This is a genomic window from Flagellimonas ochracea, from assembly GCF_009903685.1.
Taxonomy (GTDB): domain Bacteria; phylum Bacteroidota; class Bacteroidia; order Flavobacteriales; family Flavobacteriaceae; genus Flagellimonas; species Flagellimonas ochracea.
Map to the genome: position 1 here is coordinate 1 of NZ_JAAABI010000006.1, position 57,671 is coordinate 57,671.

Annotated in this window: 51 protein-coding genes and 2 tRNA genes (1 of these 53 running past the window's edge); 25 read left to right on the forward strand and 28 right to left on the reverse strand. The window is 41.5% G+C overall.

Annotated elements, in window-relative coordinates:
• Positions 1 to 447: 447 nt before the first annotated feature.
• Entirely contained in the window at positions 448 to 708 is a 261-nt protein-coding gene (locus GTQ34_RS13950) for a helix-turn-helix domain-containing protein (protein ID WP_166524430.1), read from the forward strand.
• Between the two features lie 194 nt (positions 709 to 902).
• Positions 903 to 2,018 carry a helix-turn-helix domain-containing protein gene (locus GTQ34_RS13955; RefSeq protein WP_166524431.1) on the forward strand — a complete coding sequence of 372 codons (1,116 nt, stop codon included), beginning with the start codon at positions 903 to 905 and terminating at the stop codon, positions 2,016 to 2,018.
• A 98-nt stretch (positions 2,019 to 2,116) separates the two neighbouring features.
• On the opposite strand, the gene GTQ34_RS13960 is transcribed toward GTQ34_RS13955, so the two are convergent.
• The 12 genes from GTQ34_RS13960 to GTQ34_RS14015 all read right to left on the reverse strand — a co-directional run bounded on the left by GTQ34_RS13960 (position 2,117) and on the right by GTQ34_RS14015 (position 16,178).
• Positions 2,117 to 2,665 (reverse strand): hypothetical protein, encoded by a 549-nt coding sequence (locus GTQ34_RS13960; protein WP_166524432.1) that lies wholly within the window; start codon positions 2,663 to 2,665, stop codon positions 2,117 to 2,119.
• Positions 2,666 to 2,809: 144 nt separating this feature from the next.
• Positions 2,810 to 3,685, reverse strand: a complete 876-nt coding sequence (locus GTQ34_RS13965) for a hypothetical protein (protein ID WP_166524433.1) — start codon at positions 3,683 to 3,685, stop codon at positions 2,810 to 2,812.
• 35 nt (positions 3,686 to 3,720) lie between these two features.
• Entirely contained in the window at positions 3,721 to 5,439 is a 1,719-nt protein-coding gene (locus tag GTQ34_RS13970; protein WP_166524434.1) for a SusD/RagB family nutrient-binding outer membrane lipoprotein, read from the reverse strand.
• An 18-nt stretch (positions 5,440 to 5,457) separates the two neighbouring features.
• Positions 5,458 to 8,730: a SusC/RagA family TonB-linked outer membrane protein gene (locus tag GTQ34_RS13975; RefSeq protein ID WP_166524435.1), complete on the reverse strand. Its 3,273-nt coding sequence runs from the start codon at positions 8,728 to 8,730 to the stop codon at positions 5,458 to 5,460.
• Positions 8,731 to 9,256: 526 nt separating this feature from the next.
• On the reverse strand, positions 9,257 to 9,967 hold the full coding sequence (locus GTQ34_RS13980) for a gluconate 2-dehydrogenase subunit 3 family protein (RefSeq protein ID WP_166524436.1): 711 nt from the start codon (positions 9,965 to 9,967) through the stop codon (positions 9,257 to 9,259).
• A 3-nt stretch (positions 9,968 to 9,970) separates the two neighbouring features.
• On the reverse strand, positions 9,971 to 11,692 hold the full coding sequence (locus GTQ34_RS13985; protein WP_166524437.1) for a GMC family oxidoreductase: 1,722 nt from the start codon (positions 11,690 to 11,692) through the stop codon (positions 9,971 to 9,973).
• A 180-nt stretch (positions 11,693 to 11,872) separates the two neighbouring features.
• Positions 11,873 to 12,490 (reverse strand): hypothetical protein, encoded by a 618-nt coding sequence (locus GTQ34_RS13990; RefSeq protein WP_166524438.1) that lies wholly within the window; start codon positions 12,488 to 12,490, stop codon positions 11,873 to 11,875.
• Positions 12,491 to 12,636: 146 nt separating this feature from the next.
• Positions 12,637 to 12,912 carry an ATP-dependent Clp protease adaptor ClpS gene (locus GTQ34_RS13995; RefSeq protein WP_166524439.1) on the reverse strand — a complete coding sequence of 92 codons (276 nt, stop codon included), beginning with the start codon at positions 12,910 to 12,912 and terminating at the stop codon, positions 12,637 to 12,639.
• Between the two features lie 19 nt (positions 12,913 to 12,931).
• Positions 12,932 to 13,759 (reverse strand): 50S ribosomal protein L11 methyltransferase, encoded by an 828-nt coding sequence (prmA, locus tag GTQ34_RS14000; protein ID WP_166524440.1) that lies wholly within the window; start codon positions 13,757 to 13,759, stop codon positions 12,932 to 12,934.
• Between the two features lie 11 nt (positions 13,760 to 13,770).
• Positions 13,771 to 14,520 (reverse strand): triose-phosphate isomerase, encoded by a 750-nt coding sequence (tpiA, locus tag GTQ34_RS14005; RefSeq protein WP_166524441.1) that lies wholly within the window; start codon positions 14,518 to 14,520, stop codon positions 13,771 to 13,773.
• 24 nt (positions 14,521 to 14,544) lie between these two features.
• The gene (locus GTQ34_RS14010) at positions 14,545 to 15,639 is read right to left on the reverse strand and encodes a BT_3928 family protein (RefSeq protein WP_166524442.1); all 1,095 of its coding nucleotides are present in this window, start codon (positions 15,637 to 15,639) and stop codon (positions 14,545 to 14,547) included.
• Positions 15,636 to 16,178 (reverse strand): DUF1599 domain-containing protein, encoded by a 543-nt coding sequence (locus GTQ34_RS14015; protein WP_166524443.1) that lies wholly within the window; start codon positions 16,176 to 16,178, stop codon positions 15,636 to 15,638. The genes GTQ34_RS14010 and GTQ34_RS14015 overlap by 4 nt, the downstream gene beginning before the upstream one ends.
• Positions 16,179 to 16,273: 95 nt before the next feature.
• Between GTQ34_RS14015 and folP the strand changes: the two genes are divergently transcribed.
• The 3 genes from folP to GTQ34_RS14030 are packed head-to-tail and all read left to right on the forward strand — an operon-like array spanning position 16,274 to position 18,704.
• Positions 16,274 to 17,107 carry a dihydropteroate synthase gene (gene folP / locus GTQ34_RS14020; protein WP_166524444.1) on the forward strand — a complete coding sequence of 278 codons (834 nt, stop codon included), beginning with the start codon at positions 16,274 to 16,276 and terminating at the stop codon, positions 17,105 to 17,107.
• A gap of 44 nt (positions 17,108 to 17,151) precedes the next feature.
• The gene (gene cdaA, locus GTQ34_RS14025) at positions 17,152 to 17,937 is read left to right on the forward strand and encodes a diadenylate cyclase CdaA (protein WP_166524445.1); all 786 of its coding nucleotides are present in this window, start codon (positions 17,152 to 17,154) and stop codon (positions 17,935 to 17,937) included.
• The gene (locus GTQ34_RS14030; protein ID WP_166524446.1) at positions 17,937 to 18,704 is read left to right on the forward strand and encodes a DUF3667 domain-containing protein; all 768 of its coding nucleotides are present in this window, start codon (positions 17,937 to 17,939) and stop codon (positions 18,702 to 18,704) included. The genes cdaA and GTQ34_RS14030 overlap by 1 nt, the downstream gene beginning before the upstream one ends.
• On the opposite strand, the gene GTQ34_RS14035 is transcribed toward GTQ34_RS14030, so the two are convergent.
• Positions 18,705 to 20,477: an ABC transporter ATP-binding protein gene (locus GTQ34_RS14035; protein ID WP_166524447.1), complete on the reverse strand. Its 1,773-nt coding sequence runs from the start codon at positions 20,475 to 20,477 to the stop codon at positions 18,705 to 18,707. It lies immediately after the preceding gene.
• Positions 20,461 to 21,216: a tRNA pseudouridine(38-40) synthase TruA gene (truA, locus tag GTQ34_RS14040; RefSeq protein ID WP_166524448.1), complete on the reverse strand. Its 756-nt coding sequence runs from the start codon at positions 21,214 to 21,216 to the stop codon at positions 20,461 to 20,463. Before truA ends, GTQ34_RS14035 begins: the two co-directional genes overlap by 17 nt.
• An 88-nt stretch (positions 21,217 to 21,304) precedes the next feature.
• Between truA and GTQ34_RS14045 the strand changes: the two genes are divergently transcribed.
• The 3 genes from GTQ34_RS14045 to GTQ34_RS14055 all read left to right on the forward strand — a co-directional run bounded on the left by GTQ34_RS14045 (position 21,305) and on the right by GTQ34_RS14055 (position 23,703).
• A complete protein-coding gene (locus tag GTQ34_RS14045; protein WP_166524449.1) occupies positions 21,305 to 21,799 on the forward strand; it encodes a metallophosphoesterase family protein in 495 nt (164 codons plus the stop codon).
• A 1-nt stretch (position 21,800) separates the two neighbouring features.
• Positions 21,801 to 22,766, forward strand: coding sequence for an MBL fold metallo-hydrolase (locus tag GTQ34_RS14050; protein ID WP_166524450.1), 966 nt, complete (start codon positions 21,801 to 21,803; stop codon positions 22,764 to 22,766).
• 79 nt (positions 22,767 to 22,845) lie between these two features.
• Positions 22,846 to 23,703, forward strand: coding sequence for a DUF6503 family protein (locus GTQ34_RS14055; protein WP_166524451.1), 858 nt, complete (start codon positions 22,846 to 22,848; stop codon positions 23,701 to 23,703).
• A gap of 82 nt (positions 23,704 to 23,785) precedes the next feature.
• Here GTQ34_RS14055 and GTQ34_RS14060 read toward each other — a convergent pair whose 3' ends face one another.
• Positions 23,786 to 24,196, reverse strand: a complete 411-nt coding sequence (locus tag GTQ34_RS14060) for a DUF4293 domain-containing protein (protein WP_166524452.1) — start codon at positions 24,194 to 24,196, stop codon at positions 23,786 to 23,788.
• A gap of 193 nt (positions 24,197 to 24,389) precedes the next feature.
• Here GTQ34_RS14060 and rho point away from each other — a divergent pair, with 193 nt between their 5' ends.
• The 3 genes from rho (at position 24,390) to GTQ34_RS14075 (ending at position 27,459) form a co-directional block, all read left to right on the forward strand.
• The gene (rho, locus tag GTQ34_RS14065) at positions 24,390 to 25,958 is read left to right on the forward strand and encodes a transcription termination factor Rho (protein WP_166524453.1); all 1,569 of its coding nucleotides are present in this window, start codon (positions 24,390 to 24,392) and stop codon (positions 25,956 to 25,958) included.
• Positions 25,959 to 26,088: 130 nt separating this feature from the next.
• The gene (locus tag GTQ34_RS14070; protein ID WP_166524454.1) at positions 26,089 to 26,763 is read left to right on the forward strand and encodes a hypothetical protein; all 675 of its coding nucleotides are present in this window, start codon (positions 26,089 to 26,091) and stop codon (positions 26,761 to 26,763) included.
• 6 nt (positions 26,764 to 26,769) lie between these two features.
• Positions 26,770 to 27,459 carry a hypothetical protein gene (locus tag GTQ34_RS14075; RefSeq protein ID WP_166524455.1) on the forward strand — a complete coding sequence of 230 codons (690 nt, stop codon included), beginning with the start codon at positions 26,770 to 26,772 and terminating at the stop codon, positions 27,457 to 27,459.
• A gap of 71 nt (positions 27,460 to 27,530) precedes the next feature.
• Here GTQ34_RS14075 and rpsT read toward each other — a convergent pair whose 3' ends face one another.
• The 4 genes from rpsT to proS form a co-directional block, all read right to left on the reverse strand.
• Complete coding sequence (gene rpsT / locus GTQ34_RS14080) at positions 27,531 to 27,782, reverse strand: 30S ribosomal protein S20 (RefSeq protein ID WP_166524456.1); 252 nt, start codon at positions 27,780 to 27,782, stop codon at positions 27,531 to 27,533.
• 30 nt (positions 27,783 to 27,812) lie between these two features.
• Positions 27,813 to 27,884: transfer RNA gene (locus tag GTQ34_RS14085), tRNA-Glu, on the reverse strand.
• 54 nt (positions 27,885 to 27,938) lie between these two features.
• Positions 27,939 to 28,010 (reverse strand) — tRNA-Glu (locus tag GTQ34_RS14090).
• A 79-nt stretch (positions 28,011 to 28,089) separates the two neighbouring features.
• On the reverse strand, positions 28,090 to 29,565 hold the full coding sequence (proS, locus tag GTQ34_RS14095) for a proline--tRNA ligase (protein ID WP_166524457.1): 1,476 nt from the start codon (positions 29,563 to 29,565) through the stop codon (positions 28,090 to 28,092).
• Positions 29,566 to 29,659: 94 nt separating this feature from the next.
• Here proS and GTQ34_RS14100 point away from each other — a divergent pair, with 94 nt between their 5' ends.
• Together GTQ34_RS14100 and GTQ34_RS14105 are read left to right on the forward strand one after the other, a co-directional pair.
• On the forward strand, positions 29,660 to 30,973 hold the full coding sequence (locus GTQ34_RS14100; protein ID WP_166524458.1) for a hypothetical protein: 1,314 nt from the start codon (positions 29,660 to 29,662) through the stop codon (positions 30,971 to 30,973).
• Between the two features lie 37 nt (positions 30,974 to 31,010).
• Positions 31,011 to 32,510 carry an OmpP1/FadL family transporter gene (locus tag GTQ34_RS14105; RefSeq protein WP_166524459.1) on the forward strand — a complete coding sequence of 500 codons (1,500 nt, stop codon included), beginning with the start codon at positions 31,011 to 31,013 and terminating at the stop codon, positions 32,508 to 32,510.
• A 48-nt stretch (positions 32,511 to 32,558) separates the two neighbouring features.
• Here GTQ34_RS14105 and GTQ34_RS14110 read toward each other — a convergent pair whose 3' ends face one another.
• Positions 32,559 to 34,004, reverse strand: a complete 1,446-nt coding sequence (locus tag GTQ34_RS14110; protein ID WP_166524460.1) for a T9SS type B sorting domain-containing protein — start codon at positions 34,002 to 34,004, stop codon at positions 32,559 to 32,561.
• 116 nt (positions 34,005 to 34,120) lie between these two features.
• Entirely contained in the window at positions 34,121 to 35,968 is a 1,848-nt protein-coding gene (locus GTQ34_RS14115) for a T9SS type B sorting domain-containing protein (protein WP_166524461.1), read from the reverse strand.
• Positions 35,969 to 36,058: 90 nt separating this feature from the next.
• On the opposite strand from GTQ34_RS14115, the gene folE reads away from it, so the two are divergent.
• From folE to GTQ34_RS14160, 9 genes are all read left to right on the forward strand, one after another.
• Complete coding sequence (gene folE / locus GTQ34_RS14120; protein WP_166524462.1) at positions 36,059 to 36,739, forward strand: GTP cyclohydrolase I FolE; 681 nt, start codon at positions 36,059 to 36,061, stop codon at positions 36,737 to 36,739.
• Between the two features lie 12 nt (positions 36,740 to 36,751).
• On the forward strand, positions 36,752 to 38,233 hold the full coding sequence (gene cysS, locus GTQ34_RS14125; protein ID WP_166524463.1) for a cysteine--tRNA ligase: 1,482 nt from the start codon (positions 36,752 to 36,754) through the stop codon (positions 38,231 to 38,233).
• A 4-nt stretch (positions 38,234 to 38,237) separates the two neighbouring features.
• On the forward strand, positions 38,238 to 38,492 hold the full coding sequence (gene yidD / locus GTQ34_RS14130; protein WP_166524464.1) for a membrane protein insertion efficiency factor YidD: 255 nt from the start codon (positions 38,238 to 38,240) through the stop codon (positions 38,490 to 38,492).
• A 188-nt stretch (positions 38,493 to 38,680) separates the two neighbouring features.
• Positions 38,681 to 39,643, forward strand: coding sequence for a prolipoprotein diacylglyceryl transferase (gene lgt, locus GTQ34_RS14135; RefSeq protein ID WP_166524465.1), 963 nt, complete (start codon positions 38,681 to 38,683; stop codon positions 39,641 to 39,643).
• A 4-nt stretch (positions 39,644 to 39,647) separates the two neighbouring features.
• Entirely contained in the window at positions 39,648 to 40,133 is a 486-nt protein-coding gene (locus GTQ34_RS14140; protein ID WP_166524466.1) for a DUF192 domain-containing protein, read from the forward strand.
• Positions 40,133 to 40,657 (forward strand): GNAT family N-acetyltransferase, encoded by a 525-nt coding sequence (locus GTQ34_RS14145; RefSeq protein ID WP_166524467.1) that lies wholly within the window; start codon positions 40,133 to 40,135, stop codon positions 40,655 to 40,657. The genes GTQ34_RS14140 and GTQ34_RS14145 overlap by 1 nt, the downstream gene beginning before the upstream one ends.
• Positions 40,658 to 40,693: 36 nt before the next feature.
• Positions 40,694 to 41,953 carry an ATP-binding cassette domain-containing protein gene (locus tag GTQ34_RS14150; RefSeq protein ID WP_166524468.1) on the forward strand — a complete coding sequence of 420 codons (1,260 nt, stop codon included), beginning with the start codon at positions 40,694 to 40,696 and terminating at the stop codon, positions 41,951 to 41,953.
• Between the two features lie 100 nt (positions 41,954 to 42,053).
• Positions 42,054 to 43,514 (forward strand): glycosyltransferase, encoded by a 1,461-nt coding sequence (locus tag GTQ34_RS14155; RefSeq protein ID WP_166524469.1) that lies wholly within the window; start codon positions 42,054 to 42,056, stop codon positions 43,512 to 43,514.
• Positions 43,515 to 43,519: 5 nt separating this feature from the next.
• A complete protein-coding gene (locus GTQ34_RS14160) occupies positions 43,520 to 43,846 on the forward strand; it encodes a hypothetical protein (protein WP_166524470.1) in 327 nt (108 codons plus the stop codon).
• A 47-nt stretch (positions 43,847 to 43,893) separates the two neighbouring features.
• Here the strand turns inward: GTQ34_RS14160 and secDF are convergent, their stop codons facing one another.
• Positions 43,894 to 46,860: a protein translocase subunit SecDF gene (gene secDF, locus GTQ34_RS14165; RefSeq protein WP_166524471.1), complete on the reverse strand. Its 2,967-nt coding sequence runs from the start codon at positions 46,858 to 46,860 to the stop codon at positions 43,894 to 43,896.
• A gap of 211 nt (positions 46,861 to 47,071) precedes the next feature.
• The gene (gene mdh, locus GTQ34_RS14170; RefSeq protein WP_166524472.1) at positions 47,072 to 47,998 is read right to left on the reverse strand and encodes a malate dehydrogenase; all 927 of its coding nucleotides are present in this window, start codon (positions 47,996 to 47,998) and stop codon (positions 47,072 to 47,074) included.
• Positions 47,999 to 48,232: 234 nt separating this feature from the next.
• On the opposite strand from mdh, the gene GTQ34_RS14175 reads away from it, so the two are divergent.
• The gene (locus GTQ34_RS14175; protein ID WP_166524473.1) at positions 48,233 to 48,604 is read left to right on the forward strand and encodes a hypothetical protein; all 372 of its coding nucleotides are present in this window, start codon (positions 48,233 to 48,235) and stop codon (positions 48,602 to 48,604) included.
• Positions 48,605 to 48,691: 87 nt separating this feature from the next.
• On the opposite strand, the gene GTQ34_RS14180 is transcribed toward GTQ34_RS14175, so the two are convergent.
• Together GTQ34_RS14180 and gyrB are read right to left on the reverse strand one after the other, a co-directional pair.
• A complete protein-coding gene (locus GTQ34_RS14180) occupies positions 48,692 to 49,699 on the reverse strand; it encodes a DUF6588 family protein (RefSeq protein ID WP_166524474.1) in 1,008 nt (335 codons plus the stop codon).
• Positions 49,700 to 49,771: 72 nt separating this feature from the next.
• Complete coding sequence (gene gyrB, locus GTQ34_RS14185) at positions 49,772 to 51,712, reverse strand: DNA topoisomerase (ATP-hydrolyzing) subunit B (protein WP_166524475.1); 1,941 nt, start codon at positions 51,710 to 51,712, stop codon at positions 49,772 to 49,774.
• A 324-nt stretch (positions 51,713 to 52,036) separates the two neighbouring features.
• On the opposite strand from gyrB, the gene GTQ34_RS14190 reads away from it, so the two are divergent.
• A complete protein-coding gene (locus GTQ34_RS14190) occupies positions 52,037 to 52,567 on the forward strand; it encodes a hypothetical protein (RefSeq protein ID WP_166524476.1) in 531 nt (176 codons plus the stop codon).
• Positions 52,568 to 52,651: 84 nt separating this feature from the next.
• On the opposite strand, the gene asnB is transcribed toward GTQ34_RS14190, so the two are convergent.
• Complete coding sequence (gene asnB / locus GTQ34_RS14195) at positions 52,652 to 54,340, reverse strand: asparagine synthase B (RefSeq protein ID WP_166524477.1); 1,689 nt, start codon at positions 54,338 to 54,340, stop codon at positions 52,652 to 52,654.
• 242 nt (positions 54,341 to 54,582) lie between these two features.
• Here asnB and GTQ34_RS14200 point away from each other — a divergent pair, with 242 nt between their 5' ends.
• Positions 54,583 to 55,113 (forward strand): DUF2911 domain-containing protein, encoded by a 531-nt coding sequence (locus tag GTQ34_RS14200; RefSeq protein ID WP_166524478.1) that lies wholly within the window; start codon positions 54,583 to 54,585, stop codon positions 55,111 to 55,113.
• A 48-nt stretch (positions 55,114 to 55,161) separates the two neighbouring features.
• On the opposite strand, the gene GTQ34_RS14205 is transcribed toward GTQ34_RS14200, so the two are convergent.
• Both GTQ34_RS14205 and GTQ34_RS14210 read right to left on the reverse strand, forming a co-directional pair.
• Positions 55,162 to 56,784, reverse strand: a complete 1,623-nt coding sequence (locus GTQ34_RS14205; RefSeq protein ID WP_166524479.1) for an amidohydrolase — start codon at positions 56,782 to 56,784, stop codon at positions 55,162 to 55,164.
• Between the two features lie 54 nt (positions 56,785 to 56,838).
• A protein-coding gene (locus GTQ34_RS14210; RefSeq protein WP_166524480.1) for an OmpA family protein crosses the window boundary here: on the reverse strand, positions 56,839 to 57,671 show its 3' portion. It continues 253 nt past the right edge of the window; the window shows 833 of its 1,086 coding nt (coding positions 254-1,086); the start codon falls outside the window, past its right edge; its stop codon occupies positions 56,839 to 56,841.

Genomic DNA, 57,671 nt, shown 5'->3' on the forward strand with positions numbered 1-57,671 from the left:
CTTGCATAACCGAACTTCATCTTAGGTGTAAAAAAGGGTATATAAGGTAAACTATTTAAGTGTACCGAAAAAGTAAACTCTTTAGAATCAGTGAACTCGTTTTACAATGAAAGTTCAATAAAACGGTCCTATTTATATATGACGAACTTTACCATTATCTAAACTTACATTCATCATAAACTTTCTTTCCACCGGTAGATTATATTTAATTACCATTGAACTGAAAATATTTGATTACATTTATATTCAAATAAGTTCATTTTAAACCCAAGCGCAATCCTGTTGGCAATTAGGTGCGCACGGAGAAAAAATAAAATTATAACTTTTTGAATATCAAATAGATAAATTACAAGTTGTGACCCTGCCGCGGTCACTTAAAGCGTAGACCCTGTATGAAAATGCAGGGTTTTGTTTTTCTTTAACCATCCAACAGTCTGAATGTTTAGAATGAACAAAACTGACAACTTACTCGAAGCCAAAGAATTTATCATTTGGAACCTTAACAAAAAGTTGTCACTCAAAATTATTGCTCGGGAAGCGGGGCTAAACGAATACACCCTTAAAACAAAGTTCAAGGAAATTTTTGGCCAAAGCGTTATTGATTTTTTTATTGACCTAAAACTGAAAAGGGCATTTGGGGAGATTCAGGAGACCGATAAAAAAAATCACATCAATAGCATACGAAGCAGGGTATTCCAGTGTGGGTAATTTCTCCAATGCTTTTTATAAGCGATACGGTTTTAGACCAAGTGACTTGCGAAAATAGACTTACTATTTAATACGTGTAACTGAAGACCTACTAACCAATAGCACTAGAAATTAACCAAAACGATATAACTCCCGATTGAGATTTACAAGACTTATATCTTCATTACCCTATCTTTACAATAAGACCTTTCGCTATGAATATTTGGGAAATACTATTGCTGTTTTTTGCCCTTCAAGGATTAATGACTTCCTTTTTTCTTTTAACAAAAAAAAGTGCTTCTAAATTCGCCAATACCATATGGGGAATATTTTTATTGCTCTTTTCACTAAATATAGTCTACAACATACTGTTCTGGGCCTACAATGATTGGAGACTTACCGTTTCATTAAATCTAGTGTACCTAATACCTTTTTCACTTTACGGTCCCTTGTTTTATTTATATATCAATGCCTTGGTCAAAAATGGGACAATTTCATGGAAAAAAATGTTGCCGCATTTTGTTCCTACACTCCTTATTATTGTGAACTTTTCATATTATTTCAGCTTGCCAGTGGAAACCAAAATTGTTTTGGAGGATGAGGGTGGTTTTGGCAATTCCTTTTTGGTTAACCCAAGGGCAGTATATGTTGTAGTATCCGTTATAATGTTAACCTATTCATTTTTGACATTTAAAACGGTAAAGGAAGCATTTAAACAGGATCCAGAGATGAAGTTATGGTTGACCATTACAACCGGAGTGTTTTTCTTGTTTGGTATTTCCTGGGTCGTATATTTTGTTTTACTCAGACTAGGCGTTCTGGAATTAAGCCATGATTACTTCATTGCGTTTTTTATGGTCTCCCAAATTGCAATTACCACGTATTTCGGTTTCAATTATTCCGAAGTATTCAATGGCAAAGCCTTGAATAAAGTTTTTCCGTTGATTAAATATCAAAAATCGGGGCTGTCAAAAAGAGTGCTCCATGAATATAAAGAAAAACTACTGAGTATCATGGAATCAAACACACTTTATTTGGATTCCGAATTGAAATTGACGGATTTAGCAGATGAGTTACATGTTTCAAGGCACCATGCCTCCCAAATTATAAACGAGTGTTTTGGAATGAGTTTTTACGAGTATATCAATAAGTACAGAATTGAAGAGGCGGAAAAACTCTTGACGGACGAAAAAGCTTCCGACCTCAATATTACGGATATCGCTTTCAAGGCCGGTTTCAACAATCGCATGTCTTTCTATAATGCATTCAAGAAACATGTTGGGGTAACCCCTTCAGAATTCCGTAGCCAAAAAATGATGAACGCTTCATAAAGAAAGTCACATTTATTTCATTCAATTATGATTTCTAATCCTTAACAATTAATAATTCGATTACTGACCTGTTATAAGTTAATAATATTGTTTAGAGATCAATCTGATATTTTAACTGCTTTTTCCCTTAAATGAAAATGCCAGACAGAATCTTTGGAAGTTTTAATATCAGTATCACGAACAAAAAGGGCCTTGTATAATTTCATCCGCAAAGTAGATTGCACATATTCCGTAACAGTATCGGTAATTTGAAATTGGGCCTTGGAGGTATGTATTAGCTCTTCTTCCATAAAGTCAATATTACCTTGCATCAATACTTTGATGGGCCAAGCAGAGCTTATCCATAAACTTTCGTGCCTTCTATAAATGCCGTTGAAATTAAGATAGACGATATCCATCGCATTTGACTTGTTCGGTCTTTTAAAATTATAGGTGCATTTGACAAATTGTTCGTTTGCCGCATATTCGCATTTTAAAGTTCCTTTTAAATTTCTTGGATTTTCAGTTTTTGGTCCATAAATCCGTTCAACGTTCCACTCACCAATTAAAAAGGAAAAATCTTTAGTTGAACCTATTACACTGTCCTTTTGAGCATAGACGAAAGAAAGTGATAATAGAAACAACCAATAAAGTGCATATTTAATCATATGATCAAAGAATAAAAAATAAAGTCCCTAATCTGTTATTCATCATACAGTCACAAAAAAGATTTATCGAATTTTTTTATCCACAGCATCGAAAAAAAGGCCCCAAATAAATAGGGCCTTTTTTCATAATACGATGTTTTCGTTTTACAGATTATCCAGGCAATAATCCAAAAGTTCAACACCAGCTGCCGGACTAGGCTCTAAATCAACAACTACATTTCCATTGGCGGAGGTAACCTGTGCAGAAATCTCTTCGTCAAAAGAACCTGAATTGAAGATAACGGATATGACTTCTGTATCTACAGGAACATCAAAACTAAAACTAGCGCTTCCCCCAGTATTAAAAGTATAATTTGTTGTCTCGCCATCGATGGTTATGTCCAGGCTAGCTCCGTTCCAGCCATCACCAAATGAATCTTGCATTTCAATAGACCATGTGCCGGGCGTTGGTACAGTAGGTGGACAAACAATAGTAGCCAAATAGTTGAATGGAGCTTGAAAAAAGGAGCCTCCAGATATATTTGCCGCTACATCGGTATTGGTAAAAGTTCTACCATCTGTAAGGTTGGCAACCAGCCTAACATTTATTTGGTCACCTCCAAAAATTGCGTTAGAATCATTGGGCACCCCAAGAGCATTCAAAACTTCTTGGTAGACTAAAGAAAAAGTTGCTCTCGGCAGACCAAAAGGGCCTGTGGAAAACTCGGATGCAGGTACAGTGGTAAACAACGTTTCCGTGCTGGTGGTATTTCCATTGAAATCGTTATTGTCCACAAAATTGATATATACGTCCACACTGGAAAGTAATCCGCCATTTTCATCATCCTGATATTCCATAGTGAGTGTCCATGGGGAATTTGGATCAAATATGTTAAATGAATTGGGATTTATATTAACGGTTCTTATGATGGCCCCTCTTTCGACATTGGGCAACAAAATATCGATTGTTTTATCGTCATCGCTGCAAGCCAACACTAGGAAGGCGAAAGCATACATAAAATATTTCTTTAATTGTTTCATGAAAGTCTTCATTTTAATGTTATTGGAAATCTTGATTAGTTAGCAGGTGGTCCACCTGTTGTATCCCAAAAAACTGGTTCCGCATTAGACGATTTCTGTGTAGAGTTGGAATTTGCATTTACAGATACCGCAGGGTAATACATGGATCGCATGAAATTTCCTGGGTTGGGGTCCTGATTAGGCTGAACTGTGGTTGGAGCACCTGTTCTGCGGTAGAAATTATATGGATCTACTCCGTTCCCATAAAACCCAATAAGCACCTGCTCACCAAGGATATCCCATTGGGTTGCATTGTCCACAACATCGAAATCATTTATCACTCCGGTTATATAACTGGATACATCCACGTCAGATGGCTCAAAAGATCGGTCTGCAGATTGGTCCAAGCCACCAAAAGAGCGTACTTTTTCAATTTGGGCAGTAATAGCCTGATTCAATAAAATACTTGCTTCAGCAGAATTTCCTGCTACCAATGCCATTTCAGCCCTCCAAAAGTCTACCATAAAAGATGTCATTATTGGGGTGATTCCCGCTCCATTAGCTCCAAAGGATGAAGGGTCTGACGGCTGAGCTATTGCAGTAAACGTGCTGTCATCAAAACGACCACCAACTGGGTAAACGCCCCATGTAGCGCGTAACAAACCGTCTGGTGGAATACCTTGTGAATCTCCATGGTCTCTCCCCCAATAACCATTGTCCAGCCAACAGAAGGTAAATCCACCAGCCACATAGTGGGCAGGTGGTTGCTGTAAAGAACACCTCAAAGTTTCTTCATTGGGTTCAATTTCTGCTCCGGGTACAGCTGGAGTTTGTCGATAGATATAATATCTTAATCTAGGATCATCGGTGGTATCCAATTGGTTCATAAGCCAGTTGGACATGTAGTCTGTTCCTCCACCCGCTGTATAATTGATACCATACCGTGGGTGTCTAGCATCCGGATTGGTAGCGCTGGTTGCAGTCCAATTCCACTGAAAATCATCGACAGCATCCTGGATATAATCCCCAGATGCTATAATGGCATTGAAATTGGCTGCCGCATTGCTGTCCACCAAACGTGTGTTCAAATAGAGCCTTAATTTTAAGGTGTTTGCCGCCTTAACCCATTTTCCGTAGTCATTTCCATAAAAGAAATCGTTGGTTGGGTCTGAAATGGGACTGCTATTGAAATTTGCTATAGCTTCGTCCAGCAAAGCGAAGGCTGCCTGATAGACATTAGCACCAGGATCACGAACTGGGTTTTCGATTCCATCCGTTGCCAGTCTAGCAGCCTCGGTATAGGGGATATCCCCAAAGAAATCAACCAGTGAGGTTATCAAATAGGCTTCGATAAACTGTGCTATTCCAATATGTCGGGTAAAACCTGCTTCCTCTGCCAATGGTGTCATAACGCGAATGTCTTGGATGATTCCTCTATACGCATTAATCCATTCGTCATCAAAAACATTCCCTTGAAAACTACTTTGATAGTTGCTTGCGGTTGCATTGGTGAAAGAGGACATACGAGTCAGCTCCATACCAATGATGTTCAGCCCATCGTCACCAGCAGTAAAATTATCCTCGGTAACCGCTGTTCCATCAAGGTGTCGCACGAAATCTTCTTGAATTGCGGTCAAGAAAAAGTTAACATCTGCTTGCTCGGGAACCAAAAAATTAGGGTCCTCCGTGATGTCCAACTCAACTGTTTCACACGAGGTAATCAGCAATATGCAGCTAGACAAGATTGTATATAAATATCTGTTCAATTTTTTCATCGTTGTCAATTTTATTTTTTAAAAAGTTGCTTTAATACTTAGCCCATATCTTCTTGAACTAGGCCCGTTGATAAAATCAAAACCTTGTCCATTCCCAACACCCAATCCTGCGGTATTGGGGTCAAAATTGGCTCCTTTGGGTGTATTAAAAGCTCGAAACCATAGGTTCTGGCCAGAGATTGTAAACGTGAGTCCCCCAAAAGGTGTTTTGTCCAAAAACTTTTTGGGTAACGAATACGCCAAAGACGCCTCTTGCAAGCGAAGTGTTGTCGCGTCGTAAACCTGTAATTCACTAGGTCCAAAAAGTACATTTTGAAAAAAGAAATCCGAATTGTTTATCTGGAACCTATTTGGGTTTCCGTTCAAATCAACGCCTGGAATGACATAGGTGTTTTCTCTGTCATTGGTTTCAGGGATTAGGCCCCTTCCCAATAGTGTAGCAATTGTTGAAGAGTAAATATCACCTCCTTGGGTATAATTCCATTGAAAGCCCAAAGTGAAATTTTTATAGGAAAGCGAGTTGATTATATTGGCGACCCAATCCGGGTTGGGGTCTCCGATTATCCCATCTGTAGGATCTTGCACATACCACCCATTAGTTCCAATAACCGCATTTCCATCATCATCCCTAAGAATTCGAGTTCCGAAAAATGCACCCAACGGCTCACCTTCTATTGCAGCGTTCCCCAAATTGGAAAAACCAGAATATACTACCAAATCAGTATCCAAACCGAGGTCCGTGACAGTGGTTTCATAAGCGGTAAAATTCAAATTTGTCTGCCAATTGAAGCCTCCTTCATCCTTGGCCCTGAACCAGTTCACTCCCAAATCAATCTCAACACCTTCCGATTCGATTTCTCCAATGTTTGTGGCAATCACTGTATTTCCAGTAGCTGGCTCCAAAGGTCTATCCAATATCAGGTCGGTGGTGAAACGTTTGTATACTGAACCTTCCAAGGTGATACGGTTGTTCCAAAAACGGGATTCAATTCCCAATTCAATTTCATTCAGAACTTCTGGCTGTAAATCGGGATTTCCAAAGCGAGCAGGAGTCGAATTGGCCACAACGTTTTGTCCTGAACTATCTTGCGCCTCCCTTACATTAAGACTCAAAGTGTTGGCAATTGGGAACGGGGTAGACTCAAAATTTGCAGAGGAACCAAATCCAGCGCGAATCTTTAGATAATTCAAAACATTTTCTGATTTTAGCCCCTCAAAAACAGCTGTTGGAATAAAGGCAAGACTGGCACTTGGATAGAATTGTGCTTGATTTGCTCGGGCGAAATTGGATACCCAATCATTCCTTGCCGCCAAGGTTAGATATAGGAAATTATCATAATCAAAATCAGCTTGGGCATAGACTCCGACCAAATTCCTTTCCGTAGTCGCTTGAATTGGAAGGGAGTTCAAAAAATTGAAGTGCCTTAATACCCCAAAAGCTTGCTGATTATCACTGGCAACTCCAGTCCTGTTAAAGATTTCTCTTCTAGAGGTAGCTCCAACATTAAAAGTAGACCCGATTTTCTCGGTGATATCGTAGTCTCCGTTGAGTACAAAGTTATGATCCCAAATGGTGTTGGTGTTGTTCCATGTTTCGTAGAAACCACTTAACAATCTAACATCGTTACTGTTACTGTTTACACCTCCCTTATTTTGAAAATTGACATTATTCTCGCTGTAAACATCAATACCAGCTCTATAAATCAAGTTCAAATTGTCATTGATATCATATTGTAGAGAAGCCTGTCCAAAGACTCGGTTCGTCTCTTGGGAGAATTCCGCATTGGCCACCGTCCATAAAGGATGTTGTATGGTATTGTCTTGCCGATAATAAACGCTTCCTCCAGTAACCGGATCTTCGAAAGGCAGACCCTGTATGTCAATGCTTCTGGGCGTAAACCAAAGATCACCAAAGACCGATGATCCCGTTCCAGTTGCCCCACTTCCATTACTTAGAGCTACAGGAGGACTCACGAATTTGCTTCTAGAGAAGTTCAAGGTTCCACTTGCGGTAAACTTGTTGGACAACTTTGCGCTTCCTCCAATACCTAAGGAATTACGCGTTACAGAATTATTTGGTGTAAACCCGTTATCCTTAAGGTGACCATAGTTGATATTATAAGAAACCTTTCCGTCATCCGAAGCACCTCGAACATTGACATTCAATGTTGCAACACCTCCTGTTCTAAAAAATTCACGTACACCATCGTATGGTCTCCATTCATAACGCACTCCTTGAAACTCCGGAAATGCAGCTTGAATTGCTGCTGTAGAAGTGGAGTAAGGATGTGGCAAAGTGCCATTTTCATCTATGGCAGCTTGGTTTCCCCATCCAGCAACACCATCTCTTCTAAAACTAGGACCCCAGTTACTGAAAAACCAACCAAAACTTTGGTCGAACCCGTTTCCGTATTCATTCTGATAATCGGGCAGTGATGCTATTTCATTAAAGAAGAAAGAGCTATTTACTGTTATCTCAGTTTTTTTAGGTCCCGTCCGGGAACTACCCCCTTTCGTAGTGATTAAGATAACCCCGTTTCTTCCCTGTGAACCATAGAGTGTAGCGGCAGCAAGACCTTTAAGTACATTGACGCTTTCGATACTGTTGGGATCTAAATCCAGAAAACGACTGGAGCCACTATTTCCATTAATAAAATCCTGACGAGATCCACCAGGAGCTGCATTATCCGACCCTCCATTTCTACCAGAAGAGTTGGTGGCAGTGCTAAAAGGTACTCCGTCAACGATAAAAAGGGCTTGGTTGCCCGAACTAAAAGAGGAAAGTCCACGAATCACCACATTGGTTCCTGAACCCGAAAGCCCACTCTGATTGGTGATTTGAACCCCAGACGCTTTCCCCTGAAGCACTCTGGCAACATCCCCTTCAGGCCTCGATTCCAATTGCTCTTCATTAACTTCGGCTACGGCATAACCCAAGGCCTGCTTTTCCCTTTTAATACCCAAAGCGGTAACTACTACCTCCTCCAAGGCCTGAGTATCTTCTTGCATTTGAACATTAAGAACATTCTGGGCACCTATAGTTCTTTGCTCCTCTTTTTGACCTATATATGTAAAAAGAAGGACTTGTCCTTCACTGGCTGTAATAGCATAGTTTCCGTCAAAATCCGATTGAGTTCCATTAGTGGTCCCTTCGACCACAATATTTACCCCGGGCAGCGGAAGTCCAGTTTGGTCAGTGACCGTACCAGTGATTGTTTTTTCTTGGGACTGGGCAGATGCCAGACAAAACAGCATCAAAATAAGTGCCCCAAACAGTTTCTTTACTTTCATAGAGTTAAAGTTTTGTTAGTATTTGAAAAATGAGTTAGGCAATTGAGAAAGGCGGGCGGAAGAAAAGGTTATGATAGCTAATTCAAACAATACCTCTATAAAATGAGAACAAAACTCAATGGTTGTTCTGTAGAAGAAGTAAGGCCTCTCACCGCCCTACCTTTACAATTGCACCGTAAAACAATTGAAATAAACCATTTAGGGTGATTGAGCCGATTGGCATTGACATATTTCCCGACCCAGAATTACTTTTACAATTCAACCATTGGGTTAATCCATTAACATACAAGGCTTAAACCAAACTAGATAAGGAATCAAATAAGTGAGGAAATAGTTGATATGATGTTCTCAAACACCACGGTTGTTTGTCTGGTTATTTGGTGCAGACACTTCGGGCCGGTTTATAATTTTAAGATATCTTATGTATAGAAATTTTGTGGTCCAGTAAAGCTCAAAAAGTAAAAATCCCTGCCAATTAAATTGGCAGGGCTTGTTTTTGTTGTATCCGATATCACTACGTGATTGGCTAAGTAATCAAATTGCCTTCATCGTCCCATTTGGCAACAATGTTACGCTTACTTTGGTCGATACATTTCGCCAACCATTCTTCCTCATAGGCCACTCCGTGCTGTTTGAGCACATCTTCAGGTACACCATCCCACACATTGGGCATATTGCCTTTGTACCCCAATTCTTCGATTCCGATTTTTGAGGTGTAGAAACCAGTCAAGGTCAAATTTCGGAGCAAGGAAAAGAAATTTACCGCAGCAGGCCTTTCTTCTTCAGGGATATCAGGATCATAATAAGCTATTTCGTCTAGTATTTCATGCTGCTTTTCCTGTTCCAAAGAAATGAATTCAGCTCCAAATCGTGCATTGCATTGATGATCTAACCACATGAGTCCTCCTCTCAAATTGACCTGCATTTCTGGAATATCCTTTACCATAAATTCAATGAAGTTGGGAACTTCGGCATCCATTGCGCTTTTGTATTCTTCACTTCCGGGCAATATACAATCACATAAAATGGCCAAGGTGGCCATCTCATGAATATTGAAAAACTGTTCTTTTTGGAGTTCTGCGTCCAATTCTCTTTCCTCAGGCGTTCTTCCATAGAAAACCTCCGCCTGCTCTACCACCTGCTCCATCTGCTCATCCCCGGGTTTGCATCCGTGCAAGGCCAAACCACCAGCCACCGAACCCAAAACCAAGGATTTTATACTTTTTCTTCTATCCATTTTCTATAGATTTTGTTTTTTCAGTTGGTCTACGATATAGTCAGAGGCCCTCCATGATAGTGCCAAAATGGTCCAGGTACAGTTTTTGTCAGCCTGTGAAACAAAGGGGCCGGCATCCACCACAAATACATTGTCCACATCGTGTAGTTGTTGAAATTTGTTGGTGACCGAAGTTTTCGGGTCATCTCCCATTCGGGTTGTTCCCACTTCATGTATGATTCTTCCCGGATTCTGCAATCCATAGTCCTGATCCCTGCCGGGCATATCACCCAAAGGGGTTCCTCCCATGTTTTGAATGATTTCAGCAAAGGTTTCCTGCATATGTTTGGCCTGGTTTCTTTCCAAATCGGACCATTTATAATGAAACCGAAGCACTGGTATTCCCCATTGATCGACTGTTGATGGGTCTATCTCGCAGTAATTCTCCTTTCGGGCAATCGATTCTCCCCTACCACTCAATCCCACCAAGGCTCCGTAGTATTTTTTAACATCACTCCGGAGGACATCGCCGTATCCACCCACTTTGGTGCCAAAAAACTTGTTGAATTCGTTCACATTGAATCCAAAACCGTAGTTCGGCATACCCATTCCTCCCCAAATTTCAATATGGTATCCCCTAGGGAAATTCAACTTGGAATTATCACCCCACCATGGAGAATACACATGCATTCCTCCAACCCCATCTTCGTTATAGGACACCTTGCGATTCATGAGGTCAGGAATAAATCCAACGCGGTCTCCACCTGTTGAGTCGTGCAGGTATTTTCCAACATGGTCACTACTGTTGCCCAATCCATTGGGGTGTTGTGAACTTTTGGAGTTCAACAGTATTCTTGCCGAACTACAGGCAGATGCACCCAATACCACCACCCTTCCCTTTAGTTTGTATTCCTTTCGGTCTTCCTTGTTGATGTAGGAAACACCCGTGGCCCTGCCTTCATTATCTGTAGTGACCTCTCGTACCACACAGTTGACAAACAAATCCACTTGTCCTCCACTCTTCTGGGCGGGAAATATTAAACAGGTGCCTGCTGAGAAATCGGCATACACCTGACAGGCCCTGCTACATTGTCCACAGTAAAAACAAACACCCCTTTCCTTATTTATACGCTTGGTCAACATGGACATTCGGGATGGATAGACCGGGATTTTGCTTTTTCTGGCACCGCGTATGTAGAATAATTCATGCAAACGGGGTTTCGGAGGAGGTAAAAAGAATCCGTCAGGGTCATTCGGCAACCCTTCGTTTGTGCCAAAAACGCCAATAAGTTTGTCTACCTTGTCGTAGTAGGGTTTCACATCCTCATAACCTATGGGCCAGTTTTCCCCATAACCATCAACATTTTTATGCTTAAAATCTTTTGGGCCAAAGCGCAATGAGATTCGTCCCCAGTGATTTGTTCTTCCACCAAGCATATGAGACCTGTACCAATCAAACTTGGTCCCGTCTTTATGCGTATAGGGTTCTCCCTCAATTTCCCATCCGCCATAGGCGGCATCAAAGTCACCAAACGGGCGAACAGTGGGGGCTCCTCTTCTTGGACTTTCCCAAGGCCACTTTAACTGAGTTTGATGTTTTGGGTCTGCAGGATCAAAAAAGGGGCCTGCCTCTACAACGGCCACGCTTAGGCCAGCATCGGCCAAAACCTTAGTGGCCATACCTCCACCGGCTCCAGAACCTACAACAATTGCATCATAAACTTTAGCGTTTTCTATTATCTGCATGGAAGATATGTGTCCGTATTCAAAAAAATGATTCTTCCCATTAATTCAGATGTGTAAACTGCATACTCCAGACAATTATCTAATTTATCGGGGAAAAGCATCTTTTTAAAGGTATGGAAATTCTGCAAAACAGAAGTTGGATATCTTAACACTGCTACAAGAATAGAGCAAGAGAAAAGACTATTGTTGGTTTCTTTCCAGCTTGAAAGAATCTAAGGTTGCCTGTTGTTGTTTCAGCCGTGCTTTCAGTTGTTGGTTTTCATCAAGATATTGCAACTGTAATTGCTCCATTTTGCGTTCAAAATCATCTAAGGGAACATATTCTGGTTCCAAAAAAGTTGCCTTGAAAATACTAACGATGGTAAACAAAAAACTAATCCCGATGGCTACAATCAAAGTGATGAGCAGGTTCTTTTCTCGTTTCAAGCCTGCTGAGTTCTTTTTTAGCAGCTGTTTTTCATCTTTGGAAAGTTTACGATCATTGGATAACTGGTCTAAAAAAGTATCCCATTTTTCCTCTTCTTTTACGTACATTTCCATGAATCCGCCTTCATTCAAAAAACCTTGGGTGTACGAAGTGGATGCGAGCATGAATATTTCCTGCCCATTTCCACTCATAATGTCCAAAAGTTCCGAATCGTATTCCTGAATTTCCTTAACGAGTTTTTCCACAAATTGAAGGTCATAATTGGGCCTTAAAAACTCGTCATACAGTGTTTGTATTTCAAAATAATCCTTGCGCTCCAACGCATATTCTAAAAAACGATCTTTCAGTTCGGCTTTAAAGAATTCGCTCATTACCGGAGAAAAGATTAGAAGTTAGATGTTGTTCCTTGCAATTGCCACAAAGTTATTTGAAATGTTTTAAGACAGGAGCATGTAACGAAGAAGAATTTATGATATAGATGTGGGAAAGCTATGTTTTTTTGAAGAAACTCAAAAAATCATATGATTTCAGCGCTTAAACCTGCTTGCAGTAATTTGGAGCATCGGGGTTTTAAATAGGAATATTCTCCTGTTTTCACCGTGCATTTTCCATTGTAATGCACAATTAGGGAGCACTGCTCCGCTTGTTCGGGTGTGTGGTCGCAAACATCGATCAAGGTGGAGATAACATGATCGAAAGTATTCACATCATCATTAAACAACACAATTTCGTTTTGCTTAACCGTTTCTTCTTCCAAAAGAAGTTCTTCCAGGCCTTTTTCCTTGATTCCCATAGTTCTGGAGTTTACTTTTCTAATTTACATATTTTGCGGAAACCCAATTATTCTTTTCCAACTTTTTTTCAAATTCCAAACCACGGTCCGCACATTTTGAGGAAATAGCATTTAAATCCTCCAAATAAAATCCACTTAAAAAAAGTATTCCTCCAGTATTTAGGCATTCGGCATAAGCAGGAATATCTTCAAGCAAGGTATTTCGGTTGATGTTTGCCAAAATTACGTCATACTTTTTACCGCATAACAGACTTTTGTCCCCCTGAAACACTTGAATATCCTCGCAATCATTTCTTTCCACATTCTCTTTGGCGTTTAAATAACACCATTCATCCACATCAATGGCATCCACGGACACAGCTCCTTTCATTTTGGCTAGAATGGCCAATACACCAGTGCCACAGCCCATATCCAACACTGCTTTACCTACAAAGTCGGTATCCAATATATGTTGTAGCATCATGTGGGTGGTTTCATGGTGACCCGTGCCAAAGCTCATTTTGGGTTCAATGACAATGTCATATTCCACCTGTTCGGGAGGATGAAAAGGTGCTCTGACCATACACTTTTCCCCAACTTTTATGGGTTGAAAGTTCTTCTCCCATTCGGCATTCCAATTTTGCTGCTGGATTTTTTTATGGGACCAATCAATTTTAAAGTTCGGATGGTACAAAGCGGAAACATCTTTTAAAATAGATGCTTTCCAATCGGTTTCTTGAATGTAGGCCAGAAGTCCGGTTTCGGTTTCCACAAAACTCTCAAAACCAACTTCGCCCAATTCAGCAATTAAAATATCAGTTGCTGGCTGAATGGGTTTTATTGTAAAACTGTACTCTAAGTAAATCAAACCAAAAACGGTTAAATAGCTTTTATAATAGCTACAAAATCATCCGCTTTAAGCGATGCGCCACCAATGAGGCCACCGTCCACATCTGGCTTGGAAAAAATATCGGAGGCGTTGTTGGGCTTTACACTTCCACCATAGAGAATGGAAACGGCATCAGCAACTGAATCATTGTATTTTTTGGCAATGGTATTGCGGATAAATGCATGCATTTCCTGTGCTTGCTCTGGACTCGCAGTCTCTCCAGTACCGATGGCCCAAACGGGCTCATAGGCCAATACAATATGTTTCCAGGCCTGTGCGTCCAAATGGAAAAGTCCGTTTTTCAACTGATTTTCCACCACTGAAAAGTGGTTTCCAGATTTGCGTTCTTCGAGCTCTTCCCCAAAACAGAAAATTACCTTCATATGTTTATCGACCGCCGTTTTCACTTTTTTGGCCAAAAGTTCATCCGTCTCCCCAAAATAAGCACGTCTTTCCGAATGCCCCAAAATGACCGTGTCCACCCCAATATTCAATAGCATATCTGCAGAGATTTCCCCCGTATAGGCTCCATTTTCTGCAAAATGCATGTTTTGGGCCGCTACTTCGATGGTAGAGGATTCCAGAGCCCTCGTTGAGACTTCTAGATTAACAAAGGTTGGTGCCACGATGACCTGTGCATCCGTATCGGGCAATTTTGCCGAAAGTTCAGCAAGCAATGTCTCGGTTTCATCGCGGTTATTGTTCATTTTCCAGTTTCCGGCAACTATTTTCGTTCTCATAGTGGTAGTGTTCTTATGTATCTATTAAAATTTCAATTGGTCGAGGTCATTGTAGTGCACTTTTTGGCGAATGGTCCCTCGTTCTAAAACCAAGATGGCGGGATTGGAACGTACAATCGTCTTCAATGTGGTTTCATCCGTGAAGTAAAAATCAAATTCCAATCCATAGTTATTTATAAAAGTCTCCTTTAGTTCATCACTTGATGCGGACATGCCAATCACGGTATACCCTTTTTCGATGGCTTCTGATGTTACCTGTTCCACCTGATTAAAAACATCTTGATTGCTTTTGAAAAGGTCGTAGGCAACGACCATCACCAATTTATCTTCGTTCAAAAGTTCATTGGCATAATCTTGTCCCTCTTTTTCAATGGTAAAGTCGTGAATGGGGGGCTCGTATCCTTTTTGGATTTCGGTAGTTTCCACATCAATAAATTCTCCATCCACTGATGGATATTCTCCATTGGTAACCACAATCTTGTCCTTTCCTTCAACCTTAAACCTCCAGGCATATTCATAAATGGCCTGGGGTGCATCTTCAGGAACACTCATGCCCTCTTGTATGTTTGCCCCAATTTTATATGGTCTAAAATCTACTGTTGGCAAATGGTTCAACACATGATTGGCGAAAAGGCCACACAACAACACTGCAATACCCCCTAAAATCCAGTTGGTCTTGGCCTTGAACAGGGGCGTAATAAACTTTCTGCCATAAAAAAGCACAAGAATCAAAATCAGTAGCACTACGTCTTTGGTAAACGATTCCCAAGGAGTGAGCTTTATGGCATCCCCAAAACACCCACAATCCGTCACCTTATTGAAATAGGCCGAATAAAAGGTGAGAAATGTAAAGAAGATAATCATGAGTAGAAGGCTCCACACGGTAAATTTGGGCTTGAAACCAATCAACAGCAAAATGCCCAAAATCACCTCAATAATGACAACGAAAATGGATATTCCCAAAGCCAGAGGCATCAAAAAAGGTAAATCAAGCACTCCTTGGCTAAAATATTCTTCCAGTTTAAAGGAAAAACCAACAGGGTCGTTCAATTTGATGAGGCCACTGATAATAAACAAGGCCCCAACCACTATTCTTGAAATCCAAACCACGTATCTCATGCTTGTTCGCTTAAATGAATCATTGCAAAAACGGCATAGTTGACAATATCCTGATAGTTTGCATCTATACCTTCGCTCACCAAAGTTTCCCCCGCATTATCCTCTATCTGTTTTACGCGCAACAATTTTTGAAGAATTAAATCGGTCAGGGAGCTAACACGTATATCACGCCAGGCCTCACCGTAGTCATGGTTTTTGTCCTCCATCAATTTTTTGGTTTTGGCCACTTCTTCATCATAAAGGGCAACAGCTTCTTTGGCACTTAAATCGGGCTGTTCCACCACTCCCTTTTTTAGTTGGATAAGTGCCATGATGGCGTAATTGATAATCCCAATAAACTCAGATTGTTCCCCTTCATCCACTTTCCTGACCTCATTTTGCTGCAGGCTCCTAATCCGTTGGGCCTTGATGAATATTTGGTCGGTGAGGGAGGGTAATCTTAAAATGCGCCAAGCGGTTCCATAATCTTGGGCCTTCTTCAAGAACAATTCCCTACAGGTGTGGATCACGGCATCATATTGTTGGGAGGTATGCTGCATGTATTCTTACTAATTTGCGTAAATTTCGTCAAAATGTGGGTGCCTAAAAAGCACTTTGCCAAAGATAAACAAACACAACAAAGCAGGTATTTTTTATGACCTTAAACTGCAAAGGAGCGCTGATAGACCTAAGCAGCCCTAAAGTAATGGGCATTCTTAACCTTACCCCTGATTCATTTTACGATGGTGGAAAATATAAGAACAGGGATGCCATATTATCCCGAACGGAACAGATGTTGGAAGATGGTGCTACCTTTATTGATATGGGCGCCTACAGTTCCCGTCCGGGTGCCGAACACGTCTCCGAAGATGTGGAAATGAAACGGATGCTGCCCATTTTGGAACTAATCTTGAAAAACTTTCCAGATACCTTGGTCTCCATCGATACATTTCGAAGCAAAATGGCTGAGGCCTGTTTGGAACGTGGTGCGGCCATGATCAACGATATTTCAGCAGGAAATCTGGACCCAAAAATGTTCCAGATTATTGCCCAAAATCAAGTTCCGTATGTAATGATGCATCTGAAAGGCACTCCCCAGTCCATGCAGAAGGAAGCTCAATATGATGATTTGATAAAGGATTTATTGTTCTATTTTTCCCAAAAAGTGCTCGAGGCTACATCAAAAAAAATAAATGATATTATTATTGACCCAGGTTTTGGATTTGCCAAGACAACTTCACAAAACTATACCCTGTTGAACCATTTGGACCTGTTCCATAGTTTGGGATGTCCCATTTTGATTGGTTTAAGCAGAAAGTCGATGATTTATAAAATTCTGGAATCCTCCCCCAAGGAAGCGCTCAATGGAACTACATGCCTGCACACAATCGCCTTGTTAAAAGGAGCGAACATTTTACGCGTGCATGATGTAAAAGAGGCCATGGAATGCATTGCACTTGTGGAGGCTTTGAAGGCAAATGCCCTTTAATTTTTTGTTCTGCTATTTTTGCTAATTTTACAAAAACACCGCGGTTGGATTTTCTAAATTTTCTCGAATTCAAGATCACAGATGTAATTGACATTGTTCTCGTGGCCGCACTCCTCTATTATATCTACAAACTGGTCAAGGGAACCGTGGCCATCAACATTTTTATTGGCATCGTAATTGTTTGGGCGCTTTGGAAACTTACCGAACTTATACAAATGAAAATGATAAGTAGTATGGTCGGTGGGTTCATGAACATTGGCTTGATTGCACTAATCATTGTTTTTCAACAGGAAATCAGAAAGTTTTTGCTGATGGTCGGTTCCACGAATTTTGCCTCTAAACGAAATTTTATTCGGCATTTCAAGTTTTTAAAGCAAGAGGGCATGCCCACGGATATGAATGTAGAAGCGGTTGTAGGTGCCTGTGAGCGAATGGGGGTGACCAAAACTGGTGCCCTTATCGTAATGGAGAGAACCAATTCCCTGGATTTTATCAAATCTACCGGTGATTCCATGAACATTGAGATTACACAGCCCATTTTGGAGAGTATTTTCTTCAAGAACAGCCCATTGCATGATGGTGCCGCTATCATTCAAGATAATTACATCACTGCGACAAGGGTCATATTGCCTGTTTCAAATGACCGAAGCATTCCTCTTCGGTTTGGCCTAAGACACCGTGCCGCAGTGGGCATCAGTGAAAAAACCGATGCGCTTTGTTTGGTGGTCAGTGAGGAAACCGGCGCAATCACTTACATTAAGAACGGAGATTTTGTTCCTTTTAAGAGTACTGACGAACTAATCGCCATGATCAAAAAAGATTTGGAATAATGGTATGCAAAAATTGTGATGCAGGCCTTCAATCCAATTTTGACTATTGTCCTTCTTGTGGCGCAAAAATTATCCGTAATAGACTGACCTTCAAAAATGTAATGAAAGATGTAAGTGTTCAACTTTTAAGCTTGGACAATACTTTCCTGAAGACGTTTAGGCATATGTTCTTGCAGCCGCACGAAGTAATTGAAAGCTATGTTTCTGGAATCCGGAAAAAATACATGAATCCGATAAGCTATTTTGCTATAGCCATCACCCTTTCAGGTCTTCTTTTCTTTGTTTTAAGAAATGTATACAATGTTGATTTGACCCAGAACAGTTTTTCCGACGTGGAGACTTCTGAGATGGATTTCCTGTTTGATTATCAAGGGGTTTTAGCCTATTTGATCATGCCCATTTATGCATTGATGACTTGGCTCTTTTTTTTGGATCGGAAGAAATTCAATTACACCGAACATCTTGTTGCCAATGCCTACATTATTGGTCAATTATCCTTTGTTCAAATACTGATATGCCTACCGTTGTTTGGTTTTTTTAGTATTCCGTATGATATTTTCAACTGGATTTTTACCGTTATAACAGTTACCTTTCAATTTTTTGTGCTCAAAAAGATTCATCAGACCGGTGTTTGGTCAACTTTACTTCGTGGTCTAGGTTACCTTATTCTTTTAGTTGTTGTTATGTTGGCCATGGGAATGCTAATTGTGCTTGTTGGCTTACTAACGGGGATAATGAATATTGAAGATTTCAGGCCCCAGGTGTGATCAGGCTACTTCCTCGGCCAAAAATTGCGCTTCGTATAAATCGTTGTAATATCCACCTTTGGCCAACAGTTCTTTGTGAGTACCCATTTCCACAATTTTACCGGCGTCCATTACAATTATTTTATCTGCCTTTTGAATGGTTGCCAAGCGGTGGGCAATGATAATGGAAGTCCGGCCCTCTGTAATTTTATCGGTAGCCTGTTGAATTAATTGTTCTGAATACGTATCCACGGAAGAAGTAGCCTCATCCAGAATTAAAATACTTGGATTGCTAACATAGGCCCTCAAAAAGGCAATAAGCTGTCGTTGTCCACTGGAGAGCATGCTCCCCCGTTCTTTTACATTGTATTGATATCCTTCGGGCAGACTGGAGATAAACTCGTGCACGCCAATTTGTTTTGCGGCCAGCTCAATTTCTTCCAGGGTCACGGATTCATCCCGAAGGGAAATATTGTTTGCAATCGAGTCTGCGAACAAGAATACATCTTGCAACACAATGGCAATATGCGATCGAAGGGATTGAAGGGTATAATCGTCGATACGGTGTCCGTCGATCAAAATTTCTCCTGAATGAATTTCATAAAAGCGATTGAGCAAGTTGATTATGGTAGACTTGCCCGCCCCTGTAGCGCCAACAATGGCTATGGTTTCACCGGCCTTTACCTTGAACGAAATGCCGTGGAGCACTTCTTCATCCTCCACATAACCAAAACGGACATCCCTGAACTCGATATTCCCTTTTACATCTTCCTTGTCCAATTTTCCCGTATCGGCAATGTGGCTTTCAGTATCCAAAATCTTGAAAACCCGATTTGCAGCTACCATTCCCATTTGTAGGGTATTGAACTTATCCGCAATTTGACGTAGCGGTCTAAAAAGCAGGTCCATCAAAAAGAAAAAGGCAAAGATGGCACCTGTATCGTTAAGACCTACATTCTCCATATTTTGAATGACTCCAAAGTATACCACCAAGCCAATTCCTATGGAATAGGATATCTCGGCCACAGGAAAAAAGATGGAGTTGTACCACACTGTTCTCAACCAAGCATTTTGATGTTTTTCATTGATTACGCGAAACTTTTCTTTTTCAATCTCCTCCCTATTGAACAATTGAACAATCTTCATGCCTGCTATTCGTTCCTGCACAAAGGAGTTGAGGTTGGACACTTGGGCACGCACTTCAATAAAGGCCACCTTCATGGCCTGTTGAAATAATCGGGTGGCTATTAAGATTACAGGTAAAATGGCAAACACGATCAAAGCCAATTTCCAACTGGTGTAAAGCATTATTGCAGCTCCCAGAAGCATTTTCAGTACGTCTGCGATAATCATAAAAAAACCCTGACTGAATATTTCCCCTATACGTTGCATATCGGCTACGGCCCGGGTCACCAACACCCCAATGGAGGAATTGTCAAAATAGGTCATTTTAAAGCCCATCATTTTTTTGAAAAGTCGCACCCGGATATCCCTAATGACCGACTCTCCCAACAAGTTGGCAAAATAGTTGAAAGACAACTGTGTTATTACCTGACCCAACAATACCCCAAGCATCATCAAAATCAAGGTCAAAAGAACTTCACTATCTTTATTTTCAAGCGCTTGATTGATGATTCTTCGAACCAAAAGGGGAATTTCCACTGCGAAGGCCGCTGACAGTACTGCTGCGATGGCCACAATCCAAAAAATCGCCCGATACGGTTTGGTATGGGCAAAAACCCTTTTGAAAAGGCCAAAATCAAATGCCTTGCCTATTTCATCTTTCTTGTTCATCTACAATTTCTTTGGGGTATATAACCTTGGTCAAATATAATCCTTTTGCAGGGACAGAAACCCCTGCCTTACTTCGATTTTTGCTTTCAATTATCTGGTTTATCTGCTCTGGCTTCATCTTGCCTGTGCCAACATCCAATAAGGTTCCGACCACAGCTCGTACCATGTTTCTCAAAAATCTATCTGCAGTTATGGTAAAAATCAATTTGTCTTCCTGCTTCTGCCAAAACGCTTTTTTCACGTCACAAGTGAAGGTTTTAACGTCTGAATTAGATTTTGAAAAAGATTCAAAATCGGTATGTTCCAAAAGGAAGGATGCAGCCTTGTTCATGGCATCAATATTCAATAGATGTTTCACAAAATGGGCATAATCTGAATAAAACGGATTCTTACGTTGCACTAACCAGTATTCGTAGGTTCGTTCTACGGCATCAAAACGTGCATGAGCATCGGGTTTCACCTTAAAGATTTCCTGAACAGCAATGTCTTCTGGTAGAAAGGCATTCAGCCTATGCACCAAGTCCTGCACGTCTGCCAGTACTTCAACGTCGAAATGTGCAAACATTTCTTTGGCATGGACTCCGGCATCCGTCCTCCCTGCCCCGACAACCTCAATTGTGCTACGAAGTAATGTGGACAACGCTTTTTCCAACGTTTCTTGTAACGTAATGGCATTGGGCTGGTTTTGCCAGCCATGATAGGCTTTGCCGAAATAGGAAAATCGGATAAAATATCTCAAAAGAATCCTTTACTTTTAAGGTCCTAAAGATAATTCAATCCAATCCATTTGATGTGGGACCCTCCTTTTTTAGCAAATTTTTAGCGTAATGACGAAAATTTTGTTGCTGTCAGACACCCATGGCCATATGGATAAAACTATTTTGAAATACGCTGCCCAGGCAGACGAAATTTGGCATGCTGGGGACATTGGCAGCCTGACCGTTACGGATGAATTGAAAAGTGTGACTCCAGTACGTGCAGTATATGGCAACATAGACGATCATTTAGTGCAAAGAGAGTTTCCAGAGCACAACAGGTTTATGTGTGAAGATGTGGACGTATGGATCACACATATTGGTGGATATCCCGGTAGCTATAACATGAGGATAAGAGATGAAATCAAAAAAAATCCGCCCAAATTATTCATCTGCGGGCATTCGCATATTTTGAAAGTAATGAACGATAAGAAATTGAATTTGCTGCATATGAATCCTGGGGCTTGCGGAAAACATGGGTTTCATACCATCAGAACCATGCTACGATTTGTGATACATGGAGACAAAATATCCGATTTGGAAGTAATAGAATTGGGCAAAAGATAAGATGAAGTACCTTTTATTTTTTACGATGTTTTGTGTTGCGTCTTGTACTCAAGAGGTCAAGCAGGAAGAAACGATTGATTTTAACAACACGGAAAGACAAAAATCCCCAGTATCCCTGTATGTACTCGGCACCGTTCAGGATGGTGGAAGCCCTCATATTGGTTGCCAAAAAAAATGCTGTTCAACACTTTTTAAAAATCCCAATCCCAACAGAAAAGTTGTATCCCTTGGGGTGATTGACCACGAACACAATAAATCCTTTTTGTTCGAGGCCACTCCAGACATGACTTCGCAGTTACAACTTTTATCCACCTTTTCGTCCGAAATTGGAATCATGCCCAACGGTATTTTTTTGACCCATGCCCATATTGGACACTATACGGGATTGATGTACCTAGGAAGAGAAGCCTTGGGTGCAAAGAGCGTCCCGGTGCATGCAATGCCCAGAATGAAGCAATTTTTGGAAACCAATGGTCCATGGAATCAGTTGGTCGCGCTTAACAACATTACTATAAATCCTTTGGCAAATCAAAAAGCTATACGGATTACACCGAACATAAAAGTTGAACCGTTCACTGTGCCCCATCGGGATGAATACTCAGAGACTGTAGGTTACAAGATTTCCGGACCAAAAAAATCAGTTTTGTTCATTCCTGATATTGATAAGTGGTCTAAATGGGAAAAAGATATAATTCAAGAAACCCAAAAGGTGGATGTGGCCTTTTTGGATGCTTCTTTTTATAACGGTGAAGAAATAAATGCACGCGATATCAATGAGATTCCTCACCCCTTCGTCGTGGAAAGCTTGAAGCTTTTTGGTGCACTTCCGGACCAGGAGAAAGCAAAAATCCATTTTATTCATTTTAATCATACCAATGCGTTGCTGAATCAAGACAGCGAAGCGTCTTCAACAGTAAGAAGACAGGGCTTTAAAATTGCAACCTTCCTTCAACATATTGACTTGTAATGCCTTTTCCTCTTTTACGGATGAAGTAAGCAATGTGGACCAAACACGTCTAAGACACCATAAAAACACTGAAAATATCATGAAAACAATCAATTTATCACTTTTGACTGTCCTAAGCTTTGTCTTATTGTATTCTTGTGGAGAACGGGCTCAGAACAAGGAAACAGCCCCTGAACCTAAGGCAAAAATCGAATCAAAAGTACCAATATATGACACCAATGACCCAAAGACCATTTTGGCATCCATTGAATATGCCCATGGCGGATGGGGAAATCTTTGGAAAAAACATGATGTGGAGTATGAATATAACTATAATTATCCCACCGAGGGCAAATCAGATGTATCCATAGAACGTTATATTTTTGGTACGGAAGAGTCGTTCGCAAAATACTCCCGTCATGAAATCAACGTTATGCCCAATGCGGAAGGAGAGGTTATTCAATTCTTTGATGGTAACCAAACGGTTATTTACCACAACGGAAAGGAAATCCAAGATGCCACGCATTTGGACATGGCCGATTTTTTAAGAAGGACGAACTATTATTGGTTTACAATGCCGTACAAACTGAACGACAAAGCGGCGAAGGCCAAGTATTTAGGCAAGGAAGAATATAATGGCATAGCGTATGACAAAGTTGAGGTTTCCTATGATGCTGCCATTACGGGAAAGGAACAGAATGATGTTTACATTATATTGGTCAATCCAAAGACCAAACTGATCGATCGTTTCTATTTTTCGATACCGTTCTTTGGTGTGGATGACCCGGTCATTGCCGCCAATTATGAATACGAAAAAATTGAGGGTCAACTTATTGCCACCAAGCGGTCCTATTTTTTGCCCAGTGAAGCAGGCTACCCGGAAGAACCCGGTACGGTGCAGACATTGACTAAAATAAAATTCAACAATGGCTTTACCGTTGACAATATTATGGAATAAGACATTTTTTTAAAAACTCCGTAAACAAAAACCCCGGCGTAGGCCGGGGTTTTTTCGCACTAATACTACTAAGATGTTAGGTTCAACGTAAGCGATCAACAGATTTTACAAGATCTTCATCCTTTTTGATGGCCCTGTTCGCCAGGACCAGAAAAACGATAGAAAATACAGGAATCAGCATCCCAATACCCTTCTCAGAAATAACACTTTCTCCGGATAAGCTTAGCGATCGGTAAACGAAAAATCCTAGTAAAAAAAGATTCAATATGATGTTCAATCTGTTCATCACAAATTGATTTTGTCTGTTTTTGTACAAAAAAATAGTAATAAGGGCCAATGCAGCCGATACGTAAAACGCTACACTGATGCCCAACTCACTCTCCGCAAATATTTTTGCTCCTTCAACATCAATCCAAATATACAATACGAACGGAAGCAGCCCTGCCAATAGGGCCACAATTACCAAAAAAAACGTTTGGATACGTTGAATCATTGTACTATTTGATTTCAAAATGCAAAAATAGTCGTCTTTTTGATAAAACTACCCTTGTTCTTGAAAAATAATTTGTATACTTGTGGCGTTATTAGTTAAGCTCTTACCTAGGAAAATCTTTCCTCCAGTAGTTACCAAATAACGGTTTACTTCAATATCTAGTTTATACAAGTCTAACTTATTCCATTATTTAATGTTCGAGATTTCAGATCTAAAAGCTAAGAAGCTTCCTGAGTTGCAAGAAATTGCCAAAACCCTCAATGTTCCCAAATTCAAATCCTTAAAAAAATTGGACTTGGTCTACCAAATACTTGATTTGCAGGCGTCGAATCCAAAAGCCGTCATCAAAGGGACTTCATCGGATTCCCAAGAGAATGGTTCACCAAAACCACAAAGGACTGGGACCCCAACACCAACACCAACACCAAAAAAGGAAACTCCTGTCAACCAAGAAAAGTCTATGGACAAAGCTCCAGAAAACAAAAAGGAAAACACGGGTAATCCACCCAGCAAGCGGGAACACAAGCCAAAAAATCAAAATACCCATAGAAGAAGCACCCAAAATCAAAAAAGCAACACTTATGACAAGAAAAGCAGCAATTTTGATAAGGATTTAAAAAATAGGTACAAGGAGCCTGAGTACGAGTTTGACAGCATTATAGAAAGTGAAGGAGTGTTGGATATCATGCAGGACGGCTATGGATTTCTGCGTTCTTCGGACTATAATTACCTCTCATCTCCAGATGATATTTATGTATCACAATCACAGATCAGACTTTTTGGGCTAAAATCGGGCGATACCATTTTAGGAAACATCAGGCCTCCTAAAGAAGGGGAAAAGTATTTTCCACTTATTAAAGTGAACAAAATTAACGGCTTGGACCCCCAAGTGGTAAGGGATAGGGTCGCCTTTGAGCACTTGACACCCTTGTTCCCAAAAGAAAAATTCAAATTGGCCGAAAGACAGAGCACCATTTCCACAAGAATCATAGACTTGTTCTCACCAATAGGCAAAGGACAACGCGGTATGATTGTTTCCCAGCCCAAAACGGGTAAGACCATGCTCCTCAAGGACATCGCCAATGCCATTGCCGCAAACCATCCTGAGGTTTATCAAATTATACTTTTGATTGATGAGCGACCTGAAGAAGTTACCGATATGCAACGTAATGTGCGTGGTGAGGTGGTAGCTTCTACCTTTGACAAGGAAGCAACAGAGCATGTAAGGGTGGCGAACATCGTCTTGGAAAAGGCCAAGCGTTTGGTAGAATGTGGCCATGACGTGGTAATTCTGTTGGATTCCATTACCCGATTGGCAAGAGCCTACAATACGGTACAACCCGCTTCTGGTAAGGTTTTGAGTGGAGGTGTAGATGCCAATGCCCTACACAAGCCAAAACGTTTCTTCGGGGCGGCACGAAATATTGAAAATGGTGGGTCACTTTCGATCATTGCCACGGCTTTGACAGAAACAGGTTCCAAAATGGATGAGGTTATATTTGAGGAATTCAAAGGTACCGGAAACATGGAACTTCAGTTGGATCGTAGAATTTCCAACCGCAGAATTTTCCCTGCCATCGACCTTATTTCTTCCTCTACGCGAAGAGATGATTTATTATTGGATGAGAATACCATTCAACGTATGTGGATCATGCGCAAATATTTGGCAGACATGAACCCGATTGAAGCCATGGAATTCATGGAGCAGCGCATAAAACAGACCAAAAGCAACGAAGAATTCCTTATGACGATGAGTCAATGATTTTTCTGGATATATACCATATTCAAAAACCCTTTGCAGCATTGTAAAGGGTTTTTTATTGAACCATTTTGAAGAAAAAACATATCTTTAAAATAGTTTCCCGAAATACAAACCTTAAAACACTTACAAAATGAACAAAACCAGAACTTTAACGTCCATTTTAATTGGCGTTTTTTTACTTATGTTGGGAGCTTGCCAGCCCGCTCAAAAAAAAGAAGATTCTTCCGAAACTGAAGTTGAGGAAAAACAAGAAAGGGTGAAAGCTCCTGAGCAAATAATATCGCTAGAGGAATCCAAATCTCTTTATGACAATTACACCCGAAAAAGAGTGGACTTAATACAGGATTTTGAAACCCAACAAGATCCTGACAGCAAATTTGAAGCATCGCGATTTACTGCTTTTGATTATGCCACCATTAAACAATACATCGCCTTCATTGAGCAAGAAGCTGATTCCGCGGGTGTTGACATCTCATCCCTACGTTTTTATTTTGGCAATTATCCGAATAAAGAAAAATTTCCTGATGGAAAAAGAGTTGTTCATCCCAGACAAAATTCCATTTTCATTGTACCCACCATTAATGTAGATGGGCAAGATTTTGGGTTTTATATTGGTAAAGATGGTAAGGCCCAACTCATCAAAGATGCTGTTGCCGAAAAAGGAATGGGCAGCACACAAAGCCAGGGGCAAAAATCGTATGCCAGTTTTGCTCCCAATTTTTCCACAGCTGCGACACAGACTGCCGGACAGAGTCTAAACCTAAACCGTGGAAGCTCAAGTCCACCGCCACCAGGTGATTTTTAATAACCGATGGACGCAGAAATCTTTACCATACTAAGGGAGCATTATTTTATACCCTTTTATCTTTTAGCTTGGATTGTATCGGTAGTGACCTATCGGAAATTTTTTGATACCGTTTTAAAGTATTTTCCGGTTTTCATCGCCTACACCTTTTTTACGGAATTATTGGGATATTTTATCAAATATCACGAAGAGTTTCAGTTCTTTTCAGATGAGCGGTATTCATGGCGCAACATTATTATTTATAATATCTATCAGCTGATCACTTTTCTTTTTTTCTATTGGGTGTATTGGAAAACACTTAAGTCGAAAAAACACAAAAAATGGTTGAAATATGGAGTTGGTGCTGTACTGGTGAGCTATGTGATAAGTCTGTTCTTTCAAAATCCCTTTTATATTAGCCTTTATTATGCTGATATAGTGGGTGCCTTGGTTTTAATTATGTGTATTCTTTTCTATTTTAAAGAAAAGAAAGAAGAAAAAAATCCGTACCCGCAGAGTTATAACCTTTTATATTGGGTAAGTATCGCAACTTTTATCTTTTATTTATTGGCTCCTTATGTTTTGCTGATTGGATTCGTTAGATATGATATTTGGACCATGTATGATTTACATTCCGTTTTGGTTGCGCTCATATTGCTTATGTATACACTTTTCATAATAGGAATGTTCATGGGAAAAAGAAAGGCCTTTCGATAAATAATCCACAAGCATAATATAAAAGCGCCCCAAAAATTGGGGCGCTTTTATATTGTATTGTTACGGCCAGATCACATAGCTGCAACCTTGCTCATCAATTTGCTCTTTAAATTGGCAGCTTTGTTATTATGGATGATATTCTTTTTGGCCAATTTATCAATCATGCCAACAACAGTGGGCAACAAAGCTTCAGCAGCTTTTTTATCCTCTTCGTTTCGCAATTTTTTGATGGCATTACGAACGGTTTTGTGTTGGTATCTATTACGCAAACGTACCGCTTCGTTTCTTCTAATTCTTTTTAATGCTGACTTATGATTTGCCATTACCTTAGTTTAACTTTCTAACTTAATTTGTAGCCCGTAGGGGAATCGAACCCCTGTTACCAGGATGAAAACCTGGCGTCCTAACCCCTAGACGAACGGGCCGTTATTTCAAAATAACAATCAAAAAGCCAAAAATTGGCTTCTTGGTTGGACTTGTAGCCCGTAGGGGAATCGAACCCCTGTTACCAGGATGAAAACCTGGCGTCCTAACCCCTAGACGAACGGGCCATAAGGCTGCACAATTGCGGATGCAAAAATACAACTATTTTTAAGTCTTGCAACAGTAAATTTTATTTTTTGAACCTGTTTAGTAGGCCTTTGCAAACAATACCCTTTGGCTCGACTGTTTTCCAGTGACCATACACTTTCCTGCTTCTTTTTCAACATTTAAAGGAATACAACGTATAGTGGCTTTGGTCTCTTCCTTAATCTTATCCTCAGTTTCCTTAGTGCCATCCCAATGGGCGGAAACAAATCCTCCCTTTTCATCTATGATTCGCTTGAATTCATCATAACTATCCACCTCGGTGATATGGTCATTTCTAAAATCCAAGGCTTTTTTATAAATATTCTCCTGAATCTCTTCAAGCAAACCCTTTATCTTGTCCAGTACCTCTTCAGCAGGCACCAATTCCTTCTGCAACGTATCCCTTCGTGCCACTTCGTAGGTACCGTTTTCAAGATCACGTTGACCAACAGCTATGCGAACAGGCACACCTTTTAACTCATATTCGTTGAATTTAAATCCTGGTTTGTGGGTATCCCGCTTATCATATTTTACCGATATTCCTTTAGTCCGCAATGCCTTCACCAGTGGCTCGACCTTTTCACTTATTTTATCCAACTGTTCCAGTCCTTTATAAATAGGAACTATGACCACTTGAATGGGGGCCAGATTTGGTGGAAGCACCAATCCATTATCATCACTATGGGTCATTACCAAGGCGCCCATTAACCTTGTTGACACGCCCCAGGATGTTGCCCAAACATACTCCTGCTTTCCTTCCTTATTGGCAAACTTGACGTCAAAAGCTTTGGCAAAGTTCTGGCCCAAAAAGTGTGAAGTCCCAGCTTGCAGGGCTTTTCCATCTTGCATTAAAGCCTCTATACAATAGGTTTCCTCAGCCCCTGCAAAACGCTCACTTTCGGTTTTGGTCCCCTTAATAACAGGTACTCCCATATAGTCTTCAGCAAATTCAGCATATACATGCATCATTTGTTCCGCCTCTTCCAAAGCTTCTTGCCTTGTGGCATGGGCCGTATGGCCTTCTTGCCACAAAAACTCGGTTGTCCGCAAGAACAAGCGTGTACGCATTTCCCAACGCACCACGTTGGCCCATTGATTGATCATAATGGGAAGATCTCGATACGATTGTACCCATTTTCTGTAGGTATCCCATATAATGGTCTCAGAGGTGGGTCTAACAATAAGTTCTTCTTCCAATTTTGCATCCTCATCAACCACAATGCCGCTACCATCCTCAGCACTTTTTAATCTATAATGGGTAACAACGGCACATTCTTTTGCAAAACCTTCAACATGACTGGCCTCTTTGCTCAAATAGGATTTTGGAATGAACAACGGGAAGTAGGCATTCTCATGACCTGTTTCCTTGAACATTTTGTCCAACTGGGCCTGCATCTTTTCCCAAATGGCAAATCCATAAGGTTTGATGACCATACAGCCTCTAACACCCGAGTTTTCGGCTAAATCCGACTTTACAACAAGTTCATTATACCATTTGGAATAATCCTCGCTTCGACTTGTCAATTTTTTACCCATCTACTATAGTTTGGCACAAAACTTGTGACTTTGTTAGGAAAATAATTGGGTAAAACTAATTATTTTTAATATGTCCAACAATAAAAATTGCGTGATGATAAAGTCTGTACCCCGCCCAAAATTTCTAACCACATGCACTATATCGATTGTTGCCTTGTTATTGGCTTCATGCGGTTCGTACCAACAAGCATCTTATTATGATGATGATGATGGCATTTATTCCAGTCGTGAACCTGTTGCCCGTGTAGAGAAAAAATCTGCGGAGGCCTTAAGGATTCAAGAAAGGGAAAGTGACCTCTATGGTGATTATTTTGGTCAAAAGGCTGAAGAATACGGTGAAATTTTAGATGAAGAAATATTTACAGATATAGACAGTTATTCCAGTAATGTTGAAAATGACAGCATTCCATTGGGTGAACAGACAGATTACTTCGCCAATAACAACACCTATTTAGGAAATCCAGGTTGGGGTGACAATCCCACCAACCTAACCATCAATGTTTATGACAACTGGGGCTGGGGAGGTCTCGGTTGGGGATGGAACGACCCATGGTTATGGAACGGCTGGGGCTGGGGAGGTCTCGGTTGGGGATGGGGTTGGAACAATTGGGGCTGGGGAGGCCTTGGTTGGGGCTGGGGTTGGAACAACCCATGGAGATGGAACCGCTGGGGCTGGGGAGGCCTTGGTTGGGGATGGGGTTGGAATAATTGGGGCTGGGCCGGATACCGTGGCTGGGGAGGCTACTACGGAGGACGTTATGGCTTCAATAGAGGTCGAAGAGGTTATGCAGGCAACATCATACCGGGAACAGCTTTAAGAGGACGTTCCAATCTTGCCTCAAGGACCAGTAGATACTCATCGCGATATGCAACCAACAGAGGACGTTCCAACCTGGGCAGAAGCACCGCAACGGGAAGAAGTTCCAGAACATATAGAAGTGGAACCACCGCAAGAAGGTCTGTAAGTGCAGATGCCATTGAAAGAAACAGAAATTACAGAACAAGCAGAAGTAATCGTGTTTCTCCATATTCAAGTAGATCAAGAAATTATCGTTCCTATGGCACAACGCCCTCATCCAGAAACAGGGGAACATACCGCAGTGGTAGAAGCGGCACCTATCAGAGAAACGGGAATATAAATAGAGGTTCCTCTTCTAGATATAACTCATCTGGAAGAAGCACCAGAAGCTACCGGTCTTCCGGACAATCTGCTCCAAGTAGAGGCAATTACAGTCGATCCTCTCGTAGTTCAAGAAGCTCAGGGAGTTACAGAGGTAGCTCTAGAAGTTCAAGGAGCAGTGGATATCGCAGTTCTGGTGGTTCGCGAAGCATGAGAAGCTCTGGTGGTTCCAGGTCATCGGGTGGACGATCTTCAGGTAGAGGTGGCAGAAGTGGTGGAAGACGCTAAATCCTAAAATAACATAGTTCATACAAAATCAAACAAAATGAAAAGAATCTCAACTTTCATAATGATATTGGCATGTGTTTATGCAAGTGCCCAGACTATTGACGACGTTTTGCGATACAGCTCCGAAAATATTTTAGGAACGGCAAGATATCAGGCTATGGGAGGCGCTTTCGGGGCTTTAGGCGGCGATTTGTCTTCCCTTAACGTTAATCCAGCAGGTTCTGCAGTGTTCAATTTCAGCGAATTGACCATCTCCGGTTCCAACTACAACAGGAACAATGATGCCTTATTTGGAAATACGCTACGAAATACGGAAATAAATTCGGTAGAACTGAACCAAGTAGGTGGGGTACTGATATTCAAATCGAACGATAGCGATTGGAAAAAAATTGCCTTAGCGTTCAACTACGATATGGTGCAAAATTTTGACAACGAATTTTTCGCTGCCGGAAATACATCACAAGGTATTGACAACTACTTTCTAAACTTTGCCCAAGGGCAGCAATTGGGTCCGCTTAGGGTTCAACAAGGTGAATTTATAGAAGATGCCTATTTGGATATTGGTGCTTCCCTAGGTTTTGGTGCCCAACAGGCCTTTTTGGGCTTTCAATCCGGCATTATTGAGCCAACAGAAGATGACGATGCCAATACCTCCTACTTCAGCAATGCAGAGTATGGCAATGTAAACCAAGAATACCTACAAAGCACCTCGGGCTACAACAACAGATTTACATTGAATTTTGCCGGACAATACCAAGAAAACCTTTATCTGGGTGCTTCACTGAATTTCCACAATGTGTTTTATGATAGAATAACACTGTTCGACGAAAACGGATACAATCAAGATTCACCCGTCCAATTCACAACTTTCGACAATTTTTTGCGAACAGATGGCTATGGATTTTCATTCAGTTTGGGAGCTATTGCCAAGTTGAACGACAATATTCGAGTGGGAGGAAGTTATCAATCGCCCACTTGGTATGAACTTACCGATGACACTTCACAAAGAATCAATTCTTCTTTGGCAGTTTCCGATATCAATTTCATCGACTTTGGGGTGGTAAACCTTTTTGAAGAATATCGTATTAAGACCCCTGCCAAACTCACCGGGAGTGTTGCTGTTATTTTCGGAAAGGATGGCCTATTGAGTTTTGACTATGGCTACCAAGACATGTCTCAGGCCGAACTGCGCCCTACCGCAGACCCTAGTTTTGCTAATGAAAATGAGTTCATAGCCAATCAATTGGGTGCCGTTAATACTTTTAGGGTTGGTGGAGAAATCCGATTTGATGAAGTAAGTCTTCGTGGAGGTTACCGATATGAGGAAAGTCCTTATGAAAGTGGAGACATCATTGGAGACCTCAATGGTTTTTCGGGTGGAGTTGGATATAGTTTTGGGGGTAGCCGATTGGATTTGGCCTTTAGCAGGACCGAACAAGATGTTAATTCCTTTTTCTTTGATTCAGGAATAGACAACTCAGCCTTGGTTAATCAAATCAATACCCAGATAACTTTGGGATACACCATAAAGTTTTAAACAAAAAGAAATAGATAAGGAGAGAGGTCGGAATGTTTCCGGCCTTTTTTATCGAACCAACGAAAAATGTCTTCGTACCGAACGTGCTACCAAAACGCCTTGGTCATCCCGTTCATAATCCAAACGAAACCAATAATCGGATGAAGGCAATTCTCTGCCATTGAACGTTCCATCCCAACCAGAAGCATCGTCCAACTGTTTTAACAACTTCCCAAACCGATCAAAAATGAACACAACGGGATTATCGAGCGTTTCAATGCCCAACACATTCCAGTTGTCGTGGATTCCATCCCCATTCGGGGTAAAAAATTTTGGATAGCCAACCACCAAAAACTCGATAGGTTCGGTGGTACCACAACCGTTTTTGTCATTAATTATAACCGTATTGATTCCAGGGGGCACATCAAGGAACACAGGGTCGTCTTGAAACTCTCCGCCATTAATGGCATATTCCAAGTCCCCATCACCTAAAGGTACAATCTCAATATTATAAGGATCAGTTTGATCACTGTTGGCCAAATCATCTATAATGCGTACCTCATCCAACTCAGGCACCCCATAAAAAGTAATCAGAATATCATCGGTTATTGTATTTCCAAATGTAGATTCGATGGTTACTCGATAGCGTCCCGAATTTGGACTGGTAACGGTCAATTCGGTCTGGCCTGCTCCAGTTGCCAAAACAGTTTCATACGTTCCATCATCATCAGCATCCAACTCCCAGGTAATATTTGCAATATTAGGACCAACCGGTGAATTGAGTGCACTCAATACGATATCGGGATCTCCCTCACAGGCAATAATGTCCAAGCCCAAAAATTCGTCCCGCAAAGTACAGTCCAAAGCATTGTCTTGATCTTCTTCCACGGAATTTCCTGTAAAAGTTAGTATAAAGGATTCTGGGTCACCATCAAAATTGGTGTTATAGTTGTTGATGAATAAGTAGTAGATTTCTCCAGCGATAACATCCAACCATTCGTCATACGTGTTTTGGCTCCCAACAACAAAAGGTGCTCCTTCTCTCCCATCCACAGGATTTATCCCTATTCCAGTAAAATTGGTATCGTTCACTTCATAGTTGCACCGAATCGGTTGGGCGGTGCCATCACCTACAATACCGCAGAAATTTTGTCCCGAGGTTTGGTCAAAAGGCCCATACAGGGCAAAGTCCCATTCCGAAGTAACTATGCCTCCAGGAACAATGGGAAGAGCCTCAATATCAAATCCTATTTGACCATCGGTTCCTGCCCGGAATACGTACCAAGCAGAATTGTTTTCCAAATTGGCAGAGCTAACACTGCCTTTTTCCAAACAACCTGATTCTGTGATTACCTCTGGGTCGAAATCATCGATATCTCCACCTCCATCGGTAGTACCCAATATGGGCGCATCGGCACAAACGGGAATCGCCGTCCTACAATCTGGCGAGTTTTGGGCTTTCAGTTCAGTAAAAAACAGGAAAACAAAGCAGATTGCGCAACATAGGGCTCTCATGAGGTTTTGGGGCTAAGGGTTATGCAATAATCTAACTCATATAACTCTTCAAAATCCCTTTTTAGTATGCTTCATCGGAAAAAACATGCCACTAATCGATAAAATGCATTTTTATATCATCGACGCAGTGAAAAATGGCTCTGCAAATATTTGGCAAATACCCTATTGCCGTCATTGTCCAAATAGGAAAGCTTAAACCAATAATCGGTGGAAGGTAAGGGCTGACCATTGAAATTTCCGTCCCAACCCAAGTTGAATTCGGTCATTTGGGCAATCAGTTTTCCATACCGATCATAAATCGTGACAACAGGTGAATTCAGTGCAGAAAGTCCTTCTATATGCCAGCTTTCGTTAAGCACATCCCCATTGGGCGAAAATATTGCCGGAAATCCAACAACTACAATTTCTTCAACGATTTCGCCACAACCGTTGGAATCACGGATGGTCAAGGTATGTACACCAGCAGGCACATCTTCTAAAACATTACTTGACTGAAAAGCTCCATCATTTAATTGATATTCATAGTCTCCCTCCTCAACGGTCTGTACGGTTATGGTATTACTGGGTTTGAAGTCGTCGATGATTATTTCTGAAATGGCCGGAAGCCTGGATGTATTGACCGTGATTGTCCTACTGGCCTCACATAAAATGCCTTGTGAGGCATTGCTCACGGTCAATGTATATTCACCTTCTTGTGAAACCGTTATAGTTGGCGTATTCTCTCCTGTATTCCAGCTATAACTAAAATTGGTATTGGGTAAGGTCTCCCCTATCACCACTCCTCCAGAACCTTCGCAATAGGTTACCTCATCCTCAAAACTAAGCACTGGTGTTTCAATTGCGGTCAGGAGAAAGCTTTGTGAGGCATCGTAACAATTCGGATTTGCCAATGATGTGGTCCTAACATAAATCGTTTCTTGACCCGTGTTCTTTACATATTGCTTTGGTAACGGATCATTTCCCAATGAGGCATCAGTTTGTGAGGCATGATAACTTATGATGAGCTCTTGCGGATTTTGAGCACCAAGCGCTTCCCAATCCTTCGTTCCCAGATCAAAAAGTTGTCCAGGGTTATGACAAAAATTCTCGTCGGACACTGTGGCGGTTATCGGCGTTGTATTGAATCCCACTTGAACATCACTGATGATGTTTCCTGTGGCCGTGGTCACCAATACACGGTACAACCCTGAATTCGATACGTTCAATGTCGGACTGATTTCTCCAGAAATATTTTGAAAACCACTTCCATTGTCCAAATACCATTCATAAGCCATCGCCCCTGCAATTGAAGCATCCAATACCACGATGTCATTTTCACAAGCGGCAATAGGAGGCCCTAAAAGGTTGTTCACTATGGAGCAATCCAATGCGCTATTGGGATTCATGGTCCAAATATCTCCCGTAAACTGAATGGAAAAGCCAGAATTAGCACTACTAAAATTGTTGATGAACAGCACATAATCTTCTCCTGCACTTACCTGCAGCCAGTCCTCATAGTGCACGGAATTCAAGTCCCCTGTGGGGTCCTCACCTACCCCGATGAAGCTTTTTCCTTCACTGTTATCAAAAAAGTTACATCGAATGGGGTCACCCAAATTATTACAATCGCTGGTTCGATATAAAGCAAAATCCCAGTCTTCTGAACTATCGTGGCCAATATTGAATCCCAATTGACCCGATGCTGCTGTTCTAAACTGATACCATGCTGAATTGGACTCAATGCTTCCCGAAGTGGTCTGTTCCAGGCATCCGCTGGACGAAACACCGTTAAAATCATCACTCCCGAAGCCCGTAGACCCGCCATTGATAGGGGTATTGCTACAAATAGGGACAGCATTACCACAATCAAAGGTAACCTGCGAATACACCGCCGGACAAAACAAGAAAACCAGCAAGGATTTGACCAAGAATTTCACGGTATGAGATTGATAAATTTTGGGTAAGGTAAAAATACCGTATGCCATGCCTTAACAATAATTTATGTTGTCAAACAACGCCTGGAAGATGTTAAATAGGGCATTAATGTATATCTTTGCGTTCTTGAAGCAAAAGCAATGAAACTAGAACGGGCATTGGAAGAACAGCAAGAAGAAAGGGGAAACGATCATGTTGGGTCGTCAACAGAAACCCCTTTGCGAAAAGATGCATTTGTACTGAGCGACGAAGAGAAAATTGAGCGAATTCAAAATAGTGTTCGGGAAATAATGCTTACCCTTGGCCTTGACTTGGATGATGACAGTCTTGGAGGAACACCAAAACGGGTCGCGAAAATGTACGTAGAGGAAATATTTGGAGGATTACACCCAAAAAGAAGACCCAAACCATCCACTTTTGAGAACAAGTACAAATATGGCGAAATGTTGGTGGAGAAAAACATTGTGGTCTACTCCACTTGCGAGCACCATTTGCTTCCAATAGTTGGCCGTGCCCATATCGCCTATATATCCAATGGAACCGTAGTAGGGCTTTCAAAAATGAACCGTATAGTCGATTACTTTGCCAAGCGCCCACAGGTTCAGGAAAGAATGAACATTCAAATCGTAAAAGAACTGCAACAGGTGCTGGGCACCGAAGATGTTGCGTGTGTTATCGATGCAAAACATCTCTGCGTAAATTCAAGGGGAATACGCGATATTGAAAGTAGTACGGTCACCGCGGAATATGGTGGCAAGTTCAAAAATGAGGCCACCAGAAGAGAGTTTTTGGACTACATCAATCTTGATACCGAGTTTTAATCGAGTTTTTTCATGCAATTGTACAAGAACCAAAACCTTAGAGTACACAATTCACTTTCAGGAAAAAAAGAGGTTTTTGAGCCCATTAATGAAGGCTATGTAGGCATGTATGTCTGCGGACCCACGGTATACAGCAATGTACATTTAGGGAACTGTCGCACCTTCATGTCCTTTGATATGATATTTCGATACCTCAAGCATTTGGGTTATAAGGTTCGCTACGTGCGAAACATCACCGATGCGGGACACTTGGAGAATGATGCCGACGAGGGCGAGGACAAAATCGCCAAAAAGGCAAAGCTGGAGAAAATAGAACCCATGGAAGTGGTACAACGCTATACCGTGGATTTTCACAATACCCTCCAGAAGTTCAACCTGCAGCCTCCAAGTATCGAACCTACAGCAACGGGCCATATTATTGAGCAAATAGGAATCATCAAAGAAATTCTTGACAAGGGATACGCCTATGAGGCCAACGGCTCTGTTTATTTTGACGTGGTCAAGTTCAACGAACAGAACGAATACGGCAAACTGAGCGGCAGAAAATTGGAAGACATGATCGCCAATACCCGAGAACTCACCGCCCAAGACGAAAAAAAGAATCCACAAGACTTCGCCCTTTGGAAAAGAGCTGAGCCCCAACATATCATGCGATGGCCATCGCCCTGGGGTGACGGTTTTCCAGGATGGCATTTGGAATGCACGGCCATGAGCACCAAATACCTAGGGGAACATTTTGATATTCATGGAGGAGGAATGGACCTAAAGTTCCCCCATCATGAATGTGAGATTGCCCAGGCCGAAGCCAGCACAGGAAAAACGCCTGTCAAATACTGGTTGCATGCCAACATGCTGACATTGAACGGAAAAAAAATGTCCAAGTCCACTGGAAACAACATTTATCCGGCAGAAATCATTAGTGGCGACAATGACATCCTAAGCAAAGCCTATGCACCTTCAGTGGTTCGATTTTTTATGATGCAGGCACACTATACGAGCATACTTGACCTTAGTGATGACGCCCTGCAAGCCTCTGAAAAAGGATACCAACGCCTGATGGAAGCCATGGGAAATTTGGATAGCCTCAAGACAACGGACAAATCAGATTTTGATGTCGATACTTGGCAACAAAACTGTTATGATGCGATGAACGATGATTTCAACACCCCTGTCCTTATCGCCCATCTTTTTGACGCCGTGAAACACATCAACCTCATCAAGGAAGACAAGGAAAAGATTACCAAGGAGGACAAGGCCCTATTGCAAAACACGTTGGAATCTTTTGTTTATTATGTGCTGGGCCTTGAAGACCAATCAGCTGGAAAAGACGATTCCAAAATTCTTACTGGCGTTATGGAGTTATTGATAAGCTTGCGTAATCAAGCTCGGGCCAACAAAGATTTTGACACCTCCGACAAAATACGGGATGAACTGAATGCCTTAGGCGTGCAAATCAAGGATGGCAAGGATGGAACCACATTCACGATAAATTAAAACCATGAAAAATGGGGATCAAACTGGCTCCTCCGGGTTTAGAAAAATTCTTATTGCTCCCTTCGTCTTTTTGGTAAGGGTCTATCAACTCCTTATCTCACCCTACACCCCATCAACCTGTAGGTACTCCCCGACCTGTTCCACATACACCTTGGAAGCACTAAAAAAACACGGCCTTTTTAAAGGGGGTTGGTTGTCCATCAAACGAATCTTTAGCTGTAATCCTTGGGGTGGCAGCGGATATGACCCTGTTCCTTAGAAAGTTCAAAATCAAAGATCAAAAATCAAGTATAACCCAAACTCGAGGTCAAGGTTTAAGTATTTCCAACCATATACCAACTCGTACCTTCATGCCCTTTCATCCTTCACCTTTCACCTTTCACCCCTAACTATTAACTTCCCAACTCCTAACATCTAAATAATTATCTTAGTCCAAAATTTTACCGAATGTATTTTCTTGGCTTTGATTGGAACCCAGAAGGAACACTGTTCAAATTGGGGTTTATACAGATAAAGTACTACAACTTGCTATGGATAGCGGCCTTTGTTTTTGGTTGGTTCATTATGAAACGAATCTTCCTGAACGAAAAAAAATCCATGGATAAATTGGATTCCTTGTTTATTTATGCCGTAGTTTCCATTATGTTGGGAGCACGTCTCGGTCATGTGTTCTTCTATGATTGGGACTATTACCAAAACCATTTGCTGGAAATTTTGCTTCCCATTCGTGAAAGTCAGGGTGGCAATCTGTTCGGAATTATTAACGGATATGAGTTTACAGGTTTTACAGGGTTGGCGAGCCATGGGGCCACCATTGCCGCTATTATTGGGGTTTGGCTCTACTGTCGAAAATGGGAAGATATTAACATGTTGTGGATATTGGACCGCACGGTAGTCCCTACAGCGATAGGTGCGGCTCTTGTGCGTTTAGGAAATTTTTTTAACTCCGAAATCAATGGCAAAGTGGTGGACAAGTCCTATTTTTTGGCCACTCGATTCATCCGTGATTCGGACGACATGCCTGCCTACAAAGCTATGGCGTTGACCAAAGAAAATACAGAGAACGCCGCTTATAAAGCCATTCAGCACAATCCTGAATTCGCCAATATTTTAGAATCCATCCCCTATAGGCATCCCGCACAGTTGTATGAGGCCATTTGCTATGTTTTTGTCTTCGCAGCTTTGTATCTACTGTATTGGAAGACGGGTAAAAAAGACAAAACCGGATATCTCTTTGGGCTTTTTATGGTTCTGTTGTTCACGGTTCGCTTTTTCGTGGAGTTCTTTAAGAAGAGCCAAGGTGGATTTGAGGAGTCACTCGGTCTGCTTTCAACGGGACAATGGTTGAGCCTTCCTATGATTGCAATAGGGCTTTATTTTATGTTCAGGCCTCAAACCCAAAAAGCTTGATTTTATGAAAAGGTTGATGACACTGTTTGTCTTTCTATTTGTTTTGATGTTGGCTTCATGCAAAACAGAGAACAAGAAAGAAATTAAGACAGAGACCATTTCCTTCACCAAAGAGGGTGATTTGACCATCTTTCAGTCTGAAACAGATTCCATCATCACCAAGTTTGACATTGAAGTCGCTGAATCGGAATACGAAACCCAAACTGGGTTGATGTATCGCCAATCCATGGACCAGAACCAAGCCATGTTGTTTATTTTTCCCGATGTTGAAGTGCATTCGTTCTACATGAAAAACACCGAGTTCCCTTTGGACATCATATACATTGACGAAAACCTCCGCATTGCCAGCTTTCAAAAAAATGCCCAACCTTTTGATGAAACTGGACTTTCTTCCCAAGTTCCCGTAAAATATGTGTTGGAAATCAATGCTGGACTTTCAGATAGCATAGGATTACAAGTAGGGGACAGCATAGCATTCACTAAAAAATAATGTCCAAATATCTTCTTCGCAACGAAACCTCGGAACGGTTGCTTTTTCGAAAATTGGAAACTACTGACTTTGATGAGTGGTTGCCCTTTTACCATGACCCAAAATCCACCCAATTCTGGGAGGGGTTGCCAAAAGATCCAGAACAAGCATGCCAAGAACAATTTGACCGCATTTTTGAACGCTATAAAAAAGACCTCGGAGGTATGAATGCACTAATCTCCAAAGAGTCAAAAAAAATGGTCGGAATCTGTGGCTTGTTGGTACAGGAAGTGGATGGATTGGAAGAACTGGAAATAGGCTATTCCATCCTATCCCAATATCGGTTGCAAGGATTTGCCTTGGAGGCTGCGGCAAAATGTAAGCAATACGCTTTTGGCAACGGTTTTGCCCCTTCGTTGATCTCCATAATCCATGTGGACAATGTTCCTTCTCAAAAAGTGGCCATCAGAAATGGGATGCATCTGGATAAAATAACAACTTACAAGGATAATCCAGTTCACATTTTTAGGGTAAATGCAAGATAATCTGTATTTTCCGTAAGCACGTACATATTCCAAAGCATGGCCAAAATCAAGCACATTGCCATCCTGATCAACAATACCTCAAAGACCCAAAAGTTGGTGCAGCAGTTCTTGAAAAACCACCCTGTGCCAGGTTGTGAAACGCTATACCATAAGAAAGGAATGCTATTTGCCCGATCTGAAATAGAGCGGTTTATGGATGAGGAGGAAAGGCATGACATTAAGATTTTGACCCAACATATGCGACAACCGCTCAAAACCATGAGCAGTGGCGAACAAAAAAAAGCCTTGCTAAAGTATCTCATGCGACAGGACCCAAATTTTTTGGTACTCATCAATCCATTTGACAATCTCGATGCAGAATCACAATCCAGCTTTCGGAGAGAACTGAACAACATTTCCAAATCGAAGACTCTGGTGCAAGTGGTTAGCCGGTTAGATGATATATTGCCCATGACCACAGATTTCTTTAAACTAGATGGTTCTGATCTAATTTCCTATCCTTCTCCCGAATCTTTTTGGAAAGAAAATAGGCACGATTCCATTGCATTTTCAGGAAGCATTCCGCCGCCTATGAAAAGGGCCAACCCAACTCAACCTGAATTGGTCTCCTTTAACAATGTGTCGGTAAGTTTTGACGGTCGGAAAGTCTTGGATGGCATTACTTGGACCATTAAGCAAGGGGAGTTTTGGCAATTGATGGGACCCAATGGGAGTGGTAAAACCACCCTGCTATCCATGATTACTGGGGATAGTCATAAAGGTTACGGACAGGATTTGACCTTGTTTGGAAGAAAAAAAGGAAGTGGCGAAAGTGTATGGGACCTCAAGGAAAAAATTGGCTACTTTACCCCAGCCATGATGGACAAGTTTAGAGGCTACCACACCCTCGAAAACATGATCATTTCTGGATTGCACGACTCCATTGGGCTTTACATTCAACCCACGGATGTTGAAAAAAAACTGGCCCGGCAATGGCTGAATCTCTTACAGCTAACGAACAGAAAAGATGATCTGTTCAAAAGTTTGACCTCTGGAGAAAAAAGGTTGGTGATGACGGCAAGAGCTATGATCAAACATCCGCCTTTACTTATTTTGGACGAACCCACAGCCGGTCTGGACGATACGAGTGCTACTTTTTTTATAGCTCTGGTCAATAAAATTGCCAATGAAAGCGATACGGCGATTGTTTATGTTTCGCATAGAAATGAGACTGGGCTAAATCCCCAATACAATTACATATTGGATATGAAAGAAACGGGCTCAGCTGGAAAAGTGGAAATTTTAGAAAACTGCTGAAGCCTAATCTGCCAAAGTGCATGAATTAAGGTTTTCTTAATCTGTGTGGTCCTTCGTTTTTTGTTATCTTCAAGCAATCCGTAAAAAAAGCCGTTCAACCATGCAAAAAATCAATGTAAAACCGGGAGCCAAAATAGAAGATTATAAAGCCTATGGATCCCTTTACTCCTCCGTTCTGGATTTTCTGGAACAATCAAAAAATTCTGTCGAAGCAATTAAGGGTCGAACCGTTTGGATGATCAACTCAACAGCCATTGGAGGCGGGGTTGCCGAAATGCTTCCCAGCCAAATGCGGATTCTTCGCGAGCTAGGAGTATCCATAGAATGGTTGGTCATTGAAGCCAAGGAAAATGCCTTTTTTGACTTGACCAAACGCATCCACAATGCAATTCATGGAAGTGGTAACGGGGTTTTTACGGACGAAGACCGTCAAGTGTATGAGGCAGTGAATCAACAAAACCTTTCAAAAGCACTGGAGTTGATCAATGATGATGACATTGTGGTGGTGCACGATCCCCAGCCCATGCCCCTGGCAGCAATGATCAAAAAGGAAAAAGACGTTTCTATAATTTGGCGATGCCATATAGGTTTGGAGGAAGATACCGAGGTTACCGATGCGGTTTGGAAATTCTTGAGTCCATATTCTGATGATTATGATCATTTTGTGTTCAGTTTACCCGCTTACGTTCCAAAATCCTTAAGAAAGAAGGCATCCATAATTCCGCCGGCTATAGATCCACTTAGTCATAAAAACAGGGCGCTGCAAATACATAAGTGCATTGGCATCTTGTATCAGTCGGGAATTATGAAAGACCACAAAGCCATCTTGTATCATAGATATAAGCATTTGGTACGGAGAGTGCTACCGAATGGTGATTTTGGAAATGTCAATGAACAAAAGGATTTGGATTTTCTCTACCGTCCTGTGGTGACGGAAATTTCCCGTTGGGACCGCCTTAAAGGTTTTAAGGAGTTGATGCAGGCCTTTATTAAGATGAAACTGGACAACCAAAAAAATGGCGACCCCAACAGTTTAGAGTACAAGCGTATTGAAATGACGCTTTTAGTGATGGCCGGACCAGATCCTGCCTTTGTTTCTGACGACCCTGAGGGAGATGAGGTTCTGAAAGAACTCACCGAAGCCTATCAAAAAGTGGACAGCGCCCTACAAAACGATATTGCCATTTTATTGTTGCCTTTGGACAATCCTAAAGAAAACGCCTTAATCGTGAATGCAATCCAAAGATCATCCAGTATCATCGTCCAAAATTCCATTCAAGAAGGGTTTGGTTTAACTGCCACCGAAGCCATGTGGAAGAGAAAGCCTATCTTGGTGTCCGGTGCAGCAGGATTGAAGTACCAAGTGAAACATAACAAATCAGGAATAATCAATGAAGATCCAAAAGACATCGATAGTTTATCGAAAACGTTGGCTTTTATGCTCAATAATCCCAAAGAGCGTGATAAATGGAGTTTTAATGGCCAAATTAGGGTCATACAAAACTTTACCCTGTTCAGTCAATTGATTTTATGGCTGGAAGTATTGGCCAAAAACAAATAGAACTGATGAAGCGAGAGGAAGTTTTGGAACTTTATCGAAACGTGATTGCCAAAAATTCCAATTTTGAGCTTAAGGGTAAGTCCATGCCCTATACCTCGGCCAACGGACACATGTTTTCGCAACTCAATAAGGATGGCGAACTGGGAATACGACTCTCCAAAACCGATACTTCGGCTTTCGATACCAAATACGGGGCAAAGCCTTTTACTTCATATGGCGCGGTTATGAAAGAATATGTGTTGGTTCCTGAGGTTTTGTTTACTGAACCTGATACCCTCGGATTTTATCTCCAAAAGGGATACGAGTATGTAATGTCACTACCACCAAAATAAAATGACTGCCCAAGGACAGCCATTTACTTTATTTTCAAAACTTGTTGTTACGCCGTAACAGCAGCTGTTATCTTCTTCTTTAAGCTATCGAACATAATTGGAGTAGCGATAAATACCGAAGAATACGTACCCACCAAAACTCCCACAATCATAGCGAACATAAACCCTCTTAAACTTTCTCCGCCAAAGGTGAAGATGGCCAAGAGTACAATCAAAGTGGTCAGGGAAGTATTCAACGTACGGCTAAGGGTACTGTTCAATGCCAAGTTGATATTTTCTCCAGCTTTCCACCCCTTTAAACCCACAATTTCCCGAATACGGTCGAATACAACCACCGTATCATTAAGGGAATAACCGATTACCGTCAATATAGCTGCAATAAATGCTTGGTCAATCTCCATATTGAAAGGCATGATCTTTCCGGTTAGGGAAAAGATACCCAATACAATCATTACATCGTGGAACACAGCTACCACAGCCCCCAAAGAGAACTGCCATCTTCTAAATCGCAATAAAATATATAGGAAAACGACGGCCAAGGAACCGATAATGGCCAAAAAGGCGTTGTTTTTGATATCATCCGCAATAGTTGGTCCTACTTTTACAGATTGAAGGATACCAATGGACTTTTCTGATGCACCTACCGTGAAATCTTCAAAAGAAGTTCCGTCTGGTAAGTATTTTTGAAGTGACGTGTATAGTTTATTTTGAATTTCATTATCCACCTCAATACCTTCCACTTCCACTTTATATGGAGTGGTCACTTTTATTTGGTTTGCATCCCCAAAAGTCTTCACATTGGTTCCACTTCCAAAAACAGTGTTCAATTCGGAAGCAATCTCAGAAGGGCTTACCGCATTCTCAAACCGTATTTGATAGGAACGTCCACCGACAAAATCAACGCCTTGTTGAAGCCCCGTAGTGAACAATGAAAATATGCCCACGCCTACCAAAATGGCAGAGATTACGTAGGCAATTTTTCTTTTCCCCAAGAAATTGATATTCAAATTCTTGAAAAGGTTTTTCGTAATCGAAGTTGAAAAATCCAAGCTTCTACCCTTCTTGCTCAAGTAGGTATCCACCATAAGTCGAGTCACAAAAATAGCAGTGAACAAGGAGGTGACGATACCAATCAATAAAGTAGTGGCAAATCCTTTAATTGGACCCGAACCAAAAATGAATAGGATAATCGCAGTAAGTCCTGTTGTGATATTGGCATCCAAAATGGAAGATAATGCATTGCTGAAACCATCGGCCACAGCTTGTGCTTTACCCTTACCCCGTACCAGTTCTTCTTTAATTCGTTCGAAAATAAGCACGTTGGCATCCACCGACATACCTATGGTCAATACTATACCTGCAATACCGGGCAGGGTCAATACCGCACCCAAACTTGTCAGAACGCCAAAAATTAAAAGGATGTTGAACACCAAAGCGATGTCTGCAAAGATTCCCGCTTTTCCATAATAGAAAATCATCCACAGCAATACAAAGGCCATTGCAATCAAGAAAGACATAAAGCCACTATCAATGGCCTCCTGACCCAAGGAAGGGCCAACTACTTCTGACTGAATAATTTCTGCAGATGCAGGCAATTTACCTGCACGTAAAACATTGGCGATATCTTTGGTTTCGTTTATGGTAAAAGTCCCAGTAATTTCAGAACGGCCACCAGAAATAGGTCCCGAGGAAACGCCAGGAGCGGTGTACACTTTGTTATCCAAAACAATGGCAATACCTGTTTGATTGGTATAGGCATCCCCTGTAAGCTTTTCCCATTCTTTGGCCCCACGTGTATTCATGGTCATGCTTACGGCAGGCTTGTTGAACTGATCAAATGTATCTTGGGCATCGGAGACCACATCGCCACTTATACGGGGCTCTCCTTCCCTATTTGATTTTAAGGCATACAATTCAGCCACTTCTGAATCTTTGGCTGGTCTTTCCCAAAGAAATTTGGTGAATTGTACATCGTTGGAAAGTAATCTTCGAATTTCCGGCATACGCAAGTAGCCGCCAATCTCTGCGGTATCAGTTACCAAGGCCCTTGCAATGGCATGACTGCCAGGGTTTGCCGGTATCAGTTTGCCCAACAATGGATTTGTTTCCGTTGCCACGTCCAAAGAATCTTGGGCCACATCGGAAAGCAGGGAGTCTATTTCGGATTCCGGCTTTGTTACTTCTTCCTCTTCTTCAACCGGTTCCAAAATCTCTTTCAATCTTTCATTGGCATTGACCATGAAAGCACCCAAATTTTGATTGCTTTGCGGATAGGTTTCCCAAAACTCCAATTGCGCTGTGCTTGATAGTAATTCCTGTGCTCTGGCAATATCCCTAGCGCCAGGTAACTCCACCAAAATACGTCCTGAATTTCCCTCTCTCTGGATGTTGGGCTGTGTTACACCAAAACCGTCGATACGCTCTCGAAGTACTTCAAATGCAGAAACAATCGATTCATCAATCTTTCTTCTGATGATGGGCTTAACCTCATCATCGGTCATTTGAAAGTTAATATCGTCGCTCAATCCCTTATTCGCAAAAATATCTGGAGAGGCCAACTTCGTTTCCCCCTTTATGTTGTCAAAAGCATCGAAGAAAAGCTCCAAATAGGTTTCATCACTATTCTTTGAAGCATTATCTGCATCGGCCAATGCTCTGTTGAAAACTGGGTTTTTGGTATTGTTCGCCAGACCCTTCAAAATATCCTTAACGGAAATCTGTAGGGTTACGTTGATTCCACCCTTAAGGTCAAGACCCTTGTTCAACTCTTTTGTTTTGGCATCTTCATAGCTAGTGAAGCCCAGCACAGGATTGTCTGCAATGGAATCCAAGTACGATGCCTCTAAAGCCTCGCGCTTTGCCACATAATCTTCCTCTGCTTCCGAAATTTGGTTGACGGCGTATACTTCAGCATCTTTTTCCAACTTACTTGTTATGAAAGTATAGGATAGTTGGTAGATACTTACCAAACCAAAAAGGAGCGCAAAAAGCCTTATAAGTCCTTTATTTTGCATTGATTATTAAATTTTTAGAAGTTTTCTTAAACAGCGTGCAAATATATCATTTCCGATAAGATTTGCCAATAGAAATTGATGGAATTGCAAGGTCTGCGATTCTTGGGGAGTGTTAAAACAAAATTGTCATTTCGAATTCAAAGAATCGGAAATCTTTATTATGGGATTTCTCGCTTTGCTCGAAATGACAATTGGTAACTGTTTTCCGGTATTATAGCTGAAGTAGTCCGTTGGTGTTTTTAACCCCTTTGGCACTTTCTTTCATTTTGGTTTTTTCGGCATCGCTAAGTTCGATTTCAACCACTTTTTCAATACCATTTTTACCCAAAATGACCGGCACGCCTATGCAAATGTCGTCCAATCCAAATTCTCCCTCTAACAAGGTGGAGCACGGGAACATCTTCTTCTGGTCACAGGCAATGGCCTGAACCAATCCGGAAACTGCGGCTCCTGGAGCATACCAAGCACTGGTACCCAACAATTTGGTCAATGTGGCACCGCCTACCTTGGTTTCCTCTACCACCCATTTCATTTTATCCTCTGGAAGAAATTCAGAAACTTTCACACTATTCCTGGTAGCATGCCTAATCAATGGAACCATACCAGTATCGCTGTGTCCACCTATCACCATACCGTCAACGTCAGAAATGGGTGCTCCCAAGGCTTCAGCCAGTCGGTATTTGAACCGGGCACTGTCCAAAGCACCTCCCATACCAATAATTCTATGTTTTGGGATATCTGTGGTTTTATGAACCAAGTAAGTCATAGTATCCATAGGGTTACTTACCACAATGATAATGGCATTCGGGGAATGCTTCAACAAATTGGAAGAAACATCTTTAACTATTCCTGCATTGATTCCTATAAGTTCCTCCCGGGTCATCCCTGGTTTCCTGGGAATTCCTGAGGTGATTACCGCAATATCGCTATTGGCTGTTTTCGAATAATCGCTGGTACTTCCGGTAATTTTGGTGTCGAAGCCATTGAGTGATGCCGTTTGCATCAAATCCATGGCCTTACCTTCAGCATATCCTTCTTTTATATCCAGTAAAACAACTTCGGAAGCAAAATTTTTCATTGCTATGTACTCGGCACAGCTTGCTCCAACTGCACCTGCTCCTACTACGGTGACTTTCATTTTTATGGGTTTTAATTTTAGTGGATCAAAAATAAGGCATTTGGGGCAGAAAAAACCTGACATTTGGCATTTTAGGGCATTCAATTTGAAAGAAAATGTCGGTAAATTGGGACATTTCAATACTCCACGGGATATCCAATGCAAAATCAGGTACAATACATCAAAACATGTGCAATAAACAACTACTTATTGCCGTTATAATAGTCCCAAATACTGTTTTTAACCTACTTAAACATGAAAAAGCTCTTTTCATTGTTGTGTATCATTTCCATTGTGGCAATAAGCAACTGTACCAGCGTTCCTGAAAACAATGATCCCATCTTGGGCATCTGGGTCAGGAGCAATGTCTCCACCGATACCGACAAAAGCACAAACAATACACGCGAAGAATGGATTTTCAATGATGTTTACCTGGGTAGATATCAAAGTTATTCCAACTCCAAATTAGAATTCTACACTGATTTTAAGTGGTCCGAAGAAAATGGGGTTTATACCATAATTTATGGTGATCCTCAAGTAACGGATGTAAAGGTCAGCTTGGAACAAAACAACAATCCTGAACGATTGACCCTGGACAATGGTTCTGTCTTCGCCACCAGGGAGTAATGTGAAGGCACACTTATGAAAATAGAAGGCCCCACATATGTGGGGCCTTCTTTATTTAAGGTTGGTCAGTGGTTATTATAGTTTTTATTATCTAAATCCGAAGTTAATACCAAAGGTAAAGGTGCTAAATTCGGCGATATTGTATTCTGCATTCAATCGGAAAAAACCCAATTTTAATTTGGTCCCGACATTGGCGGCAACCCCACTGGCATCGGTTGATACTGTAAATGGATCCGTGACCGTAGTGGTAAAGAAAGGACCTCTTGCCTCATATGTCCCCAAAAGGTCCATATCAGAATTTCCAGTAATATAGCCAAGACCGCCGTAAAAATTGATAACAGGTAATTTGGTGGAAACCACGGCGCTAATATTCCAAGTTCGAAAGGAAGCTTCAACTCGTTGGTCACTACCATCAATGACCCCTGTATCTGTGAAATCATACTCTCCATTTAAATTAGTATACCCAATAACCGCGGAAAGCGCTACAGGCCAAATTTTATCAGCTGGGAGCAATTTTGTGAACTCATATTGGATTCCAGCTCCAAATAAACCTATTTCCGCATCATCATCAAACTTGATCTTTGGTAAGAATCTAGCTTTTACTTCGAGACCTTTTACCAAACCCACACTGCCTTGAATATATCCTGAAGGGATAAAATTGAAGTCCTCGGCCGCTAATCCGGTCGGTAGTTCAAACTCTTCCCTGAACAGTCCACTTTCGTCCTCAACGAATACAACAACCCCCTCAATATCACCCAAGGCAGTTGAAACAGCTCTAGCCTGGCCCGGGTTGTTGACAAAGTCTAGATTTTCATAATCGTTGGGATCTAGAACAAAAGACTTTTTATCATCCTTATTCTTAAATCCTGTGATATTCCCAACAATTGATATTTCAAACCCTCCTAAAGGCTTTGCGGCCCCAGAATTGTACCATCCATTAGAAATACTATAAATCCCTGCTTCGGAAACAGGAGCCAGATAGGCATTGGCAAATCGCTCGGCATCGTTGACACCAGAGACGAATAGGTCGTTCAAATCTTGGGCCCTACCAACGGTTATCGAAAACAAGGCTAACAAAAGCATTACTCTTTTCATCTTGTAAAATTTTTCCTAAAACTAAAAAACTCGCCCCTTTGGAGCGAGTTTTTGTTGTGAAACAGCCATTATTTATGCATCTATGTTGGCATAAACGGCATTTTTCTCTATAAACTCGCGTCTCGGAGGAACCTCATCTCCCATAAGCATGGAGAAGATTCGGTCCGATTCTGTGGCATTATCAATACTTACCTTCCGAAGTGTTCTGAATTCGGGATTCATGGTAGTGTCCCATAATTGTTCGGCATTCATTTCACCCAAACCTTTATAACGCTGAATACTTGCCCCTCCGTTCATCGATTCTACAATCTCATCACGCTCCTTGTCATTCCAAGCATAGCGCCTTTTTGAACCCTTCTTGACAAGGTAAAGGGGTGGTGTGGCAATGTAAACATGTCCGTTTTCAATCAATTCCCTCATGTATCTAAAGAAGAAGGTAAGAATCAAGGTTTCAATATGGCTACCGTCAACATCAGCATCACACATGATAATGACTTTATGATACCGCAATTTTTCCAAATTCAACGCTTTGCTGTCCTCCTCGGTTCCGATGGTCACACCCAAAGCGGTGTACATATTTTTGATTTCCTCATTTTCAAAGACCTTGTGCTGCATGGCTTTTTCCACATTCAAAATTTTGCCCCGCAGTGGTAAAATGGCTTGAAAGTTTCGGTCACGGCCCATTTTTGCCGTACCGCCGGCCGAGTCTCCCTCAACTAGGAAAATCTCACAGTTTTCAGGGTTTTGATCAGCACAATCAGATAGTTTTCCCGGGAGTCCTCCCCCGCCCATAGGGTTTTTTCTTTGGACCATTTCCCGGGCCTTGGCGGCAGCGTGCCTAGCTTGGGCCGCCAATTTCACTTTTTCAACAATCTGCTTAGCGTCTTCAGGGTGTTCCTCAAGATAATCGGTCAACATTTCAGAAACCGATTGGCTAACGGCACTGGTCACCTCACGGTTTCCAAGCTTGGTTTTGGTCTGACCTTCAAACTGGGGTTCGGCTACCTTGACAGAAACAATGGCGGTCAATCCTTCACGAAAATCATCACCGGATATTTCGAACTTCAATTTATCAAGCATCCCAGAGTTATCTGCATACTTTTTTAAGGTAGTGGTCAACCCTCTCCTGAATCCAGAAAGGTGGGTTCCACCTTCATGGGTATTGATGTTGTTTACATACGAATGCAGGTTTTCAGTATAACCATTGTTATATACCATAGCCACTTCTACCGGGATTCCATTTTTCTCCCCTTCCATGGAGATAACATTCTGGATGAGCGATTCACGATTGCCATCAAGAAAACGAATAAATTCCTTGAGACCTTCTTCCGAGAAAAAGGTTTCTGAAACAAACTCACCTTTTTCATCCTTATTACGACGGTCGGTCAAGGTAATTGTAACTCCTTTGTTCAAATAAGACAACTCGCGCATCCTGTTCGCCAGGGTATCGTAGTTGTATTCCGTAGTTTGGGTGAAAATGGTATTGTCAGGCATAAAAGTGACAATCGTACCTGTTTCTTTACTATCACCAACACTTTTGACAGGATACAGCGTTTTTCCCCTCTCATATTCTTGTTCCCATATCTTCCCTTCTCTATGTACCGTGGCTTTTAGGTGGCTGGACAAGGCATTTACACAAGAAACACCTACACCATGAAGTCCTCCGGAAACTTTATAGGAATCTTTATCAAACTTTCCACCTGCACCAATTTTGGTCATGACCACTTCCAAAGCGGAGACACCCTCTTTTTTGTGCAATCCTACGGGGATACCCCTACCATTGTCTTTAGTGGTAATGGAGTTGTCCTCGTTGATAATCACTTCAATGGAATCGCAGTGCCCTCCCATGGCTTCATCGATGGAGTTATCCACTACTTCGTATACCAAATGATGCAAACCTCTAAGGCCCACATCCCCAATATACATGGAAGGTCGCATGCGTACGTGCTCCATACCTTCCAAGGCTTGGATGCTATCCGCCGAATATTGATGTTTTTTAGCTTCTTCGCTCATATTATCTACAGTATTTGCCTTGAATTTTTCAAATCCTACAAATATAAGGAATCCCCTTTGAAATTAGGTGGTTGAGGCCTTTTAAACACCTTAAGTTATCAACATGATTTTGTGGAAAACGCAGTGGAAAGTTAAGTGGTTAAAATCAAGCAGATATATCGTAAAAGAGTCTGGTTAAATCCTACCTCTAGGATTCAAATAAACAGTTAAATGTGTTTCAAAGCCTATTGAGCATAACCCAAAAGATTTAAGTTATTCTCCAAAAACTTGGGTTTTGTGTGGAAAATCCTACTTTTACACGCATTAAAACTCAAATTTCATATCATGAAGAAAATTTTAACTACGTTTTTGGCTACGATTGGATTTGTAGCTGCTACAATCGCACAAGATGGAAATCAAACGGACAAAGGAAGTTGGCTCATTGAAGCAAACACCGGTTTTGGTGGGGAGGGCCTCACAGCACATTCGGCCAACACTGGTTTTTCACTTATTTCAACCGATAATGCCACCATTTGGGGTATCGGTGGAGAGGGTGGTTACTTTGTTGCGGATGATTTAGCCCTAAAAGCAGGATTGGGTTACTCAGATTTTGATGGATTAACCGTTTTCACATATAAAGTTGGTGCAAAATACTATGTAATCAGTAGCATTCCCTTTCAAATAGATATCACTGGTGCCAGTATCCAAGATGTTACGGAAAATCCCCTTTGGCTGGGTTTACAGGGAGGGTACGCCTTCTTTCTTTCTGACCATATAAGTGTAGAGCCTGGTTTGCGCTATAATCTAAGTCTCAACGAGGATTTTACCGATGAAGGCATATTTGAATTTCGAATAGGGTTTGCCCTTTACTTCTAAGAAAAAAGTCGAAGCTCCCTTGATCCAAGGGAGCTTTTTCCTTTGCCGTTCAAAGTCCAACCGGGCTAACACGTTCCAACATCTCTAGAGTTTGACCAATGAACTTTTTTGATAAGCATCTTCATGCACATTGGCAACGGCCCGACCTGATGGGTCATTCATATTTTTAAAAGCTTCATCCCATTCCAAAGCAATTTTGGTGCTACACGCCACCGATGGTTCCTGCGGAACACTAAGGGCAGCAGCGTCGGAAGGGAAATGCTCCTCAAAGATGGAACGATAATAGTATTCCTCCTTGGTAGTCGGTGTTTGGATGGGAAATTTAAAGTGGGCATTTTCCAATTGTTCATCACTTATCTGTTCTTCCACCAAAGCTTTCAAAGTATCAATCCAACTGTATCCCACACCGTCGGAGAATTGTTCCTTTTGTCGCCACGCCACACTTTCGGGTAAATAGGCCTCAAAAGCTTTTCGCACCACCCACTTTTCCATTCGCTCACTATTGATCATTTTGTCCTTTGGGTTAATGCGCATGGCAACATCCATAAATTCCTTGTCCAAAAAGGGCACTCGACCCTCAATACCCCATGCCGCTAAGGATTTGTTGGCCCGTAAACAATCGTACATATGAAGTTTATCCAGTTTTCGTACGGTCTCCTCATGAAACTCTTTGGCATTTGGAGCCTTATGAAAATATAGGTATCCACCGAAAAGCTCATCTGCCCCCTCTCCGGAAAGGACCATTTTAATACCCATGGATTTAATGACACGGGCCATTAAATACATAGGTGTGGAAGCCCTTATGGTAGTGATATCGTAAGTTTCCAGATTGTAGATTACATCTCTAATAGCATCCAACCCTTCTTGAATGGTAAATTTTATCTCATGGTGAATGGTACCGATATGGTCGGCCACTTTCCGGGCCGCTGCTAAATCGGGAGACCCTTCCAGACCTACCGAGAAAGAATGCAGTTGTGGCCACCAGGCATCTTTGGTGTCCCCAGATTCAATACGTTTTTGGGAATATTTTTTCGCAATTGCCGAAGTTACCGAGGAATCCAGACCGCCTGATAATAAAACCCCATAGGGAACATCGGACATCAATTGTCTGTGAACTGCAGCTTCGAGCGCGTCCTTAATCTCTTGGATACTGGTCTCGTTTTCTTTCACGGTGTCATATTCCATCCAATCTCTTTTGTACCATCTTTGGAACTCACCATCTGCACTATATAGATAATGTCCTGGAGGAAAGAGTTCGATTTTGGAACATGTACCTTCCAATGCTTTGAGTTCGGAGGCTACGTAAAAGGTCCCATTTTTGTCCCAACCGATATAAAGCGGAATGATACCCATATGGTCCCGAGCGATAAAATACTGGTCTTTTTCACTATCATAAATTGCAAATCCGAAGATTCCGTTTAAATCGTCCAGAAAATCCGCTCCTTTTTCTTGGTACAGGGCCAGTATCACTTCACAATCCGATTGGGTCCTGAACTTATATTTACCCTCGAAAGGTTTTCTGAGTTCCTGATGGTTATATATTTCTCCATTGGCTGCTAAAACCAATTTACCATCGTCGCTCAACAAGGGCTGTTTACCCGATGCTGGATCTACGATAGCCAATCTTTCATGGGCCAAAATGGCTTTGTCATCAGCGTAAATACCACTCCAATCTGGTCCCCGATGCCGTACTTTTTTGGACATTTCCAGCAATTGGGGTCTTAGTACTTCGATACTTTCCTTAACATCAAACGCACATACTATTCCGCACATATTTTATCATTTTAATAACAGTATGATTCAAAAATCAACTAAATAATTATAAAATAAAATAAAAAAGTACTTATAGATTACAATAATATATTAGTACAATCTATTTTAATGTATAATTGAAATTGTTTGACGTGTCCAAAGGCAAATTTTGTACGGTCTGTAAGGTTTTTAAATTTTAACGTCTCTTTATAAATACTTCATTTAATTACATCCTAGTTTTGGAAACAACTAAAATCACAATCATGAAAAATGTATTCTTGTTTACTTTTTTAACCATTGCGCTGGCATTTTCAACAGAAGCAACTGCCCAAAAATTCAGTGGGTTGGATAAAAGTCCGGCTGATATAGCTTCTTATCCTGCAAGTTATAGGGTCGCCGATAAAGCAGTTCGGGTAATTTATAGCCGACCCCAATTAAAGGGCCGAACGCTTTCTGAGCTTGCTCCTGCTGGTAAGGTTTGGAGAACTGGGGCCAACGAATCTGCAGAAATCACTTTTTACAAAGATGCCACTGTAGGTGGAGAGCAGGTCAAAGCTGGCACCTATTCGCTATTCACCATTCCAGGAGAGGATGAGTGGACCGTGATTTTGAACAGCAACTTAAATCAATGGGGCGCTTATTCGTATGATAGTAATGCGGATGTTGCCCGAGTATCTGCTGAAGCAAGCACGAATGGAGATTCTCTAGAGGCATTTTCCATTGCCTTTGATGATGACGGTAATATGATTATGGGATGGGACAAAACCCGGGTTACATTGCCTATTAGCATGTAGCAACGATATGGTTTGAATATGAAAAAAGGCGGGTTGTTGCCCGCTTTTTTATTTTTTCTGAACTCCTCCCAGAAAAACTTTTTCTGCCTCAAGATTGGGCACACTATCAATGGGCATAGACATGATGTCGTCGCTCAAAATCAAAAAGTCAGCAAACTTCCCAACTTCGATACTTCCTTTCTCATTTTCATCAAAATTGGAATAGGCGGCCCAAATAGTCATTCCTCTTAATGTTTCTTCACGGGAAAGGGCATCTTTCATCTGAAATCCCCCTTCTGGATAATTTTCAAGGTCTTGACGGTCCACCGCGGCATAAAAGGTTAAAAACGGACTCACTCTTTCCACTGGGAAATCAGTGCCAAGCGCAACAATTCCAGCTTTGTCCAACAACGTTTTAAAAGCATAGGCTCCCTTGACCCGTTCTGACCCCAAACGGTCTTCGGCCCAATACATGTCGCTGGTGGCATGTGTAGGTTGTACCGATGGAATGATACCATTTTCAAAATAATTGAAATCAGGTGTGGAGACCACCTGTGCATGTTCCACTTTCCATCGCCTATCGTCCCGACCTTCCAAGGCTTTTTGATAGGCTTTCAATACGACCACATTGGCAGAATCTCCAATGGCATGGGTGTTCATTTGATAATCAGATTCGGCAATTCGTTGTGCAAGGGCCTCAATTTCATCAACAGGTGTTACCATCGCACCATAGTGGCCTTCTTGATCCGAATATGGTTCTTTGAGAGCTGCTCCCCGGGAACCCAGAGCCCCGTCGCCATAAACTTTCACCGAACGAACATTGAGTTTATCCGTTTTAAGGATTCCCTTATTGAGGTAATAATCCAGGTTTTCTTTGGAATTGCCCACCATGGCATATATCCTAATTGATAAATCCCCTGTCTGGTGTAGACTATCTATCAATTCGATGGTAGACCTGCCCAAACCGGCATCGTTTACCGTGGTAAGGCCATAATCCAAGCATAAGCGTTCGGCATCTTTTAAGGCCTGTATTTGGGTTTGGCGATTTGGTCTGGGCATCACTGCATCTATCATGGCCATGGGTGAATCGACAAGTACCCCGGTGATCTTTCCATCTTTTTTTACGATTTCTCCTCCTTCTATTTCAGTTTTATCGGTTATTCCCGCCAAATCCAATGCTTTTTGGTTGACCAAATAGGCATGTCCGTCCACACGTTCCAAAGCCACTGGGGTGGCAGGAAACATTTCATCCAGTTTGTCCTTTGTTGGAAACTCCTTGTTCTCCCAATCATTTTGATCCCATCCCCTTCCTTGAATGAAATTAGTAGGATTCTCCTTTTGAAATAGGGCTACTCGCTCCAAGATTTCTTCAAAACTGGATGTTCCCACCAAATCGACCACTTGTTGATTCAAACCCAATCCATAAAAATGACAATGGGCATCAATTAAACCGGGAACGATGGTCTTCCCTTCAGCGTCCAACTGCTGTTCAGCCTCATATTTTTGATGGATCTCGGAGGTCTCGCCAACAGCCAAGAATTTTCCATCTTTGACAGCTACAGCCGATGCTTTGGAAAAGGAATCATCAACCGTATAAATGTTCGCATTGTAAACAATTAAATCTACCGCCTCTTTTGGGTTGCATGCGACAAAAAAAAGAAGGGATATACAATAGATGACGCCGTATCTCATTTTTATAGGGTTTGGTTTGTATCAAAAATAGAAAATACAGCTGTAATAGTGAGGTTACTCGTCTACAAACTCTGTCATTACAAATTCTACCCGTCTGTTTTTTCTACGGGCCTTTTCTGAAAGCGTAGTGTCCAGGGGCACTTTATTGCCATACCCTTTTGCGGTTATTCGATTTTTTTCCAGTCCCAAAGCCATCAGGTAACGCGCCACGCTTTTGGCCCGTTGCCGAGATAGCACATCATTGTAATCTTCAGATCCCAAATCATCCGTATGGCCGCTAATGGAGACTTTTAGATTGGGATGCTTTTTCAAGTACACGAAGACATCTTTAAGACTCTGTTTAGCCTTAGGTTGTAAGTCAAAGCGATCAAAATTGAAATTGACATGGTCAAGCACATAGACTTCATTGGGTTTGTATTCAGGGCCCAAGTATGTCAGCGAGACGTCGTCCACATAATAGTAGGAATAACCCTCAGCGCTGGGTGATTCATCGTTGAAATCTATATATTCAGTGCTTCTGTTACTTTTGAAGTTTCCTAGAATGAGGTTGTTCTCGAATCCTTTGCCAACAATTTCGAGGCTCAACTGCATCCATTTTTTCTTATTATCCAAAAAGCCGTTGACCAAAAATTGTTTTGCGTGGGTAGTTTGTACCTCCTTGTTCGCCAAATTGCTATTAGACAAATATCTTTTGGTATGTATCGAGAGGGGTTTCTCGGCAAAAAGTGCCCCAATATCCTTTACTGCACCATCTGATTTTTCAGAAAGGCTCAATGAAATCTGTACCACATATCGATGCCCTTTTTGAAGTGTTTCTTTGAGCAATACCTGAATATATTCCCGATAATCCTTCGGTGCAAATAGATATAGGCCCGCATAGGCATTTC

Excerpts from the sequence above, each read along its gene's own strand:
- cysS (WP_166524463.1), top strand. The coding sequence starts at position 36,752 with ATGCAATTGTACAAGAACCAAAACCTTAGAGTACACAATTCACTTTCA.
- GTQ34_RS14060 (WP_166524452.1), bottom strand. The coding sequence starts at position 24,196 with ATGATTCAACGTATCCAAACGTTTTTTTTGGTAATTGTGGCCCTATTG.
- GTQ34_RS14140 (WP_166524466.1), top strand. The coding sequence starts at position 39,648 with ATGAAAAGGTTGATGACACTGTTTGTCTTTCTATTTGTTTTGATGTTG.
- secDF (WP_166524471.1), bottom strand. The coding sequence starts at position 46,860 with ATGCAAAATAAAGGACTTATAAGGCTTTTTGCGCTCCTTTTTGGTTTG.
- GTQ34_RS14150 (WP_166524468.1), top strand. The coding sequence starts at position 40,694 with ATGGCCAAAATCAAGCACATTGCCATCCTGATCAACAATACCTCAAAG.
- folP (WP_166524444.1), top strand. The coding sequence starts at position 16,274 with ATGACCTTAAACTGCAAAGGAGCGCTGATAGACCTAAGCAGCCCTAAA.
- GTQ34_RS14200 (WP_166524478.1), top strand. The coding sequence starts at position 54,583 with ATGAAAAATGTATTCTTGTTTACTTTTTTAACCATTGCGCTGGCATTT.
- GTQ34_RS14050 (WP_166524450.1), top strand. The coding sequence starts at position 21,801 with ATGAAGTACCTTTTATTTTTTACGATGTTTTGTGTTGCGTCTTGTACT.
- GTQ34_RS13970 (WP_166524434.1), bottom strand. The coding sequence starts at position 5,439 with ATGAAAAAATTGAACAGATATTTATATACAATCTTGTCTAGCTGCATA.
- gyrB (WP_166524475.1), bottom strand. The coding sequence starts at position 51,712 with ATGAGCGAAGAAGCTAAAAAACATCAATATTCGGCGGATAGCATCCAA.
- GTQ34_RS13995 (WP_166524439.1), bottom strand. The coding sequence starts at position 12,912 with ATGGGAATCAAGGAAAAAGGCCTGGAAGAACTTCTTTTGGAAGAAGAA.
- GTQ34_RS14070 (WP_166524454.1), top strand. The coding sequence starts at position 26,089 with ATGAACAAAACCAGAACTTTAACGTCCATTTTAATTGGCGTTTTTTTA.
- GTQ34_RS14035 (WP_166524447.1), bottom strand. The coding sequence starts at position 20,477 with ATGAACAAGAAAGATGAAATAGGCAAGGCATTTGATTTTGGCCTTTTC.
- GTQ34_RS14030 (WP_166524446.1), top strand. The coding sequence starts at position 17,937 with ATGGTATGCAAAAATTGTGATGCAGGCCTTCAATCCAATTTTGACTAT.
- GTQ34_RS14175 (WP_166524473.1), top strand. The coding sequence starts at position 48,233 with ATGAAAAAGCTCTTTTCATTGTTGTGTATCATTTCCATTGTGGCAATA.
- GTQ34_RS13990 (WP_166524438.1), bottom strand. The coding sequence starts at position 12,490 with ATGAGCGAATTCTTTAAAGCCGAACTGAAAGATCGTTTTTTAGAATAT.
- GTQ34_RS13955 (WP_166524431.1), top strand. The coding sequence starts at position 903 with ATGAATATTTGGGAAATACTATTGCTGTTTTTTGCCCTTCAAGGATTA.
- GTQ34_RS13960 (WP_166524432.1), bottom strand. The coding sequence starts at position 2,665 with ATGATTAAATATGCACTTTATTGGTTGTTTCTATTATCACTTTCTTTC.
- GTQ34_RS13975 (WP_166524435.1), bottom strand. The coding sequence starts at position 8,730 with ATGAAAGTAAAGAAACTGTTTGGGGCACTTATTTTGATGCTGTTTTGT.
- GTQ34_RS14205 (WP_166524479.1), bottom strand. The coding sequence starts at position 56,784 with ATGAGATACGGCGTCATCTATTGTATATCCCTTCTTTTTTTTGTCGCA.
- GTQ34_RS14145 (WP_166524467.1), top strand. The coding sequence starts at position 40,133 with ATGTCCAAATATCTTCTTCGCAACGAAACCTCGGAACGGTTGCTTTTT.
- GTQ34_RS14055 (WP_166524451.1), top strand. The coding sequence starts at position 22,846 with ATGAAAACAATCAATTTATCACTTTTGACTGTCCTAAGCTTTGTCTTA.
- GTQ34_RS14180 (WP_166524474.1), bottom strand. The coding sequence starts at position 49,699 with ATGAAAAGAGTAATGCTTTTGTTAGCCTTGTTTTCGATAACCGTTGGT.
- GTQ34_RS13985 (WP_166524437.1), bottom strand. The coding sequence starts at position 11,692 with ATGCAGATAATAGAAAACGCTAAAGTTTATGATGCAATTGTTGTAGGT.
- GTQ34_RS13950 (WP_166524430.1), top strand. The coding sequence starts at position 448 with ATGAACAAAACTGACAACTTACTCGAAGCCAAAGAATTTATCATTTGG.
- GTQ34_RS14105 (WP_166524459.1), top strand. The coding sequence starts at position 31,011 with ATGAAAAGAATCTCAACTTTCATAATGATATTGGCATGTGTTTATGCA.
- GTQ34_RS14100 (WP_166524458.1), top strand. The coding sequence starts at position 29,660 with ATGATAAAGTCTGTACCCCGCCCAAAATTTCTAACCACATGCACTATA.
- yidD (WP_166524464.1), top strand. The coding sequence starts at position 38,238 with ATGAAAAATGGGGATCAAACTGGCTCCTCCGGGTTTAGAAAAATTCTT.
- proS (WP_166524457.1), bottom strand. The coding sequence starts at position 29,565 with ATGGGTAAAAAATTGACAAGTCGAAGCGAGGATTATTCCAAATGGTAT.
- folE (WP_166524462.1), top strand. The coding sequence starts at position 36,059 with ATGAAACTAGAACGGGCATTGGAAGAACAGCAAGAAGAAAGGGGAAAC.
- rho (WP_166524453.1), top strand. The coding sequence starts at position 24,390 with ATGTTCGAGATTTCAGATCTAAAAGCTAAGAAGCTTCCTGAGTTGCAA.
- GTQ34_RS14010 (WP_166524442.1), bottom strand. The coding sequence starts at position 15,639 with ATGAGATACGTGGTTTGGATTTCAAGAATAGTGGTTGGGGCCTTGTTT.
- GTQ34_RS14190 (WP_166524476.1), top strand. The coding sequence starts at position 52,037 with ATGAAGAAAATTTTAACTACGTTTTTGGCTACGATTGGATTTGTAGCT.
- GTQ34_RS14075 (WP_166524455.1), top strand. The coding sequence starts at position 26,770 with ATGGACGCAGAAATCTTTACCATACTAAGGGAGCATTATTTTATACCC.
- GTQ34_RS13965 (WP_166524433.1), bottom strand. The coding sequence starts at position 3,685 with ATGAAACAATTAAAGAAATATTTTATGTATGCTTTCGCCTTCCTAGTG.
- lgt (WP_166524465.1), top strand. The coding sequence starts at position 38,681 with ATGTATTTTCTTGGCTTTGATTGGAACCCAGAAGGAACACTGTTCAAA.
- GTQ34_RS14015 (WP_166524443.1), bottom strand. The coding sequence starts at position 16,178 with ATGCAGCATACCTCCCAACAATATGATGCCGTGATCCACACCTGTAGG.
- GTQ34_RS14155 (WP_166524469.1), top strand. The coding sequence starts at position 42,054 with ATGCAAAAAATCAATGTAAAACCGGGAGCCAAAATAGAAGATTATAAA.
- GTQ34_RS14110 (WP_166524460.1), bottom strand. The coding sequence starts at position 34,004 with ATGAGAGCCCTATGTTGCGCAATCTGCTTTGTTTTCCTGTTTTTTACT.
- rpsT (WP_166524456.1), bottom strand. The coding sequence starts at position 27,782 with ATGGCAAATCATAAGTCAGCATTAAAAAGAATTAGAAGAAACGAAGCG.
- tpiA (WP_166524441.1), bottom strand. The coding sequence starts at position 14,520 with ATGAGAACGAAAATAGTTGCCGGAAACTGGAAAATGAACAATAACCGC.
- asnB (WP_166524477.1), bottom strand. The coding sequence starts at position 54,340 with ATGTGCGGAATAGTATGTGCGTTTGATGTTAAGGAAAGTATCGAAGTA.
- GTQ34_RS14160 (WP_166524470.1), top strand. The coding sequence starts at position 43,520 with ATGAAGCGAGAGGAAGTTTTGGAACTTTATCGAAACGTGATTGCCAAA.
- mdh (WP_166524472.1), bottom strand. The coding sequence starts at position 47,998 with ATGAAAGTCACCGTAGTAGGAGCAGGTGCAGTTGGAGCAAGCTGTGCC.
- GTQ34_RS14045 (WP_166524449.1), top strand. The coding sequence starts at position 21,305 with ATGACGAAAATTTTGTTGCTGTCAGACACCCATGGCCATATGGATAAA.
- GTQ34_RS14115 (WP_166524461.1), bottom strand. The coding sequence starts at position 35,968 with ATGGCATACGGTATTTTTACCTTACCCAAAATTTATCAATCTCATACC.
- GTQ34_RS13980 (WP_166524436.1), bottom strand. The coding sequence starts at position 9,967 with ATGGATAGAAGAAAAAGTATAAAATCCTTGGTTTTGGGTTCGGTGGCT.